Genomic DNA, 51,501 nt, shown 5'->3' with positions numbered 1-51,501 from the left:
CTGTTACAATAGTCATAGGTTCTATATCCTTCTAGGTTATTTACGCATTTCCTAGGATATAGGACTTTTTTTGTTTTGAAAACCTGTAAACGTTTTTCCGAGAATTATTTTACACTAACTCTGAGCATGGAGTATTAAATGTCTATTTAATAAATATTTAATTTTTGTTAAATTAAGTGTTGACTTTATGAAAATTAAGTGTAAAATAATATTAAACAAATATTTAATTGATGTTTAAGGAGATATTTATGAAAAAGTTGATTCACAATAAATTATTTCTATCTAGCTTTGTGGCAGACTTGATTTCTAACTTTGGAGATACGCTTTACTATCTGGCTTTGATGAACTATGTCTTGTTTCTACCAGATACCAAGTTTGCGCTGGCTATGATTACCGCATCTGAGACCTTGCCGATTTTAGCAGGCCTCTTTATCGGGATTTGGGCAGACAAGACTAAAAATAAATTGGATACCATTTTAATAACCCTCCTGGTTCGTGTTGGTCTCTATGCCCTTGTTGGTCTCTTAATGGGCTTTGCACCAGCATTTTTGATTGTAGCAGTTGTATGTGTCATCAACTTCTTGTCTGATTTGGCAGGTCAATATGAAAATGGTCTTTATCTGCCTGTCAGCCTGCGAGTAGTAGCAGCTGAAGACCGTGAATCTGCCATGGCTTTTAAAATGACTGTTAAAAGTCTCTTGCAAATTGCCTTTCAAGCCAGCGGAGCCATCCTGATCGGATTTCTGTCCTATCAAAGCCTAGCCTTCTTAAACGCTGGGACCTTCTTGGCTAGTCTTGCTATTATGCTAGTGATTCGTCCTGCTATCGCTAAACTATTGAAGGAAAATCCAATCCAGCAAGCTGAGCAAGTGGAAACAGAGGCAGGGATTATCAAGGGAATGCGTCAAAGCATAAAGGAATCTTATAAGGTTATCCAAAATATTCCTGTACTAAAGGCTTCTATCATTACAATTACCAGCTTGAATGCGATTTTTACCGCCCTCTCACCATTAGCGATTCTTAATATGAAGGAGTTTCCAGATTTTGTCATTGCCAATGCTGGGACAACGGTGGCTCTGATTTCCATTCTCTTCTCAGTTGGGAGCATTCTTGGTTCCAGTCTAGGGATGGCTCTTTTCAAAAATGTTAGCTTGGTTAATCTCCTCAAGTTTTCGACTCTCACGCCTGTTTTACTTTTCCTAGGATTCTTTCTCCACAATATCTATATGGTGTTGGCGGTTATCTTTGTAACGGCAATGATGTTGGGAATTTTCAACCCGAAAATGGGTGCTCTGGTTATGAATGAATTGCCAGAGGATAAATTGGCAACCGTTGGCGGAGGTATCGACACCTTCTGTCAAATCGGCATGGTTGCAGGTCAGGCCCTGGTTGCCCTTATGGTAGCTGTGCTTTCTGCGACAAGTATTTCTCTCATCTTCCTCTTGCTTTCTGTAGGGTTGTTGGGCTATAGCATTTTTACAGGAAAAAATCCTGAAAAGATTGTAGCTAGTGCCTAGAAAGAAAATCCTAACTATTAGGAGGAGAATTGCTTATGAAAAAAATAATCCGTAATAAATTATTCTTGTTCAGTTACCTAGCAGATGTGATTTCCAACTTTGGAGATACACTCTATTATCTAGCTTTGATGAACTATGTCTTATTTCTACCAGATACCAAGTTTGCTTTAGCCATGATCACGGCTTCTGAAACCCTGCCAATCCTGTCGGGATTTTTTATGGGTATCTGGGCGGATAGAACTAAAAACAAATTGGATACCATTCTAGCTACTCTGGTGCTTCGTTTTGCCATGTATGCCCTTGTTGGTTTACTAATAGGATTTAATCCAGCTCTCTGGATTGTAGCAGTCGTTTGTGTGGTGAATTTCCTGTCTGACTTGGCTGGTCAGTATGAAAACGGGCTTTATATGCCACTTAGCCTGCGGGTTTTGGAGGCAGCAGACCGTGAAATTGCCATGGCCTTTAAGAACACCGTGGGCGGCATCTTGATGATTGTCTTTCGGTCCAGTGGTGCCATTCTAATCGGTTATATGACTTACCAAAATCTTGCCTTTTTCAACGCTGGGACTTTCTTGGTCAGCCTTGCGATTATGGCAGGTTTGCGTCCAGCGTTTGCCAAGTTGTTGAAAGAAAATCCTATCCAGGAAGTTGGACAAACCGAAACAGAAGCAGGACTTATCAAGGGAATTGGTCGGAGCCTCAAAGATTCCTATCAAGCCATTCAAAACATACCTGTACTAAAGGCATCTATTCTGACCATTGCGGGTATCAATATGGTTGTTAGTGCCGTATCCCCCTTGGTTATCATGTCTATGAAGGAGTTTTCAGACTTCGTGATTGTCAATTCTGGCATAACTCTTGCCTTGGTATTCAATCTATTTTCTGTTGGTTACATCCTTGGCTCTAGTTTAGGTGTGGCTTTCCTCAAAAATATCAGCTTTCCCAACCTGCTTAAGTGTTGTACAGTTTTGTCAGTCATCCTGTTTGTTGGTTTTTATTTTCATAATATTTACATTGTAATGGCGGTTATCTTACTCAATACCATGACGACTGGCATTATCAATCCAAAATTGTATGCTCTGATAATGAATGAACTACCAGAGGATAAATTGGCGACCATCAATGCAGGAATGGGGACCATATTTAATATTGGGATGCTTGCAGGTCAAGCCATGGTAGCTCTGATGGTGACACTCTTGTCTGTCACAAGTATTTCCCTCATCTTCCTCTTGCTTTCTGTGGGACTATTGGGCTATACTATTCTTACAGGATCCAAACCTATAAAGTCATTAGTGAACACTTAGAAAGAAAACTATGAAATTAGATTACCGAGATTATAGAAGCGAGATTGTCGAAAAATTCTTTATTCCTTTAATTGTTTTGGAACGTGAGGAACCGATTGAGGCGGATTTTTCACAGAAAGAAAAAGACATACTCAAAGATGCTTTGGACATTCGAGATGAAATAGAGGAAAAACTGGCGGATTATCGTCAGGAGGTCAATCAGGTCTTTGTCTGGGGACATATCTTCAACATTTTGCATAACCTTTATTTTTATCTCTTGAATGATGGACATGATCCAAAAACGGTTGAAGAGGCTTGTCGATTGATTGTAAAGCTGTCTCAGGAAGAAGTTGAAGATGCTATGCGGACCATGTTGGCGTCAGAAAATGACGGTCACCACGATAAGGGCCTCAGCCTCATGGAACTATTGGAAAAAACGGATAAAAAGCCGGCGGATAAGTGGTACTGGTCACTGGCTATCCGCAATCCTTTGGAAACAGTTCAGCAGTCTGTCCATCTCTTGGATAAGATGCTTCCAATCTATCAGCCCTATTTTGAGCAGGCAAGAGTGGAGCGGGAAACCTTTGCTCAGGAATTTGACATTGAAAAACTATACCGAGACTCCAAACAGTTGTCCATGACCAGCTTGGATGCATTAGGAGTGGAAACTGCCCAATTCTTCGTGCTCAGTCCTTGGAATTATTGGTTTGCATATTATGGCAACGAAGAATTTGACCATATGAAAGTCGCTCTATTAGCCTCCTGTCGAATTGATCAGATGATGCTCTCAAATGACGAGTTGGACCTGGATGATTTGACAACGGTTCTCAAGGTTATCAGCGATAGTACGCGTTATCAGGTCTTGGTGGAGCTGACCAAGCCCCATGCTAAGAGCAAGGACATTGCAGAACGACTGTCTATTACAGGAGCGGCAGTGTCTTTCCACACCCAGAAATTGATTAACGGTGATTTGCTTCTCTTTAATGCTAAAGACAAGAATGTCAAATACAGTGTCAATCGGGATTTACTCCAACAGGTGATTGATAAGTTGAAAGAGGATTTTGAATTATGATACCAGACCTTGTAAGATTGTTCTTACAAGGTTGTTTTCATTACTTTTTCAACCATTATAGTCGAATGAATTAGATTTTAGACAAGAAACTGTTACTCAGGAACATCAAAAAGACTAGCTCCAAAGGTTCGGGGAACCTTCGGAGGTTGGAAATAGAGCGAACAGAGTTCGTTTCTCCGTGAGCAGAAATCTCACTTTTACTTTCTTATTTTATGGTAGCAGGCTGTCAAAGTCCACTGGCGTTTGATACTAATCAAATCAAGTCAACAAGGTCTGCTTTAGATTTACGAAGAGTATAAGGAAATGAGTTCTAGGGTGGAAATAAGACGAGCGAAACAAGTCACTCTTTTGGAGTAAGGCAAGCCGAAAGTGACATTGTATCTAAGCTAATTCAAATGTCTATTGCTGGTCTATAGCTGGTCTATAGCTTAGTAGGAAATGAGGCTGAGATGGGAAGAGTGGTCGAAAATATGGTATAATATTGGGACGGAGTGTGAAAAAATCTCCTGTTTATCAATTGCTTTGAGTTTGTATAGAAAGGAGCAAATAGATGAAAGATTTACATGCAAAATTATTGACTGATTTTGGGATTAATTTTTCAGATTTGAATTTATTAGAAACGGCTTTTACCCATACTTCCTACGCTAATGAGCATCGCCTTCTAAAAATTTCACATAATGAGCGCTTGGAATTTTTAGGAGACGCTGTACTCCAGTTGATGATTTCCAAATACCTCTACCAGAAGTATCCCAATAAGCCTGAAGGAGAAATGTCTAAATTGCGTTCTACCTTTGTTCGTGAGGAGTCATTGGCTGGTTTTTCTCGAGCCTGTGGCTTTGATCGGTTTCTTCGCCTTGGGAAAGGGGAAGAAAAGTCCGGAGGACGGAATCGTGATACCATTTTAGGAGATGCTTTCGAGGCTTTTTTAGGAGCTCTGCTATTGGACAAGGGAGAAAAGACCGTAGAGGAGTTCATCCATCAAGTCATGATTCCTCGTCTGGAAGAGGGGAACTTTGAACGGGTAACGGACTATAAAACAGCCTTACAGGAAATCTTACAGGTTAATGGGGAAATTGTCATTTCTTACCAGGTTGTAGCGGAAACTGGTCCAGCACACGATAAGACTTTTGAAGTGGAAGTGTCTGCGGATCAGCGTGTGATTGGCCGTGGTCGTGGTCGCTCTAAGAAATTAGCTGAACAAGCCGCCGCAAAAAATGCTGTGGAGGCTAGGGGATAAGTATGTATCTTAAATCGATTGAAATGCAGGGCTTTAAGTCCTTTGCGGATAAGACCAAAGTCGTCTTTGACCGTGGAGTGACGGCTGTTGTAGGACCAAATGGTTCTGGAAAGTCCAATATCACTGAAAGTCTGCGTTGGGCCTTGGGCGAGTCGTCTGCTAAAAGCCTACGTGGAGGCAAGATGCCTGATGTTATCTTTGCAGGAACGGAAAATCGTAAGCCACTCAATTTTGCTTCTGTCGTGGTAACCCTAGATAATGGCTCAGGTTTTATTACAAATAAAAATAAGGAAATTAAAGTCGAGCGTCATATTTATCGTTCTGGTGATGGTGAGTACTTGATTGATGGGCAAAAGGTTCGTCTGCGAGATATTCATGATCTTTTCATGGATACGGGCTTAGGAAGAGATTCATTTTCTATCATTTCACAAGGGCGGGTTGAAGCAATTTTCAATTCCAAACCTGAGGAACGCCGTGCAATTTTTGAAGAGGCTGCAGGTGTTTTAAAATATAAAACTCGTAAAAAGGAAACAGAAAGTAAGCTGGCTCAAGCCCAAGGAAATTTGGATCGCTTGGACGATATTATCTACGAATTGGATAATCAGGTCAAGCCATTGGAGAAACAGGCACAAACTGCTAAGAAATTTCTAGAATTAGATGGTCAACGTAAGGAATTATACTTAGATGTTTTGGTGGCTCAGTTGTCGCTTGGTAAGGAAAAGTTATCGGAAAAAGAAGCCGAACTAGAATCTGTCAAAACTGAATTGACTAGTTACTACAAACAGCGTTCAGAGCTAGAGCAAGAAAACCAATCTTTAAAAGAGAAGCGCCACCGCTTGTCAGTACAATTGGACCGCGAACAGGCTGTTTTATTGGATGTGACCAAGTTAATCAGTGATTTGGAGCGAAAAATTGAGGTCCATAAACTGGAATCTAGTCAAAACGAATCAAGTCGTCAAGAAGCGCAGGCGCGTTTGGAAAACTTGTTGACTCGACGAGAGCAGTTGGAAGAACAAATTAAACAAAAGCAGGGTGTTCTTGAGCAATTAGAGAATTCATTGTCTAGTTTGAAAGAAGATATTGCTGCGGTAGACAAAGAAATTTCCTACTTTTCAGAAGATCCTGATCAGGTTTTAGATCATCTGCGGGAACAGTATGTTGCTCTGATGCAGGAAGAGGCAGAAGCTTCAAACCGTCTGACCAAGATTCAGCAGGATATTGCTAATCAAATCAGTCTTTCTGAGAGTAAATCTGAAGACTTGGCACGCTTGCAGACGGAAAAACAAACAGCTCAAGAAGTACTTGATAAGAGTCGGAAAAGTTTAGAAGAAGCTGATCACGTTTTACGCCAGTTACTTGAGCGCTATCAGACCAAAAAAACAGAATTAGATCAAGTTCAGACTACTTATCAGTCTGAACAAGGTCGTTTGTTTGATTTGTTGGATCTGTTGAAAGGCAAACAGGCTCGCCAGTCTAGTTTGGAAGCTATTTTGAAAAATCACTCCAATTTCTACGCAGGGGTCAAGGCTGTCTTACAGGCGGCACCTAGCTTAGGAGGAATTATTGGAGCAGTCAGTGAACAATTGACTTTTGATACTCGTTACCAAACAGCTTTGGAAATTGCTCTTGGTGGTGCTAGTCAAAATGTCATCGTTGAAGATGAAGCGACTGCTAAACGTGCTATCGCATTTTTGAAAGAAAAACGGCAGGGACGGGCAACATTCTTACCTCTGACAACTATCAAGCCACGTCAGCTTTCTGGACAGCAAATCTCTTTGCTAGAATCTTCCGATGGATTTTTGGGTTTAGCGAGTGATTTGGTGACTTATCAGCCAAATTTAGATGCGATTTTTCAAAATTTGCTAGGCACTATCGCGATTTTTGATACCATTGACCATGCCAATCAGGCGGCGCGGGCAACCAAGTTTCAAGTGCGTATGGTGACCATGGATGGAGCGGAAATCCGTCCTGGTGGAGCCTTTGCTGGTGGTAGCAATCGAAATAACAGCACGACCTTTATCAAACCAGAACTAGATGCTCTTCTAGGAGAAATAGCAGAGCTGTCTAGCCAGTTGCAGGAGCAAGAAAGCTTGGTTGCAGCTAAGAAAACTAGCTTAGACCAGACCAGAGAAGCCTTGGAAACGATTAAGGCTGAGGGGGAAGAAGCTAGATTGAACCAGCAGAGCGCAAGGATTCATCAGGAACAGGCAGAAAATAGACTGGCTCAGCTTTCAGCCCAGTATGACCTGCAAATGAGTCAGGTTAGTCCGACCATTTTGACTGAGCTAGAAGAGGCTGCTACTAAGGAAGAAGCGAACGTCCAAGCCTTGAATGAGAAAAAACAAGCCTTGGATCAACAAATCAATCAAGTTCGTGATAATCGTGATAGTATTCAAGAAAGCTTGCAGAAACTACAGACTCAGAAGGGGCAACTAACTTTGGTACAGGCTGAAGCGACCAGTCAACTTCGTTTTGAACAGACAGATCTGAGACGTTTGCAAGAAGAAAAAGCCACTACCGAAAAGGATATTGCTATCCTTGAAGATTTGATCAATCAGAAAGTAGTGGCTTTAGAAGATACGACTATAGAGATACTGGAAGAGCAGTTGCAGGCGGCATCTGATAAGCAAAACCAGACCAATCAGATACTAATTCGCTTAAAGTTTGAATTGGAAGATATTGATGGGCAGTTTGAAGACTTGGAAGAAAGATTGCAACAAGCTCGGACTAAGAATGATGATTTGATTCGTAAGCAGGCTAAGTTAGAGGCGGATTGTGAGCAAGCGGGCGATACATTACGGACTTTACTTGGTAATTTGACCGAGCATTTTAAATTAAGTTTTGAAGCTGCCCAGTCTCAGGCCAAGGCAGTTGAAAACCTCGCTAGTGCCGAACAAAATCTTAAGAACTTGGAAAGAGCCATTCGATCTTTGGGCCCAGTCAATTTGGATGCGATTGCGCAATTTGACGAAGTCAATAATCGTCTAACCTTCCTCAATGAGCAACGGATGGATATTTTGTCAGCGCGTGATCTTCTTCTGGATACCATTCATGAGATGGATGATGAGGTGAAAGAACGTTTTAAAGTCACATTTGAAGCTATTCGTGAAAGTTTCAAGCAAACTTTCAAACAAATGTTTGGCGGTGGTTCAGCTGATTTGATTTTGACAGAGAATGATATTTTGACTGCAGGTGTTGAAATATCTGTTCAGCCTCCGGGTAAGAAAATCCAATCGCTCAACCTCATGTCCGGTGGCGAAAAGGCTCTTTCGGCCCTCGCTCTGCTATTTTCCATTATCCGAGTGAAGACCATTCCGTTTGTGATACTTGACGAGGTGGAGGCTGCCTTGGATGAGGCCAATGTCAAACGCTTCGGAGACTATCTCAATCGCTTTGATAAGGAAAGTCAGTTTATTGTCGTGACACACCGAAAGGGCACAATGGCAGCAGCGGATGCCATTTATGGGGTAACCATGCAGGAATCTGGTGTATCAAAGATTGTATCTGTCAAATTGAAGGATGTGGAGAAATTATGATAAAAAAGATTTATGCCAGTGATATGGATGGTACGTTTTTACGTGAGGATCATAGCTTTGATAAAAAAAGTTTCCGACGGATTCTGGATCAGTTTAAGGAAATGGGTTACTTGTTTGTTGCGGCAAGTGGACGTTCCCTCCAGAGTCTTAAGCTAATCTTCGAAGATTATGTAGATGAAATCGGGTTTGTTGCTGAAAATGGTTCTATTGTTGAGTATCAAGGTCAGATGATTTTTCTGGATGAACCGATTCGTCCAGAAGTTTACTTGCCTATTATTGCTGGAATTGATGCCGGTCCTTATGGAAGTAGTCGTTCCATGGTATTGTCTGGACTCGAAAACTTTTACTTGTTAAAAAATGCTGAGCCTCAGTTTTTAGGAGCAATGACAAATTATTATGCTCATTTTCAATTGGTGGACTCGTTTGAGGATGTTCAGGAAAAAATAATAAAGATTAATGCCAAATTCACCCCAGATGAGATGGACCAAGCAAGATTGTGGCTCAATCAGACATTTGAGGGTGTGACAGCCATGACAACAGGTTTTGATAATATTGATATTATTCCGAATGGCTCAAATAAATCAGTTGGTTTGAGTCATTTGTGCAGTCATTTTGGAATTACAAGACGAGATGTAGTTGCCTTTGGGGATAATCAAAATGATTTGGATATGTTGGACTTTGCAGGTCTTGCCATTGCAACAGAAAATGCAAGAGAAGAAGTGAAGGCTCTAGCTGATCAGATTATTGGTCATTGCAATGATGGAGCTGTACTGGCTTATTTAGAGGAGGAAGTATATGGCAATTAAATTGATTGCACTAGATTTGGATGGAACCCTTCTGACGTCGGATAAACGAATTTCAGAAGCCAATAAGCAGGCCTTGTTAGCAGCTCGGCAACAAGGTGCTTATGTTGTCTTAACAACAGGACGGCCTTTACAAGCTATTGGTGCTTTTTTGGAAGAATTAGACCTCTTAGGTGAAAATCAATATTCCATTACCTTTAATGGTGGATTGGTACAAGAAAATACAGGGCGCATTTTAGATAAAACTGGCTTCAGCATTGATGATGTTCGTGCAATTCGACAAGTAACCAATCAATTGGACCTACCTCTGGATGTCTTGTATGGAGGAGATGTTTACTCATTACCAGCAGTCAATGAATCTCTGTATCTAACAGCCAATCCTTTGTTGAATAAAATTGATGTGACAGATGAAGAGATGCCAGAAGATTTTGTCTATAATAAGGCGGTGACAGCTGTAGCAGCTGATTTTCTGGATGGACAAATTCCAAAAATTCCTAGAGAATTGTACGATCGTTTTGAAATTTTCAAGTCGCGTGACATGCTGTTAGAATGGAGTCCAAAAGGAGTCCATAAGGCAAATGGATTGGCAAAATTGATTGGGCATTTGGGAATTGATCAATCAGAAGTGATGGCCTGTGGTGATGAAGGTAACGATCTTTCGATGATCGAATGGGCTGGTTTAGGTGTTGCAATGGCTAATGCAACAGACGAAATTAAGTCTGCTGCAAACCTTGTTTTACCAAAAACAAACGATGAAGATGGCATCGCCTGGGCTATCCAACAGTATGTATTAAATGAGGACTAAGTATGGGATTATTTGATCGATTATTTGGACAAGAATCGCAGGAAGAAAAACAAGTTGAAGTTGGTGAAGAGTTAGAAACGCACCAGACGGCTGAAAATGAGCAAGTGGTTGTGGTTGCAACCGATTCTGATGATAGTTCATCTGAAGGCGGAGAAACTGTACCCTTGACTGCAGAAGAAGAAGCGCAAAAACAACGGACACTTGACATGATGGCCCAGTATTATGCGGCCAAAGAAGCAGCAGCTGCCCGCGTAAAAGAGGCGCAAGAAAAAGGTTTTGATCCTGCTATTCAGACAAAACCAAAAGAAGAGCCTGTTCCAGAAGTTGTACAAGAAGTACAGGAGAGTGAGCAAGATAAGTACCAGCGGACTTTAAAGAAAACAAGAACTGGATTTGGTGCAAGGCTCAATGAATTCTTTGCCAATTTCCGTTCAGTAGATGAGGAATTTTTCGAAGAGTTAGAAGAATTGTTGATTTTGTCAGATGTTGGTGTGCAAGTAGCTTCGACTCTGACTGAGGAGCTCCGCTATGAGGCTAAATTGCAAAATGCCAAAAAGACAGAGGAACTCCGTCGTGTCATCATTGAAAAATTGGTGGATATTTATGAAAAGGATGGTCAGTTTAGTGAGCAGATCAATTTCCAAGACGATTTGACAGTCATGCTCTTTGTCGGTGTCAATGGTGTTGGGAAGACGACTTCTATCGGTAAGTTGGCTTACAAATACAAGCAGGCTGGCAAGAAGGTCATGCTGGTTGCGGCGGACACCTTCCGTGCGGGGGCGGTAGCCCAGCTGGTCGAGTGGGGGCGCCGTGTCGATGTGCCTGTAGTCACAGGACCTGAAAAATCAGATCCAGCTAGTGTGGTCTTTGACGGTGTCCAACGTGCCGTGGCAGAAAGCGTAGATATTCTCATGATTGATACAGCTGGTCGCCTGCAGAATAAAGATAACCTCATGGCAGAGCTGGAAAAAATTGGTCGCATCATCAAACGGACTCTTCCTGATGCACCGCATGAAACCCTCTTAGCATTGGATGCTTCCACAGGTCAAAACGCTCTCAGTCAAGCTAAGGAATTTGCAAAGATTACACCGTTGACAGGTCTCGTCCTGACCAAGCTAGACGGAACAGCAAAAGGTGGAGTCGTCCTTGCTATCCGTCAGGAGTTGGATATTCCTGTTAAACTGATTGGTTTCGGTGAGAAAATCGATGATATCGGTGAGTTCAAATCTGAAGAGTTCATGCGTGGACTTTTGGAAGGATTGATATAGAATGAAAAAAGTAGTTAACTGAGATAGTTAGCTACTTTTTTGTTTTCATTTTTTCCGCAATAAAGCTTCTATCCAGTCTGGTGCATAGGCAGACGTACAGCCTTTGGGAACTTTCATATCGGCATAAACAGCGAGCTTTTGACCAATTGCAAGACCTTGTTCCAGGTAGTCGGGATAGGCAACGGCAATTTCCACCAAGCATTGGTTCATGGTCCATTGGATAAGCGGGTCTGCGGTTTGTAAATGCTGGCGAATATGGTCTAGAGTTTCTTCAATTTCTTGGTCTGTAGCGGTTTTTCTAGCAAAGTATTTGGCATGAAGGAACCAACCTAGGCGTTGAAAAATAGCTTGGTCTTGGGCAAGCAAATCTTCTTCCCAAACCCTACTGTCTTTTCGTTTGCTGAGAATGATAGAAGCCAGCTTATCGAGCACATTGACCGAAATTTGTTCATTGAGGCAATTCTCTAGGTCAGCTTGGGGAAGCTGGTCAGGCTTATTTTTTGCAATTTGAATAGCTAAATATTGTGCTTCTAGGACACCTGTTTGCCAGAGTGGAGCAAACAAGTCCAGTCGATTTTTATAAGCTTTTGCGATACTAGAAATAGCTCCCATTGGAACGCCGTAGTAGGGCTTGGTTTCGCCAATTTTTTCATAACGCTTGAGGGTGCCAGCGTGGCTGGCTGCTTCAAGTTGGTCGAGAATGATGTTAAATTCAGTCATAATTATCTCCGAAAAAAACTGGATTACTCCAGTTTTGTACATGATTTATTATAGGAGTCCACGCTCACGATACCACACATCAGGTGTCCATACCCACTTGCATCCGTAATGATCTAGTAAATCGAAGGCGGCCTGTGGCCCCATTGTCCCAGCAGGATAGGTATGCAATGGAACCTGATTACTTGACCAAATATCGATGACCCGGTCAATCAAACTCCAACTTGCTTTTACTTCTTCCCAATGGCTAAAATTAGTGGAATCGCCATTTAAGACATCGAAAAAGAGTTTTTCATAGGCTTCAGGTGAATTGCCAAGAGCAGTAGCATTGTGACGGAAGTTGAGTTTGGCAGGAGTAAGGGCAAAGTGCGAACCAACTTCTTTTCCATTTATGGACAACATAAAGCCTTCAGTAGGCTGAATATAGATTGTCAATACATTTGCTTCAGAAGGCTGGCCAAAAATATCTTCAGCATGTTTAAAGGTAATTGTAACACGAGTTCCTTTCTCGGTAAGTCGTTTACCTGTACGGAAGAAGAATGGTACATCGCGGAAACGGTCTGTATCGACAAAGAAGACACCGCTAGCAAATGTTTCAGTCTGTGAACCATTGGCAATATTTGGTTCATCTAGGTAGCTGACATAATCTTTCCCATCAATTGAACCTGCAGCATATTGGCCACGAATAAAGTTTTGTTTCAATTCTTCATCAGTTTGATGGCGAAGGTGTTGGAAAACCTTAATTTTCTCAGCTCGAACATCTTCTTCTTTGAAACTAGCTGGTTTATCCATTGCTAAAAGTGACAGAACTTGAAGTGCATGATTTTGTACCATATCTTTTAGTGCACCAGAATGATCATAGTAGCCACCACGGTCCTCAACCCCAATTGATTCAGCAAAAGTAATTTGGACATTATCGATATAATCACGGTTCCAGATATGTTCAAAAATAATATTGGCAAACCGAACTGCAAAGATATTTTGCACCATTTCTTTACCTAAGTAATGGTCGATACGATAGATTTGGTCTTCATTAAATGCAGCAGACAACTCATCATTGAGCTTCTCAGCAGTTGCAAGACTGGTGCCAAATGGTTTTTCAATAATCAAACGTTCAAAACCTTGTCCGTCAACAATCTGCTCTGATTTGAGATGTTTGGCAATTGTACCGAAAAATTCAGGGGCCATAGAAAGGAAGAAGACCTTGTTGTGCTGTGTATCGTATTTTTCACACAAGTCATCCTGCAATTTCCGTAATGCTACATAATGCTCTGTATCATTAACATCATGGCTTTGATAGTAGAAATGGCTGGCAAATTCATGGGCTTGGCGTGGAGTATCTGGTAAGTCTCCAAGTGATTCAATAACAGCTTGTTCAAAAAATTCTTTGGTCCATGGTCTTCGAGCTGTACCAATAACGGCAAAGTTTTCTCTGATATGTCCAGCCTTGTAGAGACGGAATAATGAAGGATAGAGTTTGCGTTTGGCAAGGTCGCCACTAGCACCAAAAATAGTAAACAATACATGTGATGACATAATTTCATTCCTATCTGTTGAGTATAAAAACTATTATAGCATAAATTGTCAGAAAATTCACTTTTAAGTCGAAATTATTAGAAAACACGGTAAACATATGGAGAGTCCGGTTGTTCAATCTGTACAATAGATTGCAATTCTAAAGTTGGAAGATTTTGTTTCAATGACGTATGGTAAGAAACCCTGATTGTGCCTTTGGCTTTAACCCAGGTGTTATTTGAAAATGGAGTATCAGAACCAGTAGAGAGCAGGCCATATACCCCTGAGTCTGCAATGCAGTGTATAATTCCGAAGCGGAAGATGAATTGTTGATGAGCATTGTCAGGATCATTATAGACAAAACCTACCATCTCAACAGTTTTTCCTGAAAATTCCGTAGGATAGTCATAGATTGCCTCCATCACCTCCATGTAATTTTCACTAGTGACAATAATCTGATCTTCAGCGAGGTAGTGATTGGCAATTTCACGCATCTGACTCTGATAGGCAGATTTTGTAAAATAAATAGAACTGTCTGGTTTGAGATACTGAACTGTCGTTCCTTCTTGCGTCTGAGTCATCGCATCATTCTCCGCAGCTAACGGGAAATGGTAGCCTTTTGCTGCGACAGTAGTTGAATCCAAGTTGACGGTCGGGAAAAGCCAGGCAACTAAAAGTGGTATCAATAAGAGGGCTACACTGGCAAACTTAGCTGATTTCTTTGACAAATGGCTGTGTGTCTCTATCTCTTTGACCCAAATATACAATTGTACAATAGCTAATATAAAGGACAAGACCATGGATAGAAATGCTAAGTAACTATAGTGTAAGTTAATGTATTGGTCTAATTTTCCAGAGACATAAAGATACATGGTCATCTCAAAATAGCCTGCAAGAATTAAAAATCGAATCATGCCATACCTCCAAGTAGGAGACTATACCCTAGAATGACTAGAGTTATAACCGAGATAAATCCAATAATAAATTTACCTGTAAAGTAATGTTTCATCATGAGTAAATTTTTGACATCAATCATTGGTCCGATGACCAAGAAGGCCATCACCGGAGCAAAGCCAAAACTTGATAAAAGAGATGCAGCGATGAAGGCATCTGCCTCTGAGCAAAGGGAAAGAAGAAAGGCCAATAACATCATCAGCAGAATGGCAGATAAAGGATTGTGACCAATGGTCGTCAGGACAGCAGTTGGAATATAAACCTGAACCAAACTAGCAAAAAGGCAACCGAAAACCAGATAGCGACCCGTATCAAAAAATTCATCAATAGCATGAATAAGTGCAAAACCGACTTTTTGCCAGCTTGTCTTATTGGAATAATCATGTTGGTGATGGCTTAACTTATTTTCTTTCAGTATCGGATTTTTCACAAAGAAACCTAGAATGATCCCCAAAACAACGGAAACTAGGATTGCTCCTAAGGCACGATACGTGGCAAAAAGCATAGAATTACCAAATGCAGTATACGTTGCAAATAGTACAATGGGATTGATTACAGGAGCAGTAACTAGAAATGGGATAGCTGTATATTGGGGAACTTTTTTCTCCAATAATCGATTGACGATTGGAACAATCCCACATTCGCAGGAAGGAAAAATAAAACCAATAAAGGTGCCAAATAAAATGGCAAGAAACCTATTTTTGGGAAGGAGTTTATGTACTTTTTCAGGGGTGATAAACACATCAATAAAACCAGAAATCAATGATCCAATCAAAACAAAGGGTAGGGCTTCAATGATAATAGACAGGAAAATAGCCCCCGCCTGCAGGACGGAGGTAGGCAGTTGATTAAAACCAAACATACTATTTATCATCCTGCTTCAACTTGTTTTTTCCGGAATTTATTTTTGATTTTGGATCGGGATACTCAATTTCTTCTAGATTTTCAAATGAAGCAAATTCTTCAAGCATTTTTTCTAAATCATCTTGTCGTTTATATGTTACAGCCATGGGGCACCTCCAAAAATTCTATATGCTCATTATACCTTTTTTACCCAAAAATATCTAAAAGAATCTGATTGATTTGAAGTCCAAAATATACTTAGCAACTTCAAATCATGTTATAATACTCTTATGGAAACAAGAATAACAGAATTAGTTAGCTTGCTGAATCAGTATGCTAAAGAATATTATCAATTGGATAGACCAAGTGTATCGGATGCCGAATACGACCAGCTCTATCGTGAGTTAGTTGAGCTTGAAACAGCACATCCAGAACTGATTTTACCAGATAGCCCAACCCATCGAGTGGGTGGGAAAGTTTTAGATGGTTTTGAGAAATATAGCCATGTTTATCCTCTTTTTAGTCTGCAGGATGCTTTTTCGCGTGCAGAATTAGAAACATTTGATCAGCGTGTACGCAAGGAATTTCCACAGGCAAGTTATATTTGTGAGCTGAAGATTGATGGTCTGTCCATCTCCCTTACCTATGAAGCTGGAAAACTTGTTGTTGGAGCTACACGCGGGGATGGTAGTATTGGTGAAAATATTACTGAGAATTTAAAACGTGTAGCTGATATTCCTTTGACCTTGCCCGAGGCGATTGATATTACCGTTCGAGGGGAATGTTATATGCCCAAAGCTTCTTTTGCTCGTGTTAACAAACAACGTGAAGAGGCTGGAGAAGCTGAGTTTGCTAACCCTAGAAATGCCGCTGCAGGAACCCTCCGTCAATTAGATACAGCTGTCGTTGCTCAACGTGGACTTGCTACCTTCCTTTATCAAGAGGCGAGTCCATCTGATGCAGTCAGTCAATCAGAGGTTCTTCATAAGCTAGATACCCTTGGTTTTACGACAAATCACGATTATCATTTGGCAAATACCATTGATGATGTGTGGGAGTTTATTGAAAAAATGGCAGAGCGCCGAGATGATCTCCCCTATGAGATTGATGGCATAGTCATTAAAGTAAATGATTTAGCTGCACAAGAAGAGTTGGGTTTTACGGTCAAGGCACCACGATGGGCTGTTGCCTATAAATTCCCAGCCGAGGAAAAGGAAGCTGAAATCTTGTCGGTTGATTGGACTGTTGGTCGTACGGGTGTCGTAACTCCAACTGCAAACCTAAGTCCTGTTCAACTGGCAGGAACGACGGTCAGTCGAGCGACCTTGCACAACGTAGACTATATCGCCGAAAAAGATATTCGTATTGGTGATACAGTTATTGTATATAAAGCAGGAGACATTATTCCAGCAGTGCTGAAAGTGGTGGACAAGTATCGTACCATTCAAGAACCGATGCCTATCCCAACTATCTGTCCAAGTTGTGCTGGTATCCTACAACATTATGAAGATGAAGTTGCCCTGCGCTGTATCAATCCTTTGTGTCCTAGTCAGTTGATGAGTAAGTTGGAACATTTTGCTAGTCGTGATGCCATGAATATTGCAGGATTGGGAACGTCTATCGTTGAAAAATTGTTCTTGTCACAATTAGTTCATGATGTTGCAGATATTTATCAATTAACAGTCACCGATTTACTCACTGTAGATGGGTTTAAGGAAAAATCAGCTGAAAAATTATATCAAGCGATCCAAAGTTCCAAATCAAATTCATCGGAGCGTCTCTTGTTTGGTTTGGGAATTCGTCATGTTGGTAGCAAAGTAAGTAAAATATTATTGGAAAAATTTGGCGATTTAGAATCGTTAGCAAGAGCTGATCAAGATACTATTGCCTCGTTAGAAGGATTAGGACAAGTCATTGCAAAGTCAATTACAACTTATTTTGCTAGTCAAGGAGCTCAACAACTTTTAGACGAACTTAAGGAAGTTGGGGTAAACTTAGCTTATCTTGGACAGGTAGCAGATGAAAATGCTGCCTTATCCGGTATGACAGTTGTATTAACGGGCAAATTGGAAAGAATGAAACGCAATGAGGCTAAGGCTAAATTAGAATCCTTAGGAGCGAATGTAGCTGGCTCAGTTTCTAAGAAAACAAATCTTGTTGTCGCAGGAACGGATGCTGGTAGTAAATTGGCCAAGGCACAAGAACTCGGGATTGAAATAAAAGATGAGGCTTGGCTAGAAAACCTTTAAAAGGAATGAAAGATGAAAAAAAGAAAACGTGCGCGATTGATTTATAATCCGACTTCGGGTCAGGAAATTATGAAAAAAAATGTAGCAGAAGTATTACACATTTTTGAAGGTTATGGATATGATACATCTGCTTTTCAAACTACTCCTGAGCCAGATTCTGCAAAAAATGAAGCAAAAAGAGCCGCACTTGATGGATTTGATTTAATCATTGCTGCAGGTGGTGATGGTACTATTAATGAAGTGGTCAATGGCATTGCTCCACTTGAAAAAAGGCCTAAAATGGCTATTATTCCTACTGGAACAACAAATGACTACGCGCGTGCATTGAAAATTCCAAGAGGAAATCCAGTCGAGGCAGCAAAGATAATTGGTAAGAAGCAGACCATTTTAATGGATATTGGCTTAGCAAAAAATAAAAAAAATGGTACTCAACAAGAGCATTATTTTATAAATATTGCAGCTGCTGGAACCTTGACTGAGCTTACTTATAGCGTTCCAAGTCAGCTTAAGACGATGTTTGGCTATTTGGCATATGTGGTAAAAGGGGCCGAGTTGTTACCAAGAGTTCAATTTACACCAGTTCGAGTGAAGCATGATCAAGGGGTGTTTGAAGGATCTGTATCCTTAATTTTTGTAGCCCTTACCAACTCAATTGGAGGTTTTGAACAAATTGTTCCAGATGCAAAATTAGATGATGGTAATTTTACACTCTTGATGGTTAAAACAGGCAACTTATTTGAAATTTTGCATTTGATTCGTCAGGTTTTAGATGGTGGAAAACATATCGACAGTAACTTAATTGAGTACATTAAGACTAAGAGTTTGTCAATAGAAAACCTTCAATCTACAAACAGATTGATGATTAATTTGGATGGTGAGTTTGGAGGAGATGCGCCAGTTGAACTGGAGAATTTAGCAAATCATATTGAATTCTTTGCAGACACAGACCTTGTATCAGATGATGCCATCACACTCGATATGGATCAAATCAATCGAGAAAAAATGGCTAAACGATTTATTGAAGAATCTGATCATATGGATGAAACTATTAAATAGGAAGAAAAGATGAAAAGTCTTTTCTTTTTTTTTTAGAAATGCGAATTAAACGCTTCCAATAGCGATATTTTCTTGACAAATAGGTGTTTTAGGAGTATCCTTACATGGTATTAAATTTTAAAAGGAGAATTCGTTATGAATTTAGGCGCATTGGCCCTTGGTTTGGCCTGTCTTGGTGTAAGTATCGGTGAGGGACTGTTGGTAGCTTCTTATCTTAGTTCGTCTGCACGTCAACCAGAAATGCAAAGTAAATTGATGTCTGGTGTTTTCTTGGGTGTTGCCTTTATCGAGGGAACTTTCTTCGTCACTTTGGCTATGACGTTTGTCTTGAAATAGTAGAAAATAGAGAAATAGAAAAGGGGGGAACCTCAATTGGAAGAAACTTTAAGTCCAACCCTTACCCTTGGTCCCGTAACCTTTGACCTGACCATGGTATTGGTTTCAGTCATTACCATTTCGGTTATTTTCTTACTTGTGTTTTGGGCTAGTCGTCGGATGGAACTTAAGCCAAAAGGAAAACAAAATGTTTTGGAATATGTTTACGAACTAACCGTCAACTTTACAAAAGGAAACCTTGGTGATGAGGAAGCAAAGCGCTATTCTTTGTTTTTCTTTACAGTTTTCACTTTTCTTTTGCTTGCCAATAATTTGGGATTAATGACGAAGTTGGAAACACCAGAGGGACAAAATTTGTGGACTTCTCCAACGGCTAATATGGCATACGACTTTGGTCTTGCTGGTATAGCAATACTTTTTTGTCATTTTGAAGGGATTCGCCGCCGTGGCTTTAAAGAATACCTTAAATCTTTTGTGACACCTTGGGCGATGGCTCCAATGAATATTTTGGAAGAAGTGACCAATCTTGTGTCGCTTGCTCTTCGTTTATATGGTAATATTTATGCCGGTGAAGTGCTTGTTTCTCTTCTTCTACAATTATCTCAACAAAATGCATTTGCATACCCAATAGCCTTTGTTCTAAACATTGTTTGGACAGGTTTCTCTGTATTTATTTCATGTTTACAGAGTTATGTATTTGTTATGTTGGTATCTATGTATCTGAACAAGAAAATCAATGGAGAGAGTGAGTAAGAGAGGGATAAATAATGACGACACAAATTACAATGCAGGCAAGTACTGTACTAGGAAATTTTATCCTCGTTACAGCATCTTTTGCAGTTTTAATTATTTTAATTCGTGTATTCGCTTGGAATAAAATTACTGGAATTTTTGAAGAACGTGAAAATAAGATTGCAGGTGATATTGATGCGGCTGAAGAAAAATTAGCAGTTGCAGCTAACCTTGTGAAACAACGCGAAGATGAATTAGTGCAAGGCCGTATTGAAGGACAAAAAATCATTCAAGACGCAGTAGAACGTGCTAAATTGGAGAAAAAGCGAATTCTTGAACAGGCTGAAGTTGAAGTGCAAGGCTTGAAAACAAAAGCACAAATGGAAATTGAAGCTGAAAAACGTGAGGTTCAAGAAACACTTCGTGTTCAAGTTGCTAATTTGGCAGTTGATATTGCAGGAAAAATTATTTTTGAAGATTTGGATCAACAGGCACACAGCAATTTGATTGATCGGTATTTGGACAAATTAGGAGACAAGTAGATGAACGCTAGAGAAAATGCCATCGTGCAAAAATATGCTCTATCATTTGTTGAAAAAGTCAGTGACAGTTCAGAAATTTGGAACATGTATGATCAGATTTCTGAGTTGATAACTATCATTCATGATAGTAAATTGAACCGTCTCTTATTGTCGGCTACAGTTTCAAGAGAAGAAAAAGCAGCTTTTGTACGCACTGTTCGTCAATCTAGTTATTGGCAAATCAATGATTTAATTGAAGATGTGATTCAAGATGGACATGCAGATTTACTTCTGGAAACTCTTGAACGAGCTCAACTTCAAATCAGTAAATTAAAAAATGAGTTTGATGCATATATTGCATCAGTTTATCCATTAACGGAACAACAAAAATCTCGTTTACGTCAATTAGTCGAGGAACGGTTTGGTTTGCGTGTCCGTAATATTGTTGAAGAACAGGATGCTTCATTATTGGGTGGTTTTGTTTTGACCATTAACCATAAAGTAATTGATGCAAGTGTTCGTACACAATTAAAGGATGTTAGAAAAAAACTATAGAAAGTGGTGTTCTTTTGATAAATGCACAAGAAATTAGCGCTTTACTAAAACAACAAATCGAAGAGTTTCAACCTGACTTTGATTATACAGAGACTGGTGTAGTTACCTACATTGGTGATGGTATTGCACGTGCGCAAGGTCTTGATAATGCCATGAGTGGAGAGCTATTAATCTTTGAAAATGGCACCATTGGTATGGCTCAGAACTTGGAGACAAATGACGTCGGTATCATTATTCTTGGCGGATTTACAGATATTCGTGAGGGTTCTGTTGTCCGTCGTACAGGTAAAATCATGGAAGTACCGGTCGGGTCTGGATTGATTGGTCGTGTCATTAATCCTTTGGGGCAACCAGTCGATGGATTGGGCGAAATTCGTACAAGCAAAACTCGTCCGATTGAAAATCCTGCACCAGGTGTTATGCAACGTAAATCAGTAACTGAACCCCTTCAAACAGGTCTTAAAGCGATTGACGCCTTGGTACCAATTGGTCGTGGACAACGTGAGTTGATTATCGGTGACCGTCAAACAGGTAAAACTTCTGTAGCTATTGATGCTATCTTGAACCAAAAAGGTCAAGATATGATTTGTATCTATGTAGCAATCGGTCAAAAAGAATCTACAGTTCGTACTCAAGTAGAAACACTTCGTCAATATGGCGCGTTAGATTATACTATTGTTGTGACAGCATCTGCTTCACAACCATCCCCATTACTTTTCTTGGCACCTTATGCTGGGGTTGCAATGGCGGAAGAATTTATGTATGAAGGCAAACATGTTTTGATTGTCTATGATGATTTATCAAAACAAGCGGTAGCATATCGTGAATTGTCTCTCTTGCTTCGTCGTCCTCCAGGTCGTGAAGCATATCCAGGGGATGTATTCTACTTGCACAGTCGTTTATTGGAACGTTCTGCAAAAGTTTCTGATGAATTGGGTGGAGGTTCCATTACAGCCTTGCCATTTATTGAAACACAAGCTGGTGATATCTCTGCTTATATCGCAACCAACGTGATTTCCATTACAGATGGACAAATTTTCTTAAAAGATGATTTGTTTAACTCTGGTATTCGTCCAGCGATTGATGCCGGATCTTCTGTATCACGTGTTGGTGGTTCCGCTCAAATTAAAGCCATGAAAAAGGTTGCTGGTACCCTTCGTATCGATTTGGCTTCTTATCGTGAATTGGAAGCATTTACGCAATTTGGTTCTGATTTGGATGCAGCAACACAAGCAAAACTCAATCGTGGTCGTCGTACAGTGGAAGTTTTGAAACAACCATTGCACAAACCACTTCCAGTTGAAAAACAGGTTTTGATTTTGTATGCTTTGACAAATGGATATTTGGATTCAGTTCCGATTGATGATATTTTAGCATTTGAAGAAGAGTTGTATGCATACTTTGATTTGCACTATGATAATCTTTTGGATGTCATTCGTACAACGAAAGATCTTCCAGATACGGATGAGTTGAATACTGCTATTCAAACATTCAAAGACCAATCAATCTTTAAATAAAGGAGTCTAGGATGGCAGGTTCTCTTAATGAAATTAAATCAAGAATAGCATCAACCAAGAAAACCAGTCAAATCACAGGTGCCATGCAGATGGTTTCTGCATCAAAGTTGGCGAAATCAGAGCAGTTGGCGAAATCATTTCAGATTTATGCTAGTAAAGTTCGGGCGATTACGACGGATTTGTTACGTGGTGAACTAATGACATCAGATACTAGCAATCCGATGCTCATTCGGCGTCCGATTCAAAAAGTGGGTTATATTGTCATCACCTCAGATAGCGGTTTAAAAGGTTCTTATAATTCTAGTATTTTAAAAGCTGTTATGGAAATGATTGATCAGGACCATCAGTCAAATGAAGAGTTTGAGATTATTGCTATTGGAGAGATGGGTGCTGATTTTTTCCGTGCACGTGGTATCAACCCTGTGTTTGAATTACGTGGAATTGCTGATAACCCTAGCTTTGAAGAAGTCCAAAAAATCATTTCTAAATCTGTAGAAATGTATAAAAATGAGCTGTTTGATGAACTTTATGTTTGTTACAATCATCATGTAAATAGTTTGACTAGCCAGGTACGTGTACAGCAAATGCTTCCTGTTGAAGATTTAGACCATAATGAAGTAGATGGCTATACGGCGACATTTGAATTGGAACCAAATCGTGAAATGATATTGGACCAATTGTTGACTCAATATGCAGAATCAACCATTTACGGGGCACTTTTGGATGCTAAAACTGCTGAAAATGCTGCTGGTATGACTGCGATGCAGACTGCGACAGATAATGCGAAGAATGTTATTTCGGATTTAACAATTCAATACAATAGGGCGCGTCAGGCTGCTATTACTCAGGAAATCACTGAGATTGTTGCCGGCGCATCAGCCCTTGAGTAGGTTAGAAAAAGAGGAAATAGAATGAGTTCAGGTAAAATTACTCAGGTTGTTGGTCCTGTTGTAGACGTCGCGTTTGCAGCAGAAGATAAACTTCCTGAGATTAACAATGCACTTGTTGTATATAAAAATGATGATTCTAAACAAAAAGTTGTGCTAGAAGTTGCACTGGAGCTTGGTGACGGGGTTATTCGGTCAATTGCTATGGAATCAACTGACGGTTTGACTCGTGGAATGGAAGTACTTGACACAGGTCGTCCGATTTCAGTACCTGTTGGTAAAGAGACTCTGGGTCGTGTCTTTAACGTTTTAGGGGATACAATTGACCTTGAGGAACCGTTTCCGTCAGATTTTGAGCGTGAACCGATTCACAAAAAGGCTCCTTCATTTGATGAATTATCGACTTCAAATGAAATTTTAGAAACAGGTATTAAAGTTATTGACCTTTTAGCTCCTTATCTTAAAGGTGGTAAAGTTGGACTTTTCGGTGGTGCCGGTGTTGGTAAGACAGTTCTTATCCAAGAATTGATTCATAACATCGCTCAAGAACATGGTGGTATTTCTGTATTTACTGGTGTTGGTGAGCGTACTCGTGAAGGGAATGACCTTTACTGGGAAATGAAAGAGTCTGGTGTTATTGAAAAAACAGCCATGGTCTTTGGTCAGATGAATGAGCCACCAGGCGCACGTATGCGTGTTGCCCTTACTGGTTTGACGATAGCTGAATATTTCCGTGATGTTGAAGGTCAAGACGTTCTCTTATTTATTGATAATATTTTCCGTTTCACTCAAGCAGGTTCAGAAGTGTCAGCCCTCTTGGGGCGTATGCCTTCAGCCGTTGGTTATCAGCCAACCCTTGCTACTGAGATGGGACAATTGCAAGAACGGATTACTTCAACTAAGAAGGGTTCTGTAACTTCTATTCAGGCGATTTACGTTCCTGCGGATGACTATACTGACCCTGCTCCAGCAACAGCGTTTGCCCATTTGGATTCTACAACCAACTTGGAGCGTAAGTTGACTCAATTAGGTATTTATCCAGCGGTTGATCCATTAGCATCATCTTCTCGTGCCTTGGCTCCTGAAGTTGTAGGTGAGGAGCACTATGCTGTAGCGATGGAAGTAAAACGTGTTCTTCAACGTTACCAAGAATTGCAAGATATTATTGCCATTCTCGGTATGGATGAATTGTCTGATGAGGAAAAGACTTTAGTTGGTCGTGCACGTCGGATTCAATTCTTCTTGTCTCAAAACTTTAACGTTGCTGAACAATTTACAGGTATGCCAGGTTCCTACGTTCCTGTTGCAGAAACCGTTAAAGGATTTAAGGAAATTTTAGATGGTAAACATGATCATTTACCTGAAGATGCTTTCCGAAATGTTGGTTCAATTGAGGATGTAGTCGCTAAAGCTGCTAAAATGAAATACTAGAGGTGGCATATGGCACATATGACTGTTCAAGTAGTGACACCAGATGGAATAAAATATGATCACCATGCAGCCTTTGTTTTGGTTAAAACCAAAGAGGGGGAATTGGGGATTTATCCAGGTCACTTAGAATTGATTGCTGTTTTAGAAATTGATGAGATGAAAGTACGTCGTGTTGATGATGAAAACCACGTGGATTGGATTGCAGTCAATGGTGGTATCATCGAAATCAACAAAGATTTGATAACAATTGTCTCTGATTCTGCTGAGAGGGAACGAGACATTGATATTAGTCGTGCGGAACGTGCGAAGTTACGCGCAGAGCGTGAATTAGAAGAAGCTCAGAACGCTCGAAATATTGATATGGAAAAACGTGCCGCAGTTGCACTTCAACGGGCAATCAACCGTATTCGTGTTGGGAAACATTGATAAAATTGGGATTGAACTTGGTTCAGTTCCTTTTTTTAATTTCATGGTATAATGGAAATATGATACAATCAATTTTACAATTTATAAGTCATCTACTCTTTATTTATATAAGTTATCATCTATTGATAACGACAGTAGATTGGGAACGATGGTTAAAAGTAACGGGAGATAATCAGCCAAAAATCAACATGCTGATATTATTTATTGCTATTGCATTAGGTTATTTAGTCTCAACTTTCTTTTTAGAGTTGTTACTAATTGGACGTTCTTTTGCAACTATGTCTTAATAGGTTAAGAAGAGGGAAGTGAATGGAAACAATCATTGTTAAAGGAAGTCAGGCTGGATTAAAGGGTCAAGTTGAGATTGAGGGTGCAAAAAATGCAGTTCTACCCTTGTTAGCAGCGACAGTTTTGGCAAGTAAGGGTCAGACTCAGCTGACACAAGTACCGATTTTATCTGATGTGTTCACAATGAACAATGTTGTTCGTGGTTTGGGTGTTCGTGTAAAATTTGACGAGGAAACGAAGACAATTGATGTTGATGCGACTGGAAAATTAGGTAGTGAAACTCCCTATAAATATGTTAGTCAAATGCGTGCATCCATTGTCATTCTTGGTCCAATTTTAGCTCGTAATGGCTATGCGAAAGTATCTATGCCGGGTGGTTGTACAATCGGAAGTCGTCCAATTGATCTTCATTTGAAAGGTCTACAAGCGATGGGCGCAAGAATTAAGCAACGGGCTGGTTACATTGAAGCCAGTGCGGAGGCCTTGCAAGGTGCTCATATTTATCTTGATTTTCCAAGTGTCGGTGCGACACAAAATTTGATGATGGCTGCAACGCTTGCTCATGGTACGACAATACTTGAAAATGCTGCGCGCGAACCTGAAATCGTTGATTTGGCTATTTTTCTGAATAAGATGGGTGCGAATGTTAAGGGAGCAGGTACTGAGACAATTACCATTACGGGTGTAGAAGAATTGGTAGGAGCAGAGCATCAAGTTGTTCAAGACCGTATCGAAGCAGGTACATTTATGGTGGCTGCTGCTATGACCGGTGGAGATGTTTTGATTAAGGATGCAGTCTGGGAGCACAATCGTCCGCTTATTTCTAAAATGGTAGAAATGGGAGTTGAAGTAACGGAAGAAGGAGAAGGGATTCGAGTGCGTTCACAAGTGGACAAACTCAAACCTGTAACAGTAAAAACCCTACCACACCCTGGCTTTCCGACTGACATGCAGGCCCAGTTTACAGCATTAATGGCAGTTGCAAAAGGTGAGTCAACCATGATTGAAACGGTGTTTGAGAATCGTTTCCAGCATTTGGAAGAAATGCGACGTATGGATTTGCATTCGGAAATTTTACGAGATACAGCTATTATCACGGGAGGACAAGCTCTGCAAGGTGCTCAGGTTATGTCTACTGATTTACGAGCAAGTGCAGCCTTGATTTTAGCTGGATTAGTTGCGGAAGGGGAAACAATTGTTGGAAAGTTAACGCATCTTGATCGTGGTTATTATCGTTTTCATGAAAAATTAGCTGCCTTAGGTGCGTCAATTGAGCGTGTGAGTGGAGAAGGTGAAAATGGATAAGGAAAATCTTGGCATTGTGGGTAAAAATTTACTCTTGGTAGTGATAATTTTACTGCTTGCAATTTTAATATTTGCCTTTGGGCTGATGGTTGGATACGGAGTCGTAGGTGATGGTGACAATATGTTTTCAATATTATCGGTAGAAAAATGGCAAGAATTCATTTCTAAATTTACTGGAAAGTAGGCTAGCCCTGCTTTTTTAATGGAGATTTTATGGCGAAGAAAAATGTAAAAAAACAAGCAATGAGTCTGCTCAGCTTATTGGCTACGATTGTTGTAGTAGCGGGTGGCTATCTTTTAAGCGATAACAAGAGCAGTAACGTTGCTGATTTTTCCTATTATGTCAATCAGTCTAAGGCAAGTGAAGGCACACCTAGTCAGGAACTGGCTAGTTCGGTATTGACAGAAGATGTAAAAAAGCAACTGGGGAATTCGATTGAGTGGAATGGTGCTGGAGCATTTATTATTAACGGGAATCAAACGGATTTAGATGCATCGGTTGCCAGTGTTCCTTATGGTGATAATAAGACAAAAACAGTCCAGGGAGAAACGGTTCCAACAGTAGCCAATGCGCTTTTAGCCAAATCTACACGTCAGTATAAGGACCGCGAAGAAACAGGAAATGGTCGAACTTCTTGGACACCTGCGGGTTGGCATCAGATCCATGATTTAACTGGAGAATATGACCATGCAGTGGACCGTGGTCACCTACTAGGTTATGCTTTGATTGGTGGATTGTCTGGCTTTGATGCTTCAACCAGCAATCCTAAGAATATTGCAGTTCAAACAGCTTGGTCCAACCAAGCCAACGATCAAACTTCAACTGGGCAGAATTATTTTGAAAGTCAGATTCGGCGGGCCTTGGATAAAAATAAGCGTGTCCGCTATCGTGTGACTTTGGTGTATGCTGAGAGTGAAGACCTTGTTCCTGTCGGAAGTCATCTAGAGGCAAAAGCAGCAGATGGTAGCCTAGAGTTCAATGTGTTCGTTCCAAATGTTCAGAGCGGTCTCAGTATCAACTATCGTAGTGGGGAAATTACGGTGAATGAGTAAAGAAATCAATTGCCAAAAACTCTTATTTTTGATAAAATATTTTTAATTGAATAGAAGTCTGTGAGACTAGTACACCTATGGAAACTGTCCAGGGAGTTGAGCCGTGACTGCAAGCTCAATCAGTGAAAGTTGGTCGAATTCACTCACACAAGGACTTAGAACCTTTATTCACTAATATAAGTACTTCACTTGTGAAGACCGGTTCTTAGAAGCAAGGTCTGCCTAGCAGATGAAAACGGATGGTACCGCGTGACAACGCTCCGATACGAGTGGTGTCATGCGTTTTTTTTTATTGGAGGAATTATGTCAAACATTGAACAACAGTTGGCTGAATTAAGCCAAACTACACTTGAAAAGTTAAAAGAAATCCAGCACCAAGGAGAAAAAGAACTTCAAGACCTGCGTGTTGCGGTTTTGGGCAAAAAAGGGTCCTTGACTGACTTGTTGAAAGGCTTGAAAGACCTGTCTAGCGATATGAAACCAATCGTTGGTAAGCAGGTCAATGAGGTGCGTGATGTGCTGACAGCTGCTTTTGAAGAAACCGCTCAGAAGGTTGCAGCCGCAAAAATTCAACAGCAACTAGCTTCAGAAACCATTGATGTGACCTTGCCAGGTCGTCAGGTTAAGGTCGGAAAACGTCATGTCTTGACCCAGACTTCTGAAGAAATCGAAGATATTTTCTTGGGCATGGGCTTCCAAATCGTTGACGGATTTGAAGTGGAAAAAGATTACTACAACTTTGAGCGCATGAATTTGCCAAAAGACCACCCAGCACGTGATATGCAAGATACCTTCTACATCACAGAAGAAATCCTTATGCGGACCCATACGTCACCTGTTCAGGCACGGACCATGGACCAGCATGATTTCTCAAAAGGTGCCTTGAAGATGATTTCGCCAGGACGTGTTTTCCGTCGTGATACGGACGATGCGACCCACAGCCACCAGTTCCACCAGATTGAAGGTTTGGTTGTCGGTGAAAATGTATCCATGGGTGATCTCAAAGGTACGCTTGAAATGATCATCAAGAAAATGTTTGGTGAAGAGCGTCAGATTCGCCTGCGTCCATCATACTTCCCATTCACTGAGCCTTCTGTTGAGGTGGATGTTTCCTGCTTCAAGTGTGGCGGTGACGGCTGTAATGTATGTAAGAAAACAGGCTGGATAGAAATCCTCGGTGCCGGTATGGTACACCCACAAGTATTGGAAATGAGTGGCATTGACTCAACCAAGTACTCTGGCTTTGCCTTCGGTCTTGGTCAGGAACGTATTGCCATGCTTCGCTACGGTATCAATGACATTCGTGGATTCTATCAAGGCGATGTACGATTCTCGGAGCAGTTTTGATGTGAGACCTGTTTCTGATACTGAAAGTATCTAGAAACAGGACGGTAGCCGCTCTAGCGGTCTACCTACTCCCCTCACTAGGTTCAAGGTTGAAAAATATGTCGTTTTCAACCTTGAACCGTCGTAATCTCGCACTATTTAAGGTGTGGGAATCGCTGCTCTGCGATTTTCCTAGTCCAGTTAGAAATGAGAGGCAATGAAATGCAGATTGATCCTATACGTTTGGAAGAGGTTTCCGTTTTGCAGGAGCTGGCTAAGCAGACCTTTGCTGAAACCTTTGCTCATGACAATGATCCAGAGGAGTTGGAAGCATTCTTCGAGGAAGCCTACTCCTTGGAGGTCTTGACTAGTGAGTTATCGGATCCCAACTGCCAGCACTATTTTCTAAGAATAGATCATCAGATAGCTGGTTATCTTAAGCTCAACCAAGGTTCTGCCCAGACGGAGCAGGAGTTGGAAAATGCCTTTGAAATCCAGCGTATCTATCTCTTGCAGGCCTATCAAGGTCGCGGTCTTGGGAAGGTCTTGTTTGAATTTGCTTTGGAAAAAGCAGAGCAGTCTAGTTGTGACTGGGTCTGGCTGGGAGTTTGGGAACATAATTACAAGGCTCAGAAATTCTATTCCAAATACGGATTTGAAAAATTTGGCCAGCATGAATTTGCGGTCGGTGATAAGATTGATGTGGATTGGCTACTGAAACGGCCTTTGCACCAGAAAGGATAATATGTTAGTAAGTTATAAATGGTTAAAAGAATTGGTTGACTTTGATGCGACAAGCCATGACTTGTCTGAAAAAATGTCAACAACAGGAATTGAAGTAGAAGGGGTTGAGCAAAAGAGTGCTGGCCTTTCTAAGTTGGTTGTCGGGCAGGTTGTGTCTGCTGAGTCCATTCCAGATACTCACCTCAATATTTGTCAGGTAAATGTGGGCGAAGCAATCACGCAAATTGTTTGCGGTGCTCCAAATGTCAAGCCAGGTATCAAGGTAATCGTTGCTCTGCCAGGAGCTCGTATCGCTGGCAACTACAAGATCAAGAAAGGTAAAATCCGCGGCGTTGAATCCTTGGGCATGCTCTGCTCATTGGGCGAAATCGGCGTGTCCGACTCTGTGGTGCCAAAAGTCTATGCGGACGGTATCTACCATTTGCCGGAAGATGCAGTCGTGGGTGAGCCAGTCTTTTCATACCTGGACCTCGACGACGAGATTATCGAGCTGTCTATCACGCCAAACCGTGCCGACGCCCTCTCTATGCGTGGCGTGGCTCATGAAGTGGCAGCTATCTATGACAGCAAGGTCAACTTCAAGCCTGTGGTCTTGGAGGAAAGTGACAAGAAGGCCAGCGATGTGATTGAAGTGGCCATTGAGTCAGACAAGGTGACTGCCTACACGGCTCGTGTCATTGAAAATGTGACTATCGCACCAAGTCCACAGTGGTTGCAAAACCTGCTCATGAACGCAGGTATTCGCCCGCTTAACAACGTGGTTGACATCACCAACTACATCTTGCTTTACTTTGGTCAGCCAATGCACGCCTTTGACTTTGATAAGTTTGATGGCAAGAAAATCGTGGCTCGCCAGGCAAAAGAGGGTGAGAACTTGGTAACTCTTGACAGCGAAGAGCGTGACTTGATTGCCGATGACATCGTCATTTCCGTTGGGGACAAGGCAGTTGCCCTTGGTGGTGTCATGGGTGGTGCCAATACAGAGATTGACAACAACTCTAAGACCGTCGTGCTGGAAGCTGCCCTCTTTGACGGCAAGTCTATCCGCAAGACCTCAGGTCGCCTCAACCTTCGCTCTGAGTCCTCTTCTCGCTTTGAAAAAGGCATCAACGTAGCAACTTTGACGGAGGCTATGGACACAGCAGCTGCTATGATTGCGGAACTGGCTGGCGGTCAGGTCTTGTCTGGTATCGTCGCTACGGGTAGCGTGGACACTTCGGACGTCCCAGTCACTGCAACCATTGATTACGTTAACCGCTCGCTCGGGACCAAGCTCGACTATGCACAAATCGCAGACATTTTCCGTCGTTTAGGTATGGACACAACTGGCGATGCAAGTCAGTTTACAGTCGCAGTACCACGTCGTCGTTGGGACATTCGCATTCCAGCAGACCTGGTAGAGGAAATCGCTCGTATCTATGGTTACAATAATCTGCCGACCACTCTTCCAAAAGAGGACGGAACAGCAGGTGAGTTGACCCTGACCCAGAACATCCGTCGCCAAGTACGTAGTCTGGCAGAAGGTGCAGGCCTGACAGAAATTATTTCTTACGCTCTGACAACACCTGACAAGGCTGTGGAGTTTGCGGCTCGTCCAACCACTGTGACCGAACTCATGTGGCCGATGACCGTTGACCGCTCTGCCCTTCGTCAAAACATGGTGTCTGGTATGCTGGAAACAGTAGCCTATAACGTGGCTCGTAAGAACAAGAATTTGGCCCTCTACGAAATCGGAAAAATCTTTGAACAGTCTGGCAATCCAAAAGAGGACCTGCCACAAGAAATCAACAAGTTTGCCCTTGTCTTGACTGGTTTGGTAGCTGAGAAAGACTTCCAAACACCAGCTGTGCCAGTTGATTTCTTCCATGCTAAAGGTATCTTGGAAGCTATCTTTGGTCACTATAAGTTGACGGTTGATTTTGTAGCCACAAGTGAGATTGCGGCCTTGCACCCAGGTCGGACAGCTGAAATCCATTTGAATGGGGCGGTTATCGGCTTTGTCGGTCAGGTACATCCTCAAACGGCCAAGGACTACGGTATTCCTGAGACTTATGTGGCTGAAATCAATCTGGATGCGATTGAAGAAGCTCTCCAGCCTGCTCAGCCATTTACCGAAATCTCTAAATTCCCAGCGGTTAGCCGTGATATTGCCCTGCTTTTGAGCAGCGATGTCAAGCATCAGGATGTCCTGGATGCCATTGCTGGTGCTGGCGTGAAACGTTTGACCAAAGTGACCCTCTTTGACATCTATTCAGGTAGCAACATTGAGGCTGGTAAGAAGTCTATGGCTTATAACCTGACCTTCCAAAATCCTACGGATAGCCTGACGGATGAAGAAGTAGCTAAGTATATGGAAAAAATTAGTAAGGCTTTGGTAGAGCTTGGGGCTGAGATTCGTTAAACTTTAGTCTTTCATTTTATCTTTAATGACGTTGGTGAGATAGAAAACATGATTCAATGAATAACTCATTGTCAAATCGATTATGCTCCAATAAAAGATAGACTACAGACTTATAATGAGAAAATATAAAGATATGCTAGCATACAAATTGTGTTCTAGCATATCTTTTTTATTTCAAAGTACTAAAATTTATAAACTGTGTTATATTAAACTGTATTATTATTGACTATTATAAATAAGCATGTGATTATTTATAGTAAATTTTATAGATTTCATTGAGAAACTATTATAAAATAGTTTCAAAAATCACTTGACAAAAGGATTCGGGGGGGGGGGTATAATAAAAGTGATACATATTTAAAGGAGATTATTATGGTTTTTAGAAAAACTGCAAACGAATATGTTAAAAGCCCTGTTGGAGTCATTTCAGACTATTCTGGATTAGCTGATACCGTTATTGATAGTCAAGGAAATGTTTATCAAATGGATGGCTTGAATTATATTAAGATTGGTTATGATATTCCTGCATTGGATGCTTATGTCAAGTATATTCCAAAAATTGGTTTTGGTGTAGCTGTGGCAAATGCTTTTGCTCCGAAATGGGGGAAACGTGAGGATAGAAGCTGGCTTGAGATTATTATTGGATTTATAATAGCTCTCTATGTTTTACTTGCGTTTGAAATTTTCTCTTGGATTGGCTATCAACTTCTAACACAGTTTGCTAAACCGATTCTAAGCTTTACGGAAGATAAACTATATCTTAGAAAATTTTTACCTTGTGTTTGGTTCATGGAGTCACCTGATAAGAATCAGATGTCTATTGCTAGAGGAGCTGTTATGTTTCTTCCCTATCTAATACTTTTCATCATCTGGTGTAATCTACTATCAGCAGGTGTGTTAGAAGGTGTGGGAGCCATCGCTTTAATTGTTCCGATTTTTACAATTATTTCTGCAGTTGCGACTTTTGTAAACTACAAAATTAATAAATCAAACCTAATTTAAGGAGAGAGCATGAAGGAACAATTTTCAATAGACGCACAAGGGCATCAATTAAATAGTCTATCGAATTACCATTTACAGTCTGTTATTTCGATGTCTATCGCAGAACGACTACCTTTAGAGAGTGCTTTGAATACATTTTATTATTCTTTTGAAAGAGGGAAGTACAATATATATGTTGAAAAAGTAGGTTTATCCAACTACCGAATTTCTAATGAAAAGCTAGGCGCAATTTTACCTTTTACTCAAGAGGAAGTTGAGTCTGCGATTCATGAAAAAATAAGTCGTGAAAAAGCGGAATGTCAGAATGTGTTTGATGAAGTTGGAAAATCCTGGAAAGAGAATAGCAAACTATTTTACGATAATCTTAAGGAAGAAGACCCGAATCAATTTTTCAATTGGGCTTTGAAAGAAGTTGAAAATAGCAATACTTTCGGATGTCTCTCTGGGATTATATTATCTTGCTTAGGTGGATTATTTTTATTTTATCTAGTTTATTATTTCCTATATGGACATTCACCTATTGAATATTTAGGATGGATTACTGAACCTTTGAGATATTTTCTTTCGGGTAATACACCATACGAAGGATACTACACAGCGGTATTACTGTTTTTCTTAGGTTTTATTTTCCTATCATTTGTTTCTTTAATTGTAATGTTACCATTGAATCGTAAGCTTTTTATTAACCCTCAAATTGAACTTTTAGCACGTAAAAAAGCTAAACAAGTTGCTAAAGAGCGCTATAACAAATCTAAAGAGTTGTTAAGAGAATACCATCAGGATTTTTCCGGATTTTATGTTAATGATATTTTCCAACAATTGATTCCTTCTGCGATTCCAAAGGATTATTACTATCCTCTCAGTAAAAAATATAAAGCTGCTATAGATTTAATGTTTGAACTCCGTAGCTGGGAAAGTTCTTTTTCAAAGGAAACTTTCGATACTGTATTTGAACAATATAGAGAATATCAAGAAGTATTTTCGGAGTACATTATTCGTTTAAAAAATGGTTCTAGTATGCTTGCACAAATACCAACTACTTATCATGAATCAGAAAAACTCTCCAAAATTTGGATGTTATTAAACGAAGGAAGAGCAGATACTTGGAAAGAAAGTGTTAATTTGATGAGAACTGATGCATTCCAAGAAAGCATGTTAGAAGCAATTAGAAATACTTATCAATCAGTAGAGAGACTAACTAACCAATTATATATTCAAGGTCAAGAATTGCGCACAACACTTGAACAGTCTATTTTGCAACAACAAAAACATTTTGAATCGATTGAATCCTCAAATCGTCAACGGAATCATCTTTTAGCAAAAAATAATGAGCTTATTGAGTCTCAAAATATTATTACTAGTAATTTGTTAATTGCAGAATTAATTACAAAATGACAGATTAAAATAGAGTAATCATAATATTTGCATAAAAACGAGCAATCCTAATTGAAGTTGCTCGTTTTTTTTATAAAATAAAGGGTTCAATCTTTAACTCTATTTGGTTGCTATACTTGGTTAGTAAATCGTCTGCCAGGGGATGATAGAGTTCTCGTAGTTGTTCAATCTTGTCAGGGAATTGCTTGCCGATGTAGTCAAACTTGCATTCGATGGTTAAGAAAAGTTGGTGGAAGAGTTCGTTTATCTCATTTAATCGGGCAATCATTTCTCCATCTTCTTCGAGAAAATCAGGAATTTCTTTTCGGCTGTCTGCAAATCCATCAATTAATTTGACTGGGAAGGAACCATATTCTAGGACAAATTCGTACATTAGTATCTCCATTCTATTGAGCAGGTGTCAGGCTGAACTGCATGACTACAGGATTGTGGTCGCTTGATGCAAAATTGTTAGAAAGCGTTTGGATATGATGAACTGTAACATTGTTGGAAATGATAAAGCCATCAATTGTTCCAGTTAAGGTGGTGTCAGGGTTGTAGGATTGATCAATGTTGCGGACTGTAGGTGCATTACTTGGAGCGACAACTGAAAATTCTACTGGTAGTTGCTCAGTTGGAAAAGATTTCATCCATGTGAGCTCATTGCGGGCATTATCATCTAGTGCGTGGTTAAAATCTCCACCGACAATGACATAATTTCCTTTTGCATATTCTTTTTTCATTGTTTGGCTTACTTTTTCCAGCTGTGCTTTCTGAATATTTTCATTCTTTGTATAAGCAGATAGATGGATATTGAGAACAACCAAATCAGCTCCGCTATTTGTTTTAAAGCGATTGACTGAGTAGGCACGATCGAGGTCAAAGAACTTATTGATATCCGTATCGATAGGTAGTTGGTAACGGATAGCCTCTTGGAAGTTTATCTTTGAAAAGGTCAAGAGTCCGGAAGTCGCTTGGCCGATTGGATTGGTAATGGGGTAAAAAAGGTAGGAAGAATCGTAGTTCTGAGCGAAAGACCAAGCATAAGTACTGAAGGCTTGAGTAAAATAATCGACCTGGTTGACGTGCTGCGAACGGTCGCCATCGACATCTACCTCCTGAAAGAGAACAAGGTCTGGATTTGCCGAATCGATTAACTCTTTATCACTAGTTAGGGCCTCTTCGACAGCTTCTTTACTCCGTGCACGAACTTCCTTTCCGCCATCCATAAAAAAGGAATAGTCGCTTGGGTAAGAACCATAGCCGATATTGAAGGTCATCATCGAATAGGTTTGATCAAGGATAAATGATTCCTGTTTGGATTGATTAGTGATTTCGAGACTGAGATTGTCTTCCAATCGGTGGTAATCTATCAAAAGATAGGACACATAAGCTCCAGCAATCAGCAATATACTTGCTAGTAAACCAAAGCAGTATTTCATTATTTTCTTGAACATAACAGTCTCCTTATTCCATTCTATTGTAGCACAGCCCTTTATGTGACAAAAGAATTTCACCTTCCTTCAGTTTAAGTTTTGTTTAATGCTATTTTCAGTTTTGTTTAAAGCTTGGTCGGTAAACTATATCTTGTAAACAAGACAGGAAACTGTCAAGATTCAACATTTAGGATAGAAGAGGCAAAGCAATGAAAACAAGAATCGTACAAAAGCAATTTAAACGTAAAGAAACCAAATATATTGTTGATATGGATGTATTTGTAGAGTTTGAGAAAGAACTTCGTCAACATATGACCGAAGATGAATTTGCGACATCAACGATTACGAATATTTACTTTGACAATGAAGATTTTGATATGATTCAAGATTCTCTTGCTAAGAAAAATGGACGTGAAAAAATTCGTATGCGTGTATATGATGAAATTCCATCAGAAACAAGTCAGGCCTTTTTGGAAATAAAGAAAAAGGAAAATAAAATTGGCTATAAATACCGTCTAACATCTAATCCAGTATCTGTTACAAATTACATTGAAAATGGTATTATTGATGCTACTATCAAAGATGAAAAAGTAACATCAGAACTGGATCAGTTGAGAAAACGTTATGGTGTCATCAAACCTAAAATGTATATTTATTATGATCGCGTATCATATAAGGGTATTGAGGATAAAAAAGTTCGCTTAACCATTGATAAAAATCTTCTATATCGTGACTATAATGTTAATGTAATGGTAGGGAAATTTGGTAAAGCCTTGCTAGATCCTAAAAAGGTCATCATGGAAATCAAAGTTCCAGAGGAACGTCCAGATTGGTTGGTTGCCTTGTTGGAAAAATACAATATCGAAAAACAATCGTTTTCAAAATATGGCAATGCTTATAAGCTAGCCCACGACATCGTAGAAGAGGAAGTCATTCATCATGCAGCTGTTTAATAGTATCTTTTCAACAGCCAATAGTAGTATCACCCTAGTCCAGATGGTCCTAGTATTCGGAGTCAGTCTATCCATGGGGGTACTCTTAGCGGCTGTTTACAAATATAAATCGAATTATACAAAGGAATTCGTTATCACTCTAAGTCTCATGCCGGCATTGATTGCTGTTATCATTGCATTAGTTAATGGTAACTTGGGAGCGGGTGTTGCGGTAGCAGGGACCTTTAGTCTAATTAAATTCCGCTCGGCAGCAGGTTCATCAAAAGAAATGCTTGCAGTCTTGCTGGCGATGGCTATTGGTCTTGCAACAGGAATGGGCTTCCTTGGTTTAGCCGTATTTACTACAGTCATCTTATCAGCTTGTATCTTGGTTTTTGAAAATATCAATTTTGCTCAAGTCAATCAAAATCGTCGTCATCTCTTAGTGACAGTCCCTATGGATTTCAATTATGATCAGTTTTTTGAAAATCAATTTGGTAAGTCTTGTAAGCAGTCTGATTTATTATCCCTTAAATACAAAAAGAAAAAAGAAGCACTTGTTTTAGAATATCAAGTCCTTCTTGATAAGAAAATTTCAGATAAGCGTTTGGTAGATACAGTCTTAGCAGCGGGTCCGCTGGGTGTTGTATTAAATAAACAAATGCCTAAGAAGAAATTCTTATAATTCAGAAAACCTTGGTTTGTGTGTACCAAGGCTTTTTTCTATTTTGAAATAGACTAATGGGATAGCCTACTCACCATAAAAATCGACACTATAGTCGACGAGTGTGTCTCCATCATATTGAAAACTTGCAGAGAAGAAGGGGCGATTTTCCAGAAGCCACTGTTGAAAATGACGGTCGCCTTCCCAAGTCGGCTTTGTTAAAACCTGATCGTAGGGAACCCATTCCAAATCGCCTTCATTACACTCAATAATTGTTCCTTCAAAGCCAGTAATTTTAAAGACATAGGTGTACCAATCACAATTAGGGGTGAAATCTGGAAAGGTGATAATTCCTTTTAAGGCATGCTTTGTGACAGTTAGGCCTGTCTCTTCAAATACCTCACGAATGGCGCAGGCTTGAGGGGTTTCGCCTGGTTCAAGTTTGCCACCAACTCCAATCCACTTCCCTTCATGGACATCATTTTCTTTCTTATTTCGATGAAGGAGGAGAAATTCCTTGCCATTATCAATGTAACAAATTGTTGCTAATTGGACGGGTTTCTTAGTCATAGAGGGCTCCTTGTAAATGAATGATTCCATTATACCACAAAGGAGAATGGAGAGAAATCTTTGATTGGTTTTCTGATTGGGTACAGTCTTGAAATTGAGAAGATGAAAGGTCTTTTCTGAAAATCTAATTTAGGGTATAATAAAGAATCAAATGCTTTAGGAGGTATTATGTCAAAACAAGAACAAATCGAACAAACTATTTACCAATTATTGGAATTATTGGGTGAAGATCCAAACCGCGAAGGTCTACTTGATACACCGAAACGGGTAGCTAAGATGTACTTGGAAATGTTTAATGGGCTAAAAGAGGATCCGAAAGACCAGTTTACAGCCGTTTTTTCAGAGGGTCATGAAGAGGTTGTTTTGGTGAAGGATATTCCTTTCCACTCCATGTGCGAGCACCATCTGGTACCTTTTTATGGGATTGCCCATGTAGCATATATTCCTAGCAAAGGCCGTGTAACTGGTCTGAGTAAGCTAGCGCGTGCAGTGGAGGTGGCAAGCCGGCGACCTCAATTGCAGGAGCGCTTAACTCATCAAGTGGCTCATGCCCTTCAAGATGCCCTTGAGCCAGAAGGTGTATTTGTCATGGTTGAAGCGGAGCATATGTGCATGAGTATGCGTGGTATACGCAAGCCAGGTAGTAAGACAGTGACCACAGTTGCTCTAGGAAAATATAAAGAAGATTCTGTTTTGCGCCGAGAACTCTTGTCCATGATTCACAATAAATAGGAGGTTCTATGTCTATTGAACAATTAGCCCATCAAGTATCAATTATGGGAATACTCAATGTGACACCGGATTCTTTTTCAGATGGTGGTACCTATAATGAAATCGAGTCTGCTCTAGCCCAAGTTGAAAAGTTGTTGTCGGAAGGTGCGACTGTCATTGATGTTGGAGGGGAGTCCACTCGACTTGGTGCAACATTTGTGTCTGAAGAAGATGAGATTGCACGAGTGGTTCCGATTATCCGTGCAATAAAAGAACATTACGATTGTTTGGTCAGCATTGACACCTATAAAACGAGCACGGCCCGTGCAGCCTTAGAAGCGGGTGCGGATATCTTGAATGATGTATGGGCAGGCCTTTATGATGGAAATATGTTGGCTTTAGCCGCAGAGTATAAAGTACCAATCATTCTCATGCACAATCAGAAAGAAGAAGTCTATGACGATATTGTAGGAGAAGTAAAAAACTTTCTGGTGGAGCGTGCGCAAGCAGCCTTAGAGGCTGGAGTTGCAGCAGATAACATTTGGTTGGATCCAGGATTTGGTTTTTCAAAAAATGTCCAACATAATCTGGACCTCCTGCAAGGTCTGGAACAGATTACTGCTCTTGGTTATCCCATTCTATTTGGAATATCTCGTAAGCGCGTGGTAGATTATCTGCTTGGTGGAAATAGCTTACCGACTGACCGTGATCAAGCAACAGCAGCCCTGTCAGCATGGGCAGTGCAAAAGGGATGCAAAATGGTCCGTGTTCATAATGTGGCAGCCAACAGAGATATTGTAAAAGTTTGGGCTCAGTTAACTGCAGGAGGGCAGAATGGATAAGATTTCGCTGAAAAAATGTCGATTTTATGGCTATCATGGAGCCTTTAAGGAAGAACAAGTCCTTGGTCAAATTTTCACTGTAGACTGTGATTTGTTTGTTGACCTAACTGCGGCCTCCAAAACTGACAATTTAGAAGATACTGTTCACTATGGTATGGTTTTTGAAACGATTAAAGCAGTCGTGGAGGGAAAGCCTTATCTTCTCATTGAAAAGGTGGCAGGTGTCATTTGCCAAGAAATTTTTAGTCAGTTTCCAAAAGTGGAAAAGATTCGTTTGGCCATTTACAAGGAAAATCCACCAATTGCGGGCCATTATGATACTGTTGGGATTGAATTGGAGCGTGAGCGACCATGAAACATCAGGCCTATCTGAGCATTGGGAGCAATATGGGGGACAGACTGGCTTATTTGCAAGCCGCTTTGGAGCAATTAGACAACCATCCAGACTGCCAACTTGATTTGGTTTCCTCCATTTATGAAACTCCAGCTTGGGGAAAGACAGATCAAGCAGATTTCCTAAATTTAGCTTGTTTGGTATATACCGATTTGTCGGCAGCAGATTTTCTTAGTGTTTGCCAGAAAATCGAACTAGCCTTAGACAGAGTAAGGATTGAAAAATGGGGTCAACGAACCATTGATTTGGATATTGTGTTCTGGAATAAGGAAATGATTCAGGAGGAGAATTTAATCGTTCCTCACCCCTATGCCCATGAGCGTGGTTTTGTACTTAAGCCACTTTCTGATATAGCGATAGATTATCGCCACCCAGGTTTAAACAAGACAGTTGGAGAATTGTTAAGAGATCTTGGGGAACAAAATGAGATAAGGAGATACGTTTTAGGAGATTTATGACAATTTTAGCGACTTTAGGAGTGTTATTGGCTATTATTGCCATTATTTATTGGACATCAAAGAACTTACATGTGATTATTGCTGCCCCGCTTGCTAGTTTAATCATTATCTTAACAAACCAAATGAATGTTTTGGAAGTCATGTTGGGCAAAGAGCAGTCTTATATGGCTGGTTTAGCTGGTTTTTTAATCAATAATTTTGCTATTTTTATGTTAGGGTCTATTTTAGCCCGGTATATGGAAGCAAGTGGAGCTACGCAGACGATCGCTAATAGTATTTTAAAAGTGATGGGCAAAGATAGTCCTTATAAAGGTTTGTTGGCTATTACATTGATTGCATCTATTTTAACCTATGGTGGTGTGAGTATCTTTGTAGTGATTTTTACTTTACTACCCTTGTCTCGCCCCCTGTTTAAAGAATTAAATATTAACTGGGCGCTTTTCCCGCTACCGGTCTTTTTGGGAGCAGGGACCTACACAATGACCACTTTACCAGGTGCCCCCTCTATTCAAAATGTTATTCCAACAAAGGTGTTGGGAACCAGTTTGACAGCGGCACCAGTTATCAGTTTGGCAGCTAGTTTAACACTATTAGTATTCGGACTGCTCTATATGGCCTACTGTTTAAAGAAAAGTCTAGCAAATGGAGAAACTTATAACGAAGAAGAGGATGAAACTGTAGTAGCGTTAGATGATAAGGCCCCTAATCTATTTTTATCAGTTTTGCCTTTATTGAGTTTGATTGGAACGATTTTCCTCATGAGTCAAACTCCCAACGTCTTAGCGATTGGATTACTTGTCTCTATCATCCTATCAGCTTTGATTTTCTATCCATACTTACCAAACCAAAAAGAGATTTTAAATACTGCAACGATAGCATCTGTTGTACCAGCATTTGCGACTTCTAGCACTGTTGCTTTTGGGACAGTGTTAACACTGTCTGCTGGATTTGCTGTAATACAAGAATGGATTCAACAAATTCCTGGGTCCCCATTGATTAGTTTGTCTGTCTCGACAGCACTGGTTAGTGGTATTATTGGCTCTTCATCAGGGGCTGTTGGTATCGCCTCCAGTCAATTTTTACCAACCTATATGGAAATGGGAATGAATCCAGAATTACTCCATCGTGTGGTAGTGGTTGCGTCAGCTATTTTGACAGTTGTGCCTCAGTCTGGTGTAATGATGACCTTCCACAATCTATCAAGACTAAGTATGAAACGTGGGCTTAAGTATTCGTTTATCCTAGTGACAGTAGGTCATATTTTAGCTTTGTTGGTTATCTTGCAATTAGCTCCTATTTTTTATTAAAAAATAGAATCCTTAAAAGAAGGGAAGTATTGATTATGGAAAAATTTTGTCAATCTTGTTCTATGCCGCTTGAATTGCATGGTCAAGATGTCCGAGGAAGTGAAAAAGATGGGAGTCAATCACAGATTTATTGCTCCTATTGCTATGTAAATGGTGCATTTGTTGAACCTGATATTACATTTGAACAAATGGTAAATAAGGGGAAAACAGCGATTGCCAACGGGCAAGGTAATGCTCTTGTTAAATTCTTCATGAAGGCAAGTTATCCTATGATGTTGAAAAAAACGCAACGTTGGAAAGCTTAATTTGGCTCCTTGTGTATTTCAAGGAGTTTTTCTATTTCATTTTCCAACTTTTTCGAGAATCGTGGTATACTATTAATTAATTAAAGTTAGTGATTTTCATTTAGTATTAGCATTTAAAGGAGGTTCTTATGTCTTTACTCTTATCACCAGTTGAAATTGCAGGTTTGTCATTAAAGAATCGTGTGGTTATGCCACCTATGTGCATGTACGAGGTTAAAAATGAGGATGGCTTGCCAACGGCTTTTCATCATGTTCATTATGGGGCGCGTGCGATTGGTGGGGTTGGACTCATTATCCAAGAGGCTACTGCGGTAGAACCAGATGGGCGCTTGTCCAATCGTGATTTGGGAATATGGTCCGATCGTCAAGGTAGGGCCTTAGCGGACTTAGTAAGGGAGTTGAAAGCATTTGGAAGTAAAGTTGGAATTCAGCTTAGCCATGGTGGGCGAAAAGCTGCTGATGCTATACAGCCAATCGCCCCAAGTGCTGTACGGTACAATGAAGAGTACCAAATACCTAAAGAAATGACCTTAGACGATATTCAACGTGTTCAGTCAGCTTTTGTATCTGCTGCTCGAAGAGCTCAAGAAGCTGGTTACGATATGATTGAAATACATGGTGCACATGGTTACCTGGTAAATGAGTTTTTGGAGCCCTTAACTAACCTACGTTCGGATGAATATGGCGGAACTTTAGAAAATCGTTTCCGGTTTCTGAGGGAGATTGTTGAAGGAGTTAAATCAGCATTTAATGGACCAATTTGGGTACGTTTATCAGTAACAGCTTATGATGAAACAGGTACACAAAATACTCTTCAAGATTACCAACAAATTGCCAAATGGCTAGAAGAACTTGGGGTTGCTTGTTTAGATATTTCTACGGGTGGTTTGATGGATGTGAAGCCCAATATCCCTATTTATGGAGGCTATCAAGCTACATTTTCAGCACAAATCAAACAAGCAGTCTCTATTCCAGTAACAGCAGTTGGTTTGTTACATCATCCAGAGTTAGGTGAGTATCTATTGCAAACAAGACAAGCCGATCTCATTCAAGTGGGACGCGGTTTAATTCGGAATGTCAATTGGTTGGCTGATGCAGCAGAGACACTGCACGATCATGATTTTCAGGTCTATAACAACTCCTACAAACGAGGACAGGTGAGGTGATTTCCTGGTATATTACGAGACAAATTTCCTATGTCTCCAAGCTAAAAAGCATTATTATGGATTCAACAATTACTAAATAAACAATTTTCAGCTATCTACCTTTGTGGATGGCTTTTTTGATTCTCCCTTTTCTTCTCAGTTTATGGTACAATAGAAAAGATACAGTTTAAGATTTTAAAACATTAAAATAATTGATTATTTAGTTCGGCTCAATTGTTTTACAGAAACAACACAAGGACTTCAAACCCTTGCTACGAAAGGAATGATACACTCATGGCAATTATTCAATGATTGAATGGAGTTATGAAATAAGCTAGACTTCCGATTTTGGAGGTCTAGCTTATTTTTTCGGTCTGGAGTATAGTGTAATGCTTTGCTTGGTTTGATGGTCAATTTCAATTATCTCTAATACTGTATACCTTACTTGATTTATTGTGTAGTCACGAGTTGATTTTTCAAAGGTTGAAACAGGTATGCACTGATTTGGCTCTTTGGAATCTCTCTGTCTATCAAGAAATAGATAACCAATTTTATTGTCGAACGTAAATTCTAATAAATACTCCCATCGAATCTTGCTTCCCTTGATTGGATATAGTTTTGTAAATCGTACTGATAGTGTTGGTGAAGAAAAACTTTCTCTGAGTATTTCGAGAATACGCAACCTCCCACATATATCAGTAAAACCTTTTGACCTAGTTAGCAATTCTTCGGAGATTGTTTTTTTCAAAATCAAATTATAGATTTCGTGCTTAGATCTGGTGGGTAAAGATAAGCCTCTTAACTTATGTATACCTGCTAAGTGTACAAAATGTTCCTCAGCAAATGTAAGATTGAGCGTTGTCTGCTGTCCTTTTCGCCCTAAAACAATTTGATAGGTTTTCGAAAGGAGTTTTTTATAATTTCTTGCGGATGAGAGTAATAATGATTCCATGTATTTCCTTAGAAAAAAGGACAGGATAACCTGCCCTTAGTAATGAGTGTTTTCAATGTTGGCTTGAGGTGTTCACACACAACCCTAGTAAAGCTCCAGCCACAGTCAAACCAACCGACCATAGACCTTCAACGCTTAGTAAATACTCTTGTTATCTACAATTTTATTATATAGAAAATGTTCAATTAAATCAAGTATTTTGAAAAATTTTTGTCAACAGAGATATACTGTTTTTATTAGGAAATCTATTTCAAATGCTTCATAAATTCTTCATACAAACTCTATTTATCATGTTCTGTTGTAGAGTATGTTTTGTAGTTTATTCTATTCCACTTTACTCACACGCACAAGTTATGTGGGTTCGGACTGACTTACTTAAAGAAAACAATATCGAAGTGCCAAAAACATGGGACGAATTATATGAAGCGAGTAAAAAATTAACCAAAGATGATGTCTATGGAATTTCAGTCCCATTTGGAACAAATGACTTGATGGGTACACGCTTCTTGAATTTCTATGTTCGCAGTGGTGGCGGAAGCCTGATTACTGATGATTTAAAAGTTGACCTAACAAGCGATTTGGCTCAAGAAGGAATTAAATATTGGGTAAAAATGTTTTGATTGAAACGATGTCATTAGAACAAATGGAACAATATTATGGGAGACAGGAAAAACCCGATGATATTGATAAATTCTGGTCAGATGCTATAGCATCTGTAGAACATCCAATTTCCTATGAATTATTTGAAAGAGACTGTACTACTGATGCAATAAAAACATTCGTTGCTATATATTGCACCCTTCCCATAAAATCGTATTTATTAATTTAGATGGTTTTCAAGAGTTTCTTGAATGGAAACAAAAGCGGTAATTCAGAAAAAAACATGGTATAATATGAATTGGTTAAATTCTATAATCGTATCGATTTTCTATTTTAATATAGAGGAGAATAAAGATGTTTTATAGAACTAAAACTAATTCAAAAGGAAAAATTCGATATGAGTTAGTTGAAAAATATAAAGATTCACTAACTGGGAAATGGAAGACCGCAATAATTTCATATTATAAGAATTCAAGTCGAGCACGTAAACAGGCTGAGCTGGAATTGATTGAAAAAATTGAAACATTGCAGGAAAAAACTAAATCTTCTTTTTCTGCTTCCGAAATAAAAACGTTTGGAGAATTGAAAGAAAGTTGGTTCAATTCTTGGTCTGTGTCTGTAAAAAAACAAACAATTGAAAGAGAAAAATTAGTATTAAGTCGATTGGGAAAAATAATTGGCGATGATTATTTAATTGATTGCATTACACCGTTATTATTAAAAAATTGTTTAAGTGAATATTTAAAAAAATATGATTCTTCTGCAGCAACAATGACACATATAAAGAGTTCATTGAATAATTTATCCCATAGGTTAAGCAGAGGCTATATTTTCCTCTGCTTTTTTAGAAAGGTATTTAATATGATAACAATTTCAGAAGATTTTTTATTTAGACTAGAAAAGTTTGGTGGAATTTTAATAAATAAAGTAACTTTTGACCGAATTGAGTTTGATATACTCCCCTTATAGTGGACAGTGAAAAAACAAAAATTTTCACTAGAAACTATAAAGGGAGTTTTATTATGTCCAAAAGAAGTCCAAAGTCTGTCTATGAGAAACTAGAAATTGTTCTACTCCACTTGGAAGCTGGGAAATCACTTAGCTGGTTAGCTAGAAACCAAGGTATTTCTAAAGACACCCTATCGAACTGGGTTCGGAAGTACAAAGAAACTGGTATTGAGGGGCTAGAGGAAAGTCGTCGCTGGATGAAGTATAGTAAGGAACTAAAGGAACAAGCTGTTTCCGACTATCTTAATGGTTTGGGAAGTATCAAAGATCTGACCAAAAAATATGGAATTTCTGACTCTCATGTTCTCAGATCATGGATAAAACGTTATACTAGTGGTAAGGAACTGAAAGCTACTAGTAAAGGAATGAGTCGCATGAAACAAGGACGCAAGACAACATTTGAAGAACGGGTTGAAATTGTCAATTTTACCCTTGCTCACGAGAAAGATTACCAAGGAGCTGTTGAGAAGTATGGTGTTTCCTACCAACAGGTATATTCTTGGGTCAGAAAGTTTGAGAAGGACGGTTCTAACGGCCTCCTAGACCGTCGTGGAAAAGGTCTGGAAAGCAAGCCTAATCTGACTTCGGAAGAAGAGTTACGCCTAAAAATCAAGCAACAGGAAGAACGAATCAAGTATCTTGAAATGGAGAATGGCCTGCTAAAAAAGTTAGAAGAAATCAAGCGACGAAACCGACGGTAAGACTTGGTCGCCACTTGGAAACCTTCCAAGCGATAAAAGAATATAAGGATGAGCATGAAGAGGCTTCTATCAGCCACTTGTGCCGTATTCTAAAGGTATCTCGCTCAGGCTACTACAAGTGGTTACATCATCAGGAAACAGCTTCTGAACAGGAAAATTTGGGCTTGATAGATGTCATCAAGGACTTTCATAGCCAGCGTAACGGTATTCTTGGTTATCGTCGTATGACGCTATTTGTCAATCGCAAGCTTGAAACAAACTACAACAAGAAGCGGATTCGACGCTTGATGCACATTCTAGGTCTACGTTCCATTATCAGAAGAACCAAGGGTTATTGTACTAAGACTAGCTTTGTCAATGTAGAAGACAACATTCTCAATCGTGATTTTTCAGCTACTGCTCCAAACCAAAAGTGGTGTACAGATGTGACTTTCTTGAAGTACGGTCTCAGTTGTAAGGCTTATTTGAGTGCTATTAAGGACCTCTACGACGGCTCAATTGTCGCTTATGTGGTCGGTCAGTTGAATGATAATGAATTGGTATTAGAAACACTTCGTAAAGCCCGAAAAGCTAATCCTAATGCGACACCATTGATTCACAGCGACCGAGGTTCGCAGTATACTTCGAAAGATTATTACCGTTTAACTACCAAATACCAGATGACCCGCTCCATGTCTCGTGTTGGTAAGTGTATTGACAATGCACCAATTGAGAGTTTCTTTGGGCACTTTAAGACGGAGTGCTATGATTTGAAGAAGTATAAGACTTTTGAGGAGCTAGTTTCAGATATTGATGCCTACATCTATTTTTACAATCATCAACGTTTTCAAGAGCGCAACAACGGCCTTGCCCCTCTTGAAATGAGGAACAAGGCCGTCGCCTAATCTTTTATTATTTCATTGTCCACTTGACAGGGAGCTGTTCAGTTAGATGAGAGTGAGGCTTATTTTCTTTATTTAGTTCAAAATCATGGTTTTGAAATTGCTACTTCCTTTTTTAAGAAAGAAATAAAAGCAGGGAAACTAGAGCGAGTACTATTATTAAATATCTATTCTGATAATAATATTGAGGATTCATCGAACAATCCTTACGAGACTCTTCAAAATGCGAGAAAGCATGTAGCAAAATTAAAAAAACATAACATACTGAGTTTTCCGCTTGAACTAGTAATATACCCCAGTATGTACTGTGATTTAAAATGTGGTTTTTGTTTTTTAGCAAATCGTGAAGATAGAAATGCCAAACCTGCTAAAGATTGGGAAAGAATTTTGCGCCAAGCAAAAGATAATGGAGTGTTAAGTGTTTCAATTTTAGGAGGGGAACCGACTAGATATTTTGATATTGATAATTTGTTGATAGCTTGTGAAGAACTAAAGATAAAGACTACTATAACAACTAATGCCCAATTAATAAAGAAAAGTACAGTAGAAATTCTAGCTAAATCTAAATATATTACACCGGTTTTATCTTTGCAGACTTTAGATTCTAAATTAAATTTTGAATTAATGGGGGTGAGACCTGATAGACAAATAAAATTAGCGAAGTACTTTAATGAGGTTGGATAAAAATGTAGAATTAATGCAGTGTATACAAAGCAAAGCTATGAGCAAATTATAGAATTGGTTGATTTTTGTATAGAGAATAAAATAGATAGGTTTTCAGTAGCTAATTATTCTGAGGTAACAGGATATACGAAAATAAAGAAAAAATACGATTTGGCTGATTTGAGAAGGTTGAATGAGTATGTTACAGATTATATAACTCAACGTGAAGCAAATTTAAATTTTGCTACTGAGGGATGTCATCTTTTCACCGTTTATCCAGAGTTGATAAATAATTCAATTGAATTTTCAGAGTTTGACGAAATGTATTATGGATGTCGTGCAAAATATACTAAGATGGAAATAATGTCTAATGGGGATATCTTGCCCTGCATTGCTTTTTTAGGAGTTAATCAAACTAAGCAGAATGCCTTTGAAAAAGATTTGTTAGATGTTTGGTATGATGATCCGTTGTATGGAGGGATTCGTTCTTTTAGAACGAAGAATTCTAAGTGTTTATCTTGTGGATTGTTAAAAATTTGCGAGGGTGGCTGCTATGTTAACTTGATTAAGGAGAAGAGTCCAGAATATTTTAGAGACTCAATTTGTAACTTATGAGTAAGAAGATTTTTAGTTTATACGGAATGAATATGTTTCTATCTGGATTACCGTACTACTTTGTAGGAATTTTACTATTAAAGCACTTAGGTTTTTCGTTCACAGAAATAGCTACTTTATCAGTTATTACTGAGCTATTTGGTTCAGTTTTTGATATTCCTTTAAGTTATATTTCAAGTAAGATTGGTTACAAGAAAATTTTGTCTATTTCAAATTTATTATTAATTTTAGCATTAGGGTGCCTATTGTTTGGAAAATCAAATATAATATATATTTCAGCGATATTTTTTGGATTGTCAGAGTCATTATCTTCAGGAGTTCTTAATTCTTATAATTTTGAAGTAATTGATGACGAAGTTGTATATAAATCATTTTTGAAAAAACTCAACACATTAAAATATATTTTTATTGCTATTATTACGATTATATCTCCACCTTTATTGCATAGGAATTATATTTATCCTATTATTATCTCCATTGTATTTGTAGTTTTTAGTCTATTATATTTAATAGGATTGCCTGAAATTAAAAAGGAACAAAATAATAATCAAAAATTTTTTAGCCTTGATAATATTCAAAACATTCCATGGTTATTAATAATATTAGGAGTAGCATTCTCGACTCTAATTATGATTAGCAATTCTTATGCAGGGATATTCTTAAATGAACAGGGACTTTCACTAGATATGCTGGGAATTGTACTATTTATGTTTAATATATCTATGGCTTTGGGGAGTTATCTAAAAATTAAGTTTGAAGTAAGCTTGATGTTACCAATATTAGCTATACTCATGTTTTTTCAAACTAATCTAATCATCCAAATTATAATCCTTTTATTAATGCGTGTTCTTAATTCCAACTACAATAATCATTTTTATTATAAATTTAATATGTCAATAGAAAAAAATAGAGCAGTATCATGGTCAGTATATAATTTGTTTATTTCGATTAGTTTTATGTTAGCTGATTTCCTAGCTGGTATTTTTGCTGATAACTTTAGTATTAGGAGCAATTATTTAATATTTGGTATAGTAACTCTTTGTTGCTTAGTATTTTTTTCATTTTCTAACAGGGAGGAAAGAACTTAAAAGTTATATTTCTAATTCATTTGCCAAATTATTGATAGCATAATTGGATAAGCTCAATAAAGATATTTTAAAATTACATCAGAAACTTGGTAATAATATTGACAAATATGAGCGACTAGCGAGAAGATTAGAAACATTTGTAAAAATCCTAAATAATAGTAGAGACAATCATAAAAAATTACAAGATTTTACGAAATTTGTTGAGTAAATGAAATATACGCTGTAGTAGTGAAAGTTATCTAGTCTAAAATATCAGGACATGATGGAAACATCATTATCATAATTTGAATTTTAATAACAATATATCTATTATTTGAATATTTTTTTTGAAGTGGTAAAATAAACTATTATAATGAACTAGGAAAGGAAAATTTATGGGAATGTTACTAGCTTCTAGAATAAAAAATAGAAGAAAAGAATTGAAATTGTCACAGAAAGAATTAGCTGATGGGATATGCAAACAAGGTCAGATTAGTAGATTAGAAAACGGAGAATATACTCCAGGGTCGGAATTATTATATCAGTTAGCTAAAAAACTTAATGTGAGTATGGATTATTTTTTTGATGAACATATTTCAGATGAAAGTGTCGAACTTATTGAGTTTAAAAAAATATCTAAAAACTTTATCAATCATAGAAATTATGAATCCTTAAAATATATTTATGAACTTGAGAAAGGAAAGTCACATCGTTTATCTCTATCAGATAAAATATATTTGGAGTGGGTTGGTTCCCTTGTTGATTTCTATTTTTTTCAAAAAAGAGAGGAAGCAATGGAAAATTTGGAGGAAATTTTAAAATCACTTACTAAGATAGATATTAACTATCTACAAATTTCAAATACTCTATTTAATTTTTATTATGATACGGAAAACTTAGATAGATTTGACAGAATTAAGGAAGATTTAAATGAACAGATAATGAAACTTAGTTTAGATAAAATAGAGGAATTAGAACTTTCTATAAAATTTAACTATAATCTAAGTAGATACTACTGGCTACAAAAAAATATAGACTTAGCCATTAAGCAAGTAACTGCTACAATTAGGTTATGTCAAGAGCATCGCACATCATATCTATTAGCAGATTTATTTTTGCTATTAGGAAATTTAAGTCTAAATTTTTCTGAAAGAAAGACTGTTAAAAGTTACTTTGAGACTGCACATTTTTTATATAAGTATATCGAGGATAATAATGAGATGGCACTTACAGTAGAACACTATATCGCAGACAAATTTCAAGATTAAATATTAGGACGATGTTTTTAAACATCGTTTTTCTATAAATACAAAAAAGGTATAAAAAAAAATATATCAAAAAAGCATATTAAAAATATTGACAAGGTGATTTTTTGATGATCCCATCTTTGACAGTTTTAAACGACAAAAACCTCCCTAACCCTATGCATATCAAGGGTTTAGAGAGGTTTTCTTTTTATATCAAAAATGCGTACTTTTTCTCGATTTTGACGCTTGT

The 51,501-nt window shown here is 39.0% G+C and carries 51 protein-coding genes and 2 pseudogenes; 44 read left to right on the top strand and 9 right to left on the bottom strand.

The window, feature by feature from the left end; all coding sequences use genetic code 11:
* Window positions 1-248 precede the first annotated feature (248 nt).
* The 8 genes from K6V48_RS07185 to ftsY all read left to right on the top strand — a co-directional run bounded on the left by K6V48_RS07185 (window position 249) and on the right by ftsY (window position 11,521).
* A complete protein-coding gene (locus K6V48_RS07185; protein WP_222368756.1) occupies window positions 249-1,517 on the top strand; it encodes an MFS transporter in 1,269 nt (422 codons plus the stop codon).
* Between the two features lie 35 nt (window positions 1,518-1,552).
* The gene (locus K6V48_RS07180; RefSeq protein ID WP_222368753.1) at window positions 1,553-2,821 is read left to right on the top strand and encodes an MFS transporter; all 1,269 of its coding nucleotides are present in this window, start codon (window positions 1,553-1,555) and stop codon (window positions 2,819-2,821) included.
* Between the two features lie 10 nt (window positions 2,822-2,831).
* Complete coding sequence (locus K6V48_RS07175; RefSeq protein ID WP_222368750.1) at window positions 2,832-3,872, top strand: ArsR/SmtB family transcription factor; 1,041 nt, start codon at window positions 2,832-2,834, stop codon at window positions 3,870-3,872.
* A gap of 550 nt (window positions 3,873-4,422) precedes the next feature.
* The gene (gene rnc / locus K6V48_RS07170; RefSeq protein ID WP_024397326.1) at window positions 4,423-5,109 is read left to right on the top strand and encodes a ribonuclease III; all 687 of its coding nucleotides are present in this window, start codon (window positions 4,423-4,425) and stop codon (window positions 5,107-5,109) included.
* A 2-nt stretch (window positions 5,110-5,111) separates the two neighbouring features.
* Window positions 5,112-8,645: a chromosome segregation protein SMC gene (gene smc, locus K6V48_RS07165; RefSeq protein ID WP_222368748.1), complete on the top strand. Its 3,534-nt coding sequence runs from the start codon at window positions 5,112-5,114 to the stop codon at window positions 8,643-8,645.
* Window positions 8,642-9,451, top strand: a complete 810-nt coding sequence (locus K6V48_RS07160) for a Cof-type HAD-IIB family hydrolase (protein ID WP_222368746.1) — start codon at window positions 8,642-8,644, stop codon at window positions 9,449-9,451. The genes smc and K6V48_RS07160 overlap by 4 nt, the downstream gene beginning before the upstream one ends.
* Complete coding sequence (locus tag K6V48_RS07155) at window positions 9,441-10,253, top strand: Cof-type HAD-IIB family hydrolase (protein WP_024397323.1); 813 nt, start codon at window positions 9,441-9,443, stop codon at window positions 10,251-10,253. Before K6V48_RS07160 ends, K6V48_RS07155 begins: the two co-directional genes overlap by 11 nt.
* A gap of 2 nt (window positions 10,254-10,255) precedes the next feature.
* Window positions 10,256-11,521: a signal recognition particle-docking protein FtsY gene (gene ftsY, locus K6V48_RS07150; protein WP_222368744.1), complete on the top strand. Its 1,266-nt coding sequence runs from the start codon at window positions 10,256-10,258 to the stop codon at window positions 11,519-11,521.
* Window positions 11,522-11,566: 45 nt separating this feature from the next.
* Here ftsY and K6V48_RS07145 read toward each other — a convergent pair whose 3' ends face one another.
* From K6V48_RS07145 to K6V48_RS07125, 5 genes are all read right to left on the bottom strand, one after another.
* Complete coding sequence (locus K6V48_RS07145; protein WP_172054875.1) at window positions 11,567-12,241, bottom strand: DNA alkylation repair protein; 675 nt, start codon at window positions 12,239-12,241, stop codon at window positions 11,567-11,569.
* 48 nt (window positions 12,242-12,289) lie between these two features.
* Window positions 12,290-13,774, bottom strand: coding sequence for a glucose-6-phosphate dehydrogenase (zwf, locus tag K6V48_RS07140; RefSeq protein ID WP_222368742.1), 1,485 nt, complete (start codon window positions 13,772-13,774; stop codon window positions 12,290-12,292).
* 77 nt (window positions 13,775-13,851) lie between these two features.
* On the bottom strand, window positions 13,852-14,667 hold the full coding sequence (locus K6V48_RS07135; protein ID WP_222368740.1) for a TIGR03943 family putative permease subunit: 816 nt from the start codon (window positions 14,665-14,667) through the stop codon (window positions 13,852-13,854).
* A complete protein-coding gene (locus K6V48_RS07130) occupies window positions 14,664-15,569 on the bottom strand; it encodes a permease (protein WP_222368738.1) in 906 nt (301 codons plus the stop codon). Before K6V48_RS07130 ends, K6V48_RS07135 begins: the two co-directional genes overlap by 4 nt.
* A gap of 1 nt (window position 15,570) precedes the next feature.
* Window positions 15,571-15,717 (bottom strand): SPJ_0845 family protein, encoded by a 147-nt coding sequence (locus tag K6V48_RS07125; RefSeq protein ID WP_172024885.1) that lies wholly within the window; start codon window positions 15,715-15,717, stop codon window positions 15,571-15,573.
* A gap of 123 nt (window positions 15,718-15,840) precedes the next feature.
* On the opposite strand from K6V48_RS07125, the gene ligA reads away from it, so the two are divergent.
* The 19 genes from ligA (at window position 15,841) to K6V48_RS07030 (ending at window position 34,774) form a co-directional block, all read left to right on the top strand.
* A complete protein-coding gene (gene ligA / locus K6V48_RS07120; protein ID WP_222368736.1) occupies window positions 15,841-17,799 on the top strand; it encodes an NAD-dependent DNA ligase LigA in 1,959 nt (652 codons plus the stop codon).
* A gap of 12 nt (window positions 17,800-17,811) precedes the next feature.
* Entirely contained in the window at window positions 17,812-18,855 is a 1,044-nt protein-coding gene (locus tag K6V48_RS07115) for a diacylglycerol kinase family lipid kinase (RefSeq protein WP_024392332.1), read from the top strand.
* A 135-nt stretch (window positions 18,856-18,990) separates the two neighbouring features.
* On the top strand, window positions 18,991-19,191 hold the full coding sequence (locus tag K6V48_RS07110; protein ID WP_024392331.1) for a F0F1 ATP synthase subunit C: 201 nt from the start codon (window positions 18,991-18,993) through the stop codon (window positions 19,189-19,191).
* 36 nt (window positions 19,192-19,227) lie between these two features.
* On the top strand, window positions 19,228-19,944 hold the full coding sequence (gene atpB, locus K6V48_RS07105; protein WP_024392330.1) for a F0F1 ATP synthase subunit A: 717 nt from the start codon (window positions 19,228-19,230) through the stop codon (window positions 19,942-19,944).
* 14 nt (window positions 19,945-19,958) lie between these two features.
* Entirely contained in the window at window positions 19,959-20,465 is a 507-nt protein-coding gene (atpF, locus tag K6V48_RS07100) for a F0F1 ATP synthase subunit B (RefSeq protein ID WP_172041072.1), read from the top strand.
* Entirely contained in the window at window positions 20,466-20,999 is a 534-nt protein-coding gene (locus tag K6V48_RS07095; protein WP_024392328.1) for a F0F1 ATP synthase subunit delta, read from the top strand.
* On the top strand, window positions 20,996-22,516 hold the full coding sequence (gene atpA, locus K6V48_RS07090) for a F0F1 ATP synthase subunit alpha (protein ID WP_032512110.1): 1,521 nt from the start codon (window positions 20,996-20,998) through the stop codon (window positions 22,514-22,516). The genes K6V48_RS07095 and atpA overlap by 4 nt, the downstream gene beginning before the upstream one ends.
* An 11-nt stretch (window positions 22,517-22,527) precedes the next feature.
* Window positions 22,528-23,406: a F0F1 ATP synthase subunit gamma gene (locus K6V48_RS07085; RefSeq protein WP_222368734.1), complete on the top strand. Its 879-nt coding sequence runs from the start codon at window positions 22,528-22,530 to the stop codon at window positions 23,404-23,406.
* Window positions 23,407-23,427: 21 nt separating this feature from the next.
* Window positions 23,428-24,834, top strand: a complete 1,407-nt coding sequence (gene atpD, locus K6V48_RS07080; protein WP_222368733.1) for a F0F1 ATP synthase subunit beta — start codon at window positions 23,428-23,430, stop codon at window positions 24,832-24,834.
* Window positions 24,835-24,843: 9 nt separating this feature from the next.
* Window positions 24,844-25,260, top strand: coding sequence for a F0F1 ATP synthase subunit epsilon (locus K6V48_RS07075; RefSeq protein ID WP_024392324.1), 417 nt, complete (start codon window positions 24,844-24,846; stop codon window positions 25,258-25,260).
* 59 nt (window positions 25,261-25,319) lie between these two features.
* Complete coding sequence (locus K6V48_RS07070) at window positions 25,320-25,547, top strand: DUF1146 family protein (protein ID WP_032538280.1); 228 nt, start codon at window positions 25,320-25,322, stop codon at window positions 25,545-25,547.
* 22 nt (window positions 25,548-25,569) lie between these two features.
* Window positions 25,570-26,853 (top strand): UDP-N-acetylglucosamine 1-carboxyvinyltransferase, encoded by a 1,284-nt coding sequence (gene murA / locus K6V48_RS07065; RefSeq protein WP_024403736.1) that lies wholly within the window; start codon window positions 25,570-25,572, stop codon window positions 26,851-26,853.
* On the top strand, window positions 26,846-27,037 hold the full coding sequence (locus K6V48_RS07060) for a DNA-directed RNA polymerase subunit beta (protein ID WP_024403735.1): 192 nt from the start codon (window positions 26,846-26,848) through the stop codon (window positions 27,035-27,037). The genes murA and K6V48_RS07060 overlap by 8 nt, the downstream gene beginning before the upstream one ends.
* A 29-nt stretch (window positions 27,038-27,066) precedes the next feature.
* Entirely contained in the window at window positions 27,067-27,906 is an 840-nt protein-coding gene (locus K6V48_RS07055) for a DNA/RNA non-specific endonuclease (RefSeq protein WP_024403734.1), read from the top strand.
* Window positions 27,907-28,209: 303 nt separating this feature from the next.
* Window positions 28,210-29,253: a phenylalanine--tRNA ligase subunit alpha gene (gene pheS / locus K6V48_RS07050; protein WP_024392320.1), complete on the top strand. Its 1,044-nt coding sequence runs from the start codon at window positions 28,210-28,212 to the stop codon at window positions 29,251-29,253.
* A 201-nt stretch (window positions 29,254-29,454) separates the two neighbouring features.
* Window positions 29,455-29,976 carry a GNAT family N-acetyltransferase gene (locus tag K6V48_RS07045; protein ID WP_172041703.1) on the top strand — a complete coding sequence of 174 codons (522 nt, stop codon included), beginning with the start codon at window positions 29,455-29,457 and terminating at the stop codon, window positions 29,974-29,976.
* A 1-nt stretch (window position 29,977) separates the two neighbouring features.
* The gene (gene pheT / locus K6V48_RS07040) at window positions 29,978-32,377 is read left to right on the top strand and encodes a phenylalanine--tRNA ligase subunit beta (protein WP_222368731.1); all 2,400 of its coding nucleotides are present in this window, start codon (window positions 29,978-29,980) and stop codon (window positions 32,375-32,377) included.
* A 372-nt stretch (window positions 32,378-32,749) separates the two neighbouring features.
* Window positions 32,750-33,379 (top strand): hypothetical protein, encoded by a 630-nt coding sequence (locus K6V48_RS07035; RefSeq protein ID WP_222368729.1) that lies wholly within the window; start codon window positions 32,750-32,752, stop codon window positions 33,377-33,379.
* A 9-nt stretch (window positions 33,380-33,388) separates the two neighbouring features.
* Window positions 33,389-34,774, top strand: coding sequence for a hypothetical protein (locus K6V48_RS07030; protein WP_222368727.1), 1,386 nt, complete (start codon window positions 33,389-33,391; stop codon window positions 34,772-34,774).
* A 70-nt stretch (window positions 34,775-34,844) separates the two neighbouring features.
* Here K6V48_RS07030 and K6V48_RS07025 read toward each other — a convergent pair whose 3' ends face one another.
* Together K6V48_RS07025 and K6V48_RS07020 are read right to left on the bottom strand one after the other, a co-directional pair.
* Complete coding sequence (locus K6V48_RS07025) at window positions 34,845-35,147, bottom strand: hypothetical protein (protein ID WP_222368726.1); 303 nt, start codon at window positions 35,145-35,147, stop codon at window positions 34,845-34,847.
* A gap of 13 nt (window positions 35,148-35,160) precedes the next feature.
* Window positions 35,161-36,210 carry an endonuclease/exonuclease/phosphatase family protein gene (locus K6V48_RS07020; RefSeq protein WP_261311068.1) on the bottom strand — a complete coding sequence of 350 codons (1,050 nt, stop codon included), beginning with the start codon at window positions 36,208-36,210 and terminating at the stop codon, window positions 35,161-35,163.
* A 188-nt stretch (window positions 36,211-36,398) separates the two neighbouring features.
* Here K6V48_RS07020 and K6V48_RS07015 point away from each other — a divergent pair, with 188 nt between their 5' ends.
* Entirely contained in the window at window positions 36,399-37,142 is a 744-nt protein-coding gene (locus K6V48_RS07015) for a polyphosphate polymerase domain-containing protein (RefSeq protein ID WP_172024876.1), read from the top strand.
* On the top strand, window positions 37,129-37,806 hold the full coding sequence (locus tag K6V48_RS07010) for a DUF4956 domain-containing protein (protein WP_222368724.1): 678 nt from the start codon (window positions 37,129-37,131) through the stop codon (window positions 37,804-37,806). Before K6V48_RS07015 ends, K6V48_RS07010 begins: the two co-directional genes overlap by 14 nt.
* Window positions 37,807-37,872: 66 nt before the next feature.
* Here K6V48_RS07010 and K6V48_RS07005 read toward each other — a convergent pair whose 3' ends face one another.
* Entirely contained in the window at window positions 37,873-38,355 is a 483-nt protein-coding gene (locus K6V48_RS07005) for an NUDIX hydrolase (protein WP_024392313.1), read from the bottom strand.
* A 168-nt stretch (window positions 38,356-38,523) separates the two neighbouring features.
* On the opposite strand from K6V48_RS07005, the gene folE reads away from it, so the two are divergent.
* The 7 genes from folE (at window position 38,524) to K6V48_RS06970 (ending at window position 43,538) form a co-directional block, all read left to right on the top strand.
* Window positions 38,524-39,087: a GTP cyclohydrolase I FolE gene (gene folE, locus K6V48_RS07000; RefSeq protein WP_024397142.1), complete on the top strand. Its 564-nt coding sequence runs from the start codon at window positions 38,524-38,526 to the stop codon at window positions 39,085-39,087.
* Between the two features lie 8 nt (window positions 39,088-39,095).
* The gene (folP, locus tag K6V48_RS06995; RefSeq protein WP_222368722.1) at window positions 39,096-39,908 is read left to right on the top strand and encodes a dihydropteroate synthase; all 813 of its coding nucleotides are present in this window, start codon (window positions 39,096-39,098) and stop codon (window positions 39,906-39,908) included.
* Entirely contained in the window at window positions 39,901-40,263 is a 363-nt protein-coding gene (gene folB / locus K6V48_RS06990; RefSeq protein WP_024392310.1) for a dihydroneopterin aldolase, read from the top strand. The genes folP and folB overlap by 8 nt, the downstream gene beginning before the upstream one ends.
* Window positions 40,260-40,760 carry a 2-amino-4-hydroxy-6-hydroxymethyldihydropteridine diphosphokinase gene (folK, locus tag K6V48_RS06985; protein ID WP_024392309.1) on the top strand — a complete coding sequence of 167 codons (501 nt, stop codon included), beginning with the start codon at window positions 40,260-40,262 and terminating at the stop codon, window positions 40,758-40,760. The genes folB and folK overlap by 4 nt, the downstream gene beginning before the upstream one ends.
* Window positions 40,757-42,067 (top strand): GntP family permease, encoded by a 1,311-nt coding sequence (locus K6V48_RS06980; protein WP_222368720.1) that lies wholly within the window; start codon window positions 40,757-40,759, stop codon window positions 42,065-42,067. Before folK ends, K6V48_RS06980 begins: the two co-directional genes overlap by 4 nt.
* Before the next feature lie 35 nt (window positions 42,068-42,102).
* Window positions 42,103-42,372: a zinc ribbon domain-containing protein gene (locus K6V48_RS06975; protein WP_105127369.1), complete on the top strand. Its 270-nt coding sequence runs from the start codon at window positions 42,103-42,105 to the stop codon at window positions 42,370-42,372.
* 128 nt (window positions 42,373-42,500) lie between these two features.
* Window positions 42,501-43,538: an NADH:flavin oxidoreductase/NADH oxidase gene (locus K6V48_RS06970; protein ID WP_222368718.1), complete on the top strand. Its 1,038-nt coding sequence runs from the start codon at window positions 42,501-42,503 to the stop codon at window positions 43,536-43,538.
* Window positions 43,539-43,878: 340 nt separating this feature from the next.
* Here the strand turns inward: K6V48_RS06970 and K6V48_RS06965 are convergent, their stop codons facing one another.
* Window positions 43,879-44,469, bottom strand: coding sequence for a PBECR4 domain-containing protein (locus K6V48_RS06965; protein ID WP_222368716.1), 591 nt, complete (start codon window positions 44,467-44,469; stop codon window positions 43,879-43,881).
* Between the two features lie 320 nt (window positions 44,470-44,789).
* On the opposite strand from K6V48_RS06965, the pseudogene K6V48_RS06960 reads away from it, so the two are divergent.
* The 8 genes and pseudogenes from K6V48_RS06960 to K6V48_RS06925 form a co-directional block, all read left to right on the top strand.
* Window positions 44,790-45,086, top strand: a pseudogene (locus tag K6V48_RS06960) (ABC transporter substrate-binding protein); the annotation flags it as partial.
* Between the two features lie 11 nt (window positions 45,087-45,097).
* Entirely contained in the window at window positions 45,098-45,298 is a 201-nt protein-coding gene (locus K6V48_RS06955) for an acetylxylan esterase (protein WP_315863158.1), read from the top strand.
* Window positions 45,299-45,423: 125 nt separating this feature from the next.
* Window positions 45,424-45,873 (top strand): annotated as a pseudogene (locus tag K6V48_RS06950) (tyrosine-type recombinase/integrase); the annotation flags it as partial.
* Window positions 45,874-46,091: 218 nt separating this feature from the next.
* A protein-coding gene (locus K6V48_RS06945; RefSeq protein ID WP_222368713.1) for an IS3 family transposase occupies window positions 46,092-47,662 on the top strand; the annotation gives its coding sequence in 2 pieces (ribosomal slippage) (window positions 46,092-46,737 and window positions 46,737-47,662; 1,572 coding nt in all).
* Between the two features lie 297 nt (window positions 47,663-47,959).
* Window positions 47,960-48,343, top strand: coding sequence for a radical SAM protein (locus K6V48_RS11850; RefSeq protein WP_261311067.1), 384 nt, complete (start codon window positions 47,960-47,962; stop codon window positions 48,341-48,343).
* Between the two features lie 18 nt (window positions 48,344-48,361).
* Window positions 48,362-48,937, top strand: coding sequence for an SPASM domain-containing protein (locus tag K6V48_RS12030; protein ID WP_277942122.1), 576 nt, complete (start codon window positions 48,362-48,364; stop codon window positions 48,935-48,937).
* Window positions 48,934-50,025 carry an MFS transporter gene (locus K6V48_RS06935; RefSeq protein ID WP_000037627.1) on the top strand — a complete coding sequence of 364 codons (1,092 nt, stop codon included), beginning with the start codon at window positions 48,934-48,936 and terminating at the stop codon, window positions 50,023-50,025. The genes K6V48_RS12030 and K6V48_RS06935 overlap by 4 nt, the downstream gene beginning before the upstream one ends.
* Before the next feature lie 374 nt (window positions 50,026-50,399).
* Window positions 50,400-51,272, top strand: a complete 873-nt coding sequence (locus K6V48_RS06925) for a helix-turn-helix domain-containing protein (protein ID WP_222368711.1) — start codon at window positions 50,400-50,402, stop codon at window positions 51,270-51,272.
* The last annotated feature ends 229 nt before the right edge of the window (window positions 51,273-51,501 follow it).

The organism is Streptococcus suis (genome assembly GCF_019794555.1).
Lineage (GTDB): Bacteria > Bacillota > Bacilli > Lactobacillales > Streptococcaceae > Streptococcus > Streptococcus suis_AB.
The sequence above is the reverse complement of the archived record's forward strand: the minus strand, read 5'-3'. Positions and strand labels throughout refer to the sequence as shown.

What these genes read in the sequence shown, in the direction of transcription:
- pheS (WP_024392320.1), top strand. Translation starts at nt 28,210, where the DNA reads ATGTCAAACATTGAACAACAGTTGGCTGAATTAAGCCAAACTACACTT.
- K6V48_RS06965 (WP_222368716.1), bottom strand. Translation starts at nt 44,469, where the DNA reads ATGGAATCATTATTACTCTCATCCGCAAGAAATTATAAAAAACTCCTT.
- K6V48_RS06970 (WP_222368718.1), top strand. Translation starts at nt 42,501, where the DNA reads ATGTCTTTACTCTTATCACCAGTTGAAATTGCAGGTTTGTCATTAAAG.
- K6V48_RS07010 (WP_222368724.1), top strand. Translation starts at nt 37,129, where the DNA reads ATGCAGCTGTTTAATAGTATCTTTTCAACAGCCAATAGTAGTATCACC.
- K6V48_RS07125 (WP_172024885.1), bottom strand. Translation starts at nt 15,717, where the DNA reads ATGGCTGTAACATATAAACGACAAGATGATTTAGAAAAAATGCTTGAA.
- K6V48_RS07055 (WP_024403734.1), top strand. Translation starts at nt 27,067, where the DNA reads ATGGCGAAGAAAAATGTAAAAAAACAAGCAATGAGTCTGCTCAGCTTA.
- folP (WP_222368722.1), top strand. Translation starts at nt 39,096, where the DNA reads ATGTCTATTGAACAATTAGCCCATCAAGTATCAATTATGGGAATACTC.
- K6V48_RS07015 (WP_172024876.1), top strand. Translation starts at nt 36,399, where the DNA reads ATGAAAACAAGAATCGTACAAAAGCAATTTAAACGTAAAGAAACCAAA.
- atpF (WP_172041072.1), top strand. Translation starts at nt 19,959, where the DNA reads ATGACGACACAAATTACAATGCAGGCAAGTACTGTACTAGGAAATTTT.
- K6V48_RS06955 (WP_315863158.1), top strand. Translation starts at nt 45,098, where the DNA reads ATGTCATTAGAACAAATGGAACAATATTATGGGAGACAGGAAAAACCC.
- ligA (WP_222368736.1), top strand. Translation starts at nt 15,841, where the DNA reads ATGGAAACAAGAATAACAGAATTAGTTAGCTTGCTGAATCAGTATGCT.
- K6V48_RS07180 (WP_222368753.1), top strand. Translation starts at nt 1,553, where the DNA reads ATGAAAAAAATAATCCGTAATAAATTATTCTTGTTCAGTTACCTAGCA.
- K6V48_RS11850 (WP_261311067.1), top strand. Translation starts at nt 47,960, where the DNA reads ATGTACTGTGATTTAAAATGTGGTTTTTGTTTTTTAGCAAATCGTGAA.
- atpD (WP_222368733.1), top strand. Translation starts at nt 23,428, where the DNA reads ATGAGTTCAGGTAAAATTACTCAGGTTGTTGGTCCTGTTGTAGACGTC.
- K6V48_RS07070 (WP_032538280.1), top strand. Translation starts at nt 25,320, where the DNA reads ATGATACAATCAATTTTACAATTTATAAGTCATCTACTCTTTATTTAT.
- ftsY (WP_222368744.1), top strand. Translation starts at nt 10,256, where the DNA reads ATGGGATTATTTGATCGATTATTTGGACAAGAATCGCAGGAAGAAAAA.
- folE (WP_024397142.1), top strand. Translation starts at nt 38,524, where the DNA reads ATGTCAAAACAAGAACAAATCGAACAAACTATTTACCAATTATTGGAA.
- K6V48_RS07085 (WP_222368734.1), top strand. Translation starts at nt 22,528, where the DNA reads ATGGCAGGTTCTCTTAATGAAATTAAATCAAGAATAGCATCAACCAAG.
- K6V48_RS06975 (WP_105127369.1), top strand. Translation starts at nt 42,103, where the DNA reads ATGGAAAAATTTTGTCAATCTTGTTCTATGCCGCTTGAATTGCATGGT.
- K6V48_RS06935 (WP_000037627.1), top strand. Translation starts at nt 48,934, where the DNA reads ATGAGTAAGAAGATTTTTAGTTTATACGGAATGAATATGTTTCTATCT.
- rnc (WP_024397326.1), top strand. Translation starts at nt 4,423, where the DNA reads ATGAAAGATTTACATGCAAAATTATTGACTGATTTTGGGATTAATTTT.
- K6V48_RS07130 (WP_222368738.1), bottom strand. Translation starts at nt 15,569, where the DNA reads ATGTTTGGTTTTAATCAACTGCCTACCTCCGTCCTGCAGGCGGGGGCT.
- smc (WP_222368748.1), top strand. Translation starts at nt 5,112, where the DNA reads ATGTATCTTAAATCGATTGAAATGCAGGGCTTTAAGTCCTTTGCGGAT.
- K6V48_RS07030 (WP_222368727.1), top strand. Translation starts at nt 33,389, where the DNA reads ATGAAGGAACAATTTTCAATAGACGCACAAGGGCATCAATTAAATAGT.
- K6V48_RS07155 (WP_024397323.1), top strand. Translation starts at nt 9,441, where the DNA reads ATGGCAATTAAATTGATTGCACTAGATTTGGATGGAACCCTTCTGACG.
- folK (WP_024392309.1), top strand. Translation starts at nt 40,260, where the DNA reads ATGAAACATCAGGCCTATCTGAGCATTGGGAGCAATATGGGGGACAGA.
- folB (WP_024392310.1), top strand. Translation starts at nt 39,901, where the DNA reads ATGGATAAGATTTCGCTGAAAAAATGTCGATTTTATGGCTATCATGGA.
- K6V48_RS07025 (WP_222368726.1), bottom strand. Translation starts at nt 35,147, where the DNA reads ATGTACGAATTTGTCCTAGAATATGGTTCCTTCCCAGTCAAATTAATT.
- K6V48_RS07115 (WP_024392332.1), top strand. Translation starts at nt 17,812, where the DNA reads ATGAAAAAAAGAAAACGTGCGCGATTGATTTATAATCCGACTTCGGGT.
- murA (WP_024403736.1), top strand. Translation starts at nt 25,570, where the DNA reads ATGGAAACAATCATTGTTAAAGGAAGTCAGGCTGGATTAAAGGGTCAA.
- K6V48_RS07110 (WP_024392331.1), top strand. Translation starts at nt 18,991, where the DNA reads ATGAATTTAGGCGCATTGGCCCTTGGTTTGGCCTGTCTTGGTGTAAGT.
- K6V48_RS07045 (WP_172041703.1), top strand. Translation starts at nt 29,455, where the DNA reads ATGCAGATTGATCCTATACGTTTGGAAGAGGTTTCCGTTTTGCAGGAG.
- K6V48_RS07035 (WP_222368729.1), top strand. Translation starts at nt 32,750, where the DNA reads ATGGTTTTTAGAAAAACTGCAAACGAATATGTTAAAAGCCCTGTTGGA.
- K6V48_RS07075 (WP_024392324.1), top strand. Translation starts at nt 24,844, where the DNA reads ATGGCACATATGACTGTTCAAGTAGTGACACCAGATGGAATAAAATAT.
- K6V48_RS07145 (WP_172054875.1), bottom strand. Translation starts at nt 12,241, where the DNA reads ATGACTGAATTTAACATCATTCTCGACCAACTTGAAGCAGCCAGCCAC.
- K6V48_RS07135 (WP_222368740.1), bottom strand. Translation starts at nt 14,667, where the DNA reads ATGATTCGATTTTTAATTCTTGCAGGCTATTTTGAGATGACCATGTAT.
- K6V48_RS07160 (WP_222368746.1), top strand. Translation starts at nt 8,642, where the DNA reads ATGATAAAAAAGATTTATGCCAGTGATATGGATGGTACGTTTTTACGT.
- pheT (WP_222368731.1), top strand. Translation starts at nt 29,978, where the DNA reads ATGTTAGTAAGTTATAAATGGTTAAAAGAATTGGTTGACTTTGATGCG.
- K6V48_RS07060 (WP_024403735.1), top strand. Translation starts at nt 26,846, where the DNA reads ATGGATAAGGAAAATCTTGGCATTGTGGGTAAAAATTTACTCTTGGTA.
- K6V48_RS06980 (WP_222368720.1), top strand. Translation starts at nt 40,757, where the DNA reads ATGACAATTTTAGCGACTTTAGGAGTGTTATTGGCTATTATTGCCATT.
- zwf (WP_222368742.1), bottom strand. Translation starts at nt 13,774, where the DNA reads ATGTCATCACATGTATTGTTTACTATTTTTGGTGCTAGTGGCGACCTT.
- K6V48_RS07185 (WP_222368756.1), top strand. Translation starts at nt 249, where the DNA reads ATGAAAAAGTTGATTCACAATAAATTATTTCTATCTAGCTTTGTGGCA.
- K6V48_RS07020 (WP_261311068.1), bottom strand. Translation starts at nt 36,210, where the DNA reads ATGTTCAAGAAAATAATGAAATACTGCTTTGGTTTACTAGCAAGTATA.
- K6V48_RS07095 (WP_024392328.1), top strand. Translation starts at nt 20,466, where the DNA reads ATGAACGCTAGAGAAAATGCCATCGTGCAAAAATATGCTCTATCATTT.
- K6V48_RS07175 (WP_222368750.1), top strand. Translation starts at nt 2,832, where the DNA reads ATGAAATTAGATTACCGAGATTATAGAAGCGAGATTGTCGAAAAATTC.
- K6V48_RS06925 (WP_222368711.1), top strand. Translation starts at nt 50,400, where the DNA reads ATGGGAATGTTACTAGCTTCTAGAATAAAAAATAGAAGAAAAGAATTG.
- K6V48_RS07005 (WP_024392313.1), bottom strand. Translation starts at nt 38,355, where the DNA reads ATGACTAAGAAACCCGTCCAATTAGCAACAATTTGTTACATTGATAAT.